Origin of the sequence: Amycolatopsis thailandensis (genome assembly GCF_042723255.1) — a bacterium.
Lineage (GTDB): Bacteria > Actinomycetota > Actinomycetes > Mycobacteriales > Pseudonocardiaceae > Amycolatopsis > Amycolatopsis thailandensis.
Genome location: NZ_JBHXJK010000021.1, coordinates 25,078 through 82,748, shown reverse-complemented (window position 1 = coordinate 82,748; position 57,671 = coordinate 25,078). Strand labels below are relative to the sequence as shown.

The 57,671-nt window shown below is 72.2% G+C and carries 14 protein-coding genes (1 of these 14 running past the window's edge); 2 read left to right on the top strand and 12 right to left on the bottom strand.

The genetic code is table 11. From position 1 onward, the window contains the following. Both ACFWMR_RS11245 and ACFWMR_RS11240 read left to right on the top strand, forming a co-directional pair. On the top strand, window positions 1–70 hold the final stretch of the coding sequence (locus ACFWMR_RS11245) for an ATP-binding protein (RefSeq protein WP_378378267.1). Its footprint begins 2,714 nt before the window's first position; 70 of the gene's 2,784 nt are visible here — the last part of the coding sequence; its start codon lies beyond the left edge, outside the window; the stop codon is at window positions 68–70. A 205-nt stretch (window positions 71–275) separates the two neighbouring features. Then, window positions 276–2,669, top strand: a complete 2,394-nt coding sequence (locus ACFWMR_RS11240) for a BTAD domain-containing putative transcriptional regulator (protein WP_378378266.1) — start codon at window positions 276–278, stop codon at window positions 2,667–2,669. 240 nt (window positions 2,670–2,909) lie between these two features. Here ACFWMR_RS11240 and gntA read toward each other — a convergent pair whose 3' ends face one another. The 12 genes from gntA to ACFWMR_RS11180 form a co-directional block, all read right to left on the bottom strand. Then, complete coding sequence (gene gntA, locus ACFWMR_RS11235) at window positions 2,910–3,614, bottom strand: guanitoxin biosynthesis heme-dependent pre-guanitoxin N-hydroxylase GntA (RefSeq protein WP_093937473.1); 705 nt, start codon at window positions 3,612–3,614, stop codon at window positions 2,910–2,912. Beyond that, a complete protein-coding gene (locus ACFWMR_RS11230) occupies window positions 3,611–4,369 on the bottom strand; it encodes a 4'-phosphopantetheinyl transferase family protein (RefSeq protein ID WP_093937474.1) in 759 nt (252 codons plus the stop codon). Before ACFWMR_RS11230 ends, gntA begins: the two co-directional genes overlap by 4 nt. Then, window positions 4,366–5,112 carry a thioesterase II family protein gene (locus ACFWMR_RS11225; RefSeq protein WP_378273771.1) on the bottom strand — a complete coding sequence of 249 codons (747 nt, stop codon included), beginning with the start codon at window positions 5,110–5,112 and terminating at the stop codon, window positions 4,366–4,368. Before ACFWMR_RS11225 ends, ACFWMR_RS11230 begins: the two co-directional genes overlap by 4 nt. Next, complete coding sequence (locus tag ACFWMR_RS11220; RefSeq protein WP_378378265.1) at window positions 5,109–6,158, bottom strand: HAD-IIIC family phosphatase; 1,050 nt, start codon at window positions 6,156–6,158, stop codon at window positions 5,109–5,111. The genes ACFWMR_RS11225 and ACFWMR_RS11220 overlap by 4 nt, the downstream gene beginning before the upstream one ends. Next, entirely contained in the window at window positions 6,155–7,294 is a 1,140-nt protein-coding gene (locus tag ACFWMR_RS11215) for an acyl-CoA dehydrogenase family protein (protein ID WP_378378264.1), read from the bottom strand. Before ACFWMR_RS11215 ends, ACFWMR_RS11220 begins: the two co-directional genes overlap by 4 nt. Before the next feature lie 14 nt (window positions 7,295–7,308). Next, window positions 7,309–7,560 carry an acyl carrier protein gene (locus ACFWMR_RS11210; protein WP_005152895.1) on the bottom strand — a complete coding sequence of 84 codons (252 nt, stop codon included), beginning with the start codon at window positions 7,558–7,560 and terminating at the stop codon, window positions 7,309–7,311. A 98-nt stretch (window positions 7,561–7,658) separates the two neighbouring features. Further along, a complete protein-coding gene (locus tag ACFWMR_RS11205; protein ID WP_093937478.1) occupies window positions 7,659–8,504 on the bottom strand; it encodes a 3-hydroxyacyl-CoA dehydrogenase family protein in 846 nt (281 codons plus the stop codon). After that, a complete protein-coding gene (locus ACFWMR_RS11200) occupies window positions 8,501–11,437 on the bottom strand; it encodes a type I polyketide synthase (RefSeq protein ID WP_378378263.1) in 2,937 nt (978 codons plus the stop codon). Before ACFWMR_RS11200 ends, ACFWMR_RS11205 begins: the two co-directional genes overlap by 4 nt. An 8-nt stretch (window positions 11,438–11,445) precedes the next feature. Further along, the gene (locus ACFWMR_RS11195; RefSeq protein ID WP_449224324.1) at window positions 11,446–20,178 is read right to left on the bottom strand and encodes a type I polyketide synthase; all 8,733 of its coding nucleotides are present in this window, start codon (window positions 20,176–20,178) and stop codon (window positions 11,446–11,448) included. 28 nt (window positions 20,179–20,206) lie between these two features. Further along, the gene (locus ACFWMR_RS11190) at window positions 20,207–31,174 is read right to left on the bottom strand and encodes an SDR family NAD(P)-dependent oxidoreductase (protein ID WP_378378262.1); all 10,968 of its coding nucleotides are present in this window, start codon (window positions 31,172–31,174) and stop codon (window positions 20,207–20,209) included. 34 nt (window positions 31,175–31,208) lie between these two features. After that, the gene (locus ACFWMR_RS11185) at window positions 31,209–52,907 is read right to left on the bottom strand and encodes an SDR family NAD(P)-dependent oxidoreductase (RefSeq protein ID WP_378378261.1); all 21,699 of its coding nucleotides are present in this window, start codon (window positions 52,905–52,907) and stop codon (window positions 31,209–31,211) included. Between the two features lie 39 nt (window positions 52,908–52,946). Continuing rightward, the gene (locus ACFWMR_RS11180) at window positions 52,947–57,251 is read right to left on the bottom strand and encodes a type I polyketide synthase (protein ID WP_449224325.1); all 4,305 of its coding nucleotides are present in this window, start codon (window positions 57,249–57,251) and stop codon (window positions 52,947–52,949) included. Window positions 57,252–57,671 lie beyond the last annotated feature (420 nt).

Sequence of the window (57,671 nt, the reverse complement as noted above, 5' to 3'; positions counted from 1 at the left end):
CTCCCGGACCGGGTACACGTCCCGGGTGGAACTCGCGGCGGGCATCCTGACCGGTGAATACCGTACCTGACCCCCGCATCCAGAGGACTAAATGCGCGAGGGGGCGCGCGTCTAGCAGTGAGAACGTCCACAGTCAACACATCGGGCGGTAACTGGCATCGTTCTCGCGTGCCACTGGCACCGAGCCAGTATCCGCGCCACAACGTTGTCGGGAGGCGGGGTGCGGGGCCACGGTGGAGATCGTCTTCGCAAGCCCTGGACAAGGTGGTGACCCCGTGCGTTTCGATCTCCTCGGCCCCTTCAACGTCGTGCACGACGGACGTCCGGTCGTGCTGCGCGGGGCGACCCAGCGGGCCGTGCTCGCCTATCTCCTGTTGCGCCACAACGAGGTCATCGCCACCAGCACCCTCCTTCAGGCGATCTGGGCGGACGACATCCCCGCCACCGCGCGCAAGATGGTGCAGAACGCCGTTTCCGGGCTGCGCGCCACACTGGCCCAGCGCACCGGCGCCGCCGAGCAGGCGATGCTGCTCACCCACGCGCCCGGTTACCTGCTGCGCGTCGACAGCGACCAGGTCGACGTCTCCCGCTTCCGGCGGCTCGCCACCGAAGGCCGGACAGCACAGGCGGGCGGCGAGGTCGACCGGGCCGTCTCGGCCTACCGTGACGCGCTCGCGCTGTGGCGTGGCCCGGTGCTCGCCGACCTCACCGAGACCGGTGTCGTGTGGCCCGAACTGGTCGCGCTGGAGGATCAGCGGATCGCCGTCCACGAGGATCTCTTCGGGCTGGAGCTGGACCGGGGGCACCACCACGAGGTGCTGACCGACCTGCGCGGGATGGCGGAGGCCAACCCGAACCGCGAGCGGCTCAACGCCCAGCTGATGACCGCGCTCTACCGCTGCGGCCGCCACGTCGACGCTCTCGAGGTCTACCGCGCGACGCGGGCCAGCCTCGCCGAGGGTCTCGGCCTGGAGCCGGGCAAGGAGCTGCGCGAACTGGAACGCGCGATCCTCCAGCACGACGAAGCCCTGCTCACCCGGCGCCCGGAACCGGCACCGCGCCCCGAACCCGTGCCGTCGGCCGAACCCACCCCGGTGGTCGAGCCGCTGCCCTTCGCTCCCGCCCCGGTGATCGCCCTGCCCCGCACCGAGCCCGTCGAGAGCGAGCGGAAGCCGGTCGTCGCGATCGGCGTCGCCCTCGCCGCCACTCCGGACGACGACCCCGAAGAGGCCGTCGAGGTCCAGGCGCGGCTGCGGACCGTCGTCGAAGAGGAGGCTCTCGCCGCGGGTGCGCACCTGCCCGGGGAATCGGGCCCGGTCGTGCTGGCCCTGTTCGGCCTCCCCCGCACCGATGACGACGACGCCGTCCACGCGACCCGGACCGCGCTGCGCATCCACGACCGGCTGGCCACGGCCGGCATCGCCACCCAGATCGGCGTCGACAGCGGAGACGTCCTCGTCGAGTTCACCACCGCGGGCCCCGGTCAGGTGGCGGGCCCCGTGCTGGACCGCTGTGTCCGCTCGGCGCTGCGCGCGCCCGAAGGCCGGATCCGGGTTTCGGACGTGGTCCGCGAGGCCTCCGAACCCTCCGTGGTGCACGAGGCGTCGGAAGACTCACCTGGCTGGTGGCACGCGGTTTCCGCCCGCCAGCACCCGGTGGCGGAGCCCGCCGACCCCGGCGGCTTCGTCGGCCGCGAGCACGACCTCGATCTGCTGAGCCATCTTCTCGGTTTCGTCGAACGCGGCGGCCGCCCGCATCGGGTGACGGTGCTCGGCGAGCCCGGGATCGGCAAGTCGCGGCTCCTCGCCGAGTTCGCCGAGACGCTGTCCGAGCAGCCCCGGATCCGGGTGCTGGACGCCGGGGCCGACGTCGCCGAAGCGTTCGCCGTCGTCCCGGGCCTGCTCCCCCAGACCGCCTCGCGCCTGCGCACCGAGGGCGGCGACTCGGCGCTCCGGGCCGCCGCCGGCGAACTGACCGCCTTCGGACCGCTGGTGGTGCTGGCCGACGATCTGCACCGCGCCGACCTCGATACCCGAGACGCCGTGGACCGGCTCGGGGAGGCTTGCTCGGGACTGCCGGTCCTGATCGTCGCGTCCGCCCGGCCCGGGTTGCTGGAAGCCGAACACGGCGAACGCTGCGGGACGACGGTCAGCCTCGCGCCGCTTTCCGACGACGCCGTCGGCAAACTGCTCGACAAGCTGTTGCCCGGCACCGCCCGGCTCATCCGCGGCAGGCAGGAACTGATCGGCAGGATCGGCGGCAACCCGCGCTTCGCGCACGCGTACGCCCAGGGGGTGCATGGCAAGACCACCCCGTTTCCGGGACTGGGCCAGGCGATGACACCCCCGCTGGTCCGCCGGACCCTCGCCGCGCAGCTCGACAACCTGCCCGCTGCCGAGAAATCCCTTCTCAAGGCGGCCAGCCTCACCGGGGACGCGTTCACCGCCGAGGACGTCGCCGCGGTCTGCGGCCGGGACTCCGCCGAAATCGAGGGAACACTGTCCCGGCTCGCGAGCCTCTCGGTGCTGCGCCGCGAGGACGACGACGCCGGCTACACGTTCCGCCGCTCGACCCTGCGGGAGCTGGTCTACCAGCGGATCCCGCGCGCGACCCGCACCGCGCTGCTCCGCCGTCCGACGGCCCCGCGCCGCGTCGAAGCCCTCGCCTGAGGATCCCCGACCGGGCCCGAAGACGTGACTCGCGTGCTCGAACCCGTGACTCGCGTGATTAAAGCCGGAACTCGCGTGCTTGAAGACGGAACTCGCGTGATCGGACGAGTTCCGGCTCCGGTCACGCGAGTCACGGCTCCAATCACGTGAGTCACGGGCTCAAGCACGCGAGTTCCGTGTCTGGTCACGACGAAAGCCCCCGGTCGCCGAAGCGGCCGGGGGCTTTCTCGTGAAGAGGAGTCAGCCGGTAGGGCGCTGCATCACGTCCGAGGTGTACTTGACCGACGAGGGCTCGTGCCGCGAAGTGAACGGGCACTTCCAGTCCTCTTCGGTCATCCGCCCGGAGAAGTGGCGCGAAGGCATCTGGTACTCGTAGGTGGTGAAGCTCGGGTTGACCGAGCCGTTGTTCGTCGTCTCGCGTTTGCGGATCGCGTCCTGCATCGAGAAGAACTTGTCGCCCAGCAACATGAACTGCATCAGCGAGTTGAACGCGATCGCCGGCCGCGAGAACCGGCGGCTCGCCCGGGACGACCCCGGGTGCATGCCGACGACGAAGAACGAGTGACCGGCCACGTGGAAGCCGAAGTTCGGTTCGTTCGGGTCCGACGTGGCGCCCTCGTCGAGGCCGTATGTGCGGCTGTCGATGTCGTGGATGAGCTGGAGATGGCGCCACAGCAGGCGTTCGTACTCCTCCTCGTCGAGAATCCCGCCGGGCTCCTCGAAAGTGGACACGAACGTGCGGAAACTCTTGTCCGACAAAGTGGCCCGGATGCCGCGGGCATAGCCGAGCATGTCGCGGTAGTGGGCACGCGCCGACTCCGGATCCCCCAGCGCCGGGTAGTGGCCGTGGACGATCGAGCCCTTCTTCAACGCCGCGCGAGCGCCGAGGCAGCTGAACTCCGTGGTCTGGATGAACGCTTCGAGCTCCGCTTTCGGGTCGCTCATTTCACTCCGCCTTTCCGGTGCTCCCCGGCCGCACGCCGCCTGCCGGGAAGCCAGTCGAAGGCGCGCACGGTGACCGGGCGCGCCGGGACGGCCAGCGCGGCCGCGTGGCCGGCGCCGGCGTCCAGTTCCGTGATCGTCCACTCGGGACGGCCGTCGAAGACAACGTCGCCGCCGGTGAGGGTGAAGGAGGGGCCCGGCAACCCGGCGAGGCCGGTGCCGTCGACCTTGAGGTAGGCCTCCTTGCAGGTCCAGTACCGGAAGAAGGTCAGCGGCTCGCGCACGGCGGCGGCCTCCTCCGGACGCAGCGTCCGCGCGGCCAGGCCGTCGTGGTCGACCTCCCGGACCTCTTCGACGTCGACGCCGACCCGGACCCCGGCGGTGACCGCGACCAGCGCGAGCGCGCCGGAGCGGGACAGGCTGAACTCGATCCCCGTCTCGCCCGCCAGTGCCGGACGGTCACCGTCGCGCGTGAACCGCAGCGCGGACGGCGCGGTGCCGGTGTAGGAGGCGAGGATGTCGCGCAGGGCGACGTGCGAGGCCAGGAACCGCGCCCGTTCCTCGTCCACCGTGATGGCGGCCGCCCGGCGCAGCTCGTCTTCCGACAGCGCGCCGAGCAGGCCGTAGACCTCGGCCGAGCCCGGGGCGAGCACCCGCGCGAGGGGGATCCGCCACACGTGCGCGTCCCGGCCGGGACGGAGCCGTTCGCCCAGCGCGCCCGACGGCTGCTTCCACGCGGAGAACCACTGCGTCGTCATCGGCCCAGTTTTCGGTGGATCACGCCGAGCAGCTCCGGCACGCGCTGTTCGAGGTAGAAATGCCCGCCAGGGTAGGTGACCATCGTCGAGTCGGCGGCGAGTTCGAGCCATGCCGCGAGTTCGTCCAGATCGGCCCGCGGGTCGTGGTCGCCGCCGAACACGGTCAGCGGCACCGGCAGCGGCTCCCCCGGCACGTGCCGGTAGGTCTCGTTGACGGCCAGGTCGGCCCGCATCAGCGGCAGGAACATCGCCAGCAGTTCCCGTTCTCGCCGCAGCACGTCCGGCAGTCCGCCGAGCGCGTGCAGTTCGGCGGCGAGCCGCTCGTCCGGCAGGTCCCGCAACTGGAGCCTGGTGTCGGGCAGCTGCGGCGCCGCCCTGCCCGAGACGAACAGATGTTTCGGCAGCGTGGCCCCGCGCTCGGCGAGCCTGCGGGTGAGCAGGTACGCGGTCAGGGCGCCGACGCTGTGCCCGAAGAACGCGAAGTCCCCGGTCAGCGCGTCGCCGAGACCGTCGATCACCGCCTCGACAAGGCTTTCGACGTCTTCGTGCGGCGTCTCGCGGCCGCGTTCGGCCCGGCCGGGCAGCTGAACCGGGAGGACGATCAGGTCGTCACCCGCCGCGAGGACCCACTCGCGATAGACCACCGCGCTCGCTCCGGCGTGCGGAAAACAGAACAGCCTGGTCGCGCCACCCGGCGGGATCCCGCCGGGCAGCCAGGGCCGCGCCGTGCTCGGTGCGGTCATCGCAGCTCCATCGTCAGATAGGGCGGCGGCGGCTGGATCGTACTCAGGTCGGACTCCAGGACGAGCCGGTCACCGTCGCGCGAGATCTCGGAGAACCCCGCGAACGCGTAGGTCACGTACATGACGCGGTTGCGGCCGGTCTCGACGAAGTCCGCGCGCAGCTTCGCGCCGTCTTCCTTGGCCATTCCCATGATGTGGTTGAGCAGGACCGTGCCGACGCCGCGCGACATCACGCGGCACGACATCAGCATCATCCGCAGATGCCAGGCCTCCTCGCCGCGTTCGGCCAGTGCGAGCCCGATCTTGCCGTAACCGCCGTATTTGTCCGAAAGGGACGCGACGAGCAGCACGTGATCGGGCGAGGTCCGCAGCGCGTCCAGTTCGTCGTAGGAATAGGTGCGGCCGGTGGAGTTGAGCTGGTTGGTGCGGACGGTCAGTTCCTCGGCCCGCTGCAGATCCTCCTGCTGCGCGCGGGCGATCGTGAACTTCATGTCCAAAGTGGACAGGAATTCCTCGCTGGTGCCCTCGTGGTCCTGTTCGACCTGCTCCCGCACGGCGGCCGCGCGGTAGAGATCACGGCGCACCCGCGACTCGTCGGTGACGAACTTGGGCCGGAACTCCTCCGAAGCCAGGGTCTCCCCCAGCTTCGCCACGTCGACGGTCTTGACCGTCGGCAGCGCGTGCGCGACCTCCTCCAGTTCGAAGGGCTGGTCGTCGACGAACGCGATCGCGTCGAGGCCGATGTTGAGCGCCTTCGCGATCCTTTCCACCGAACCGGATTTGGGGTTCCAGCTGATCTGCGGGTACAGGAAGTACTCGTCGAGACCGGCCGACTTCAGCCGTGCCATCGCCGCTTCGTGGTCGTTGCGGCTGGCCACCGAATGCAGGATGCCCAGCTCGTCGAGCCGCTTGATCTCCGCCACGACGTCCGGCCGGACCGAGACCTCGCCGTCCTCCAGCAGGGTTCCGTCCCACAGCGTGTTGTCCAGGTCCCACACCACGCATTTGATGCGGCCCCGCTTGGGTTTCTCCAATACCTCGGTCACCCTGACACCTCCCGGTACGCCTCGTCCGCGATGGTCAGCTCCTGGATCTGGGTGCTGCCCTCGATGATCTCCATGACTTTCGCGTCGCGGTACAGCCGCGCCACCGGATAGTCCGGGCCGCAGCCGTTCGCGCCGTGGATCTGGACGGCGTCCGAAGCCGCCGTGGCCGCAGCGGTGGACGCGAAGTACTTGGCCACCCAGGTCGCCATGATCGTCGCCGGATCGCCCGCGTCCTTGAGCCGTCCCGCCTTCTCGCACAGCAGGCGCGCGGCCTCGCGCGCGGTGACCATTTCGCTGATCTTGGCGCGGATCTGCGGCAGGTCTCGCAGCAGCCCGCCGCCCGCCGAACGCGCCGACGTGTAGGCGGCCGACGCGGCCAGCGCCGCCCGCACGATCCCTACCGAACCGCACGCCACGCTGTAGCGCCCGAGGTCGAGCGCGCCGGTCATCACCGTGCCCGCGGCCCAGCCCGGCGGCCCGACCAGCGCGGACGGGTCGAGCCGGACGTCGTCGAACTCGATGGTCGCCAGCATGCTCGCGGTGGTGCCGAGCATGTGCCGGACCGGGGTCACCCGGACTCCCGGGTGGTCGGCGGGTACCAGGAACGCGCTCATCCCGGTGGCGGTGCCGGCGAACACCAGCAGCAGCCCGGCGACTTGGCCGCCGGTGATCCAGGTCTTGCGTCCCCGCAGGGTCCAGACGCCGTTTTCGGCGACCGCCACCGTGCCCGCGGCCGTCGAGTCACTGCCGCTGAAATCCGGTTCGGTCAAACAGAAAGCGCCCAGTGTCGTGCCTTCGGACAGGGCGGGCAGCCAGCGGTCGCGCTGCTCGTCGTCGCCCCAGCGCTGCACCGTCGCGGTCACCATGGTGTGGACGGTGAGCAGGCTCCGCAGCGACGAACAACCGCGGCCGACCTCCTCGTGCAGCCGCCCGAGGGTGACCATGTCCAGCCCGGCACCGCCCGCTTCGGTGGGGAGGAACGGGGCCCACAGTCCCAGCTCCCCCACCCGCCGCAGCACGTCACCGGGGATGCGCTCGGCCCGGTCCCACGCGTCCGCGTGCGGGCCGACCTCCTCGTCGACGAAACGCCCGACCACCTCTACTTCAGGCGTTTCGGGCCGTGTCCTCGCCCTCACGTCTTTCTCCTCGTTCAGTGCGCGGCCGCGGCGGTGCGCCGCTCGACCAGCTCGGTCATCCGCGTGACGGTGCGGAAGTTGTCCAGCTTCAGCTCCTCGTTGGGGATCCGCGTGGCGAACGCCTTCTCGATGAACATGACCAGCTCCATCGCGAACAGCGAGTTCACGAAACCGAGGGCGAAGATGTCCTGTTCGTCGGTGAACGACAGGCTGGGGAACTTGGCCCCGATGAAGGCGCGGATCTCGCCGCGGACGTCCTGCGACATGGTGGATGCCTTTCTTGTCAAGGGGGTGAAGGGGCCCTTCGCCGCATACGATGCGAGGAAAGCGCCCTTCACCGCGTGAGATGCGGGGAAAGCGTCCTTCAGCCGCTGTAGTTGTAGAAACCCTTGCCGCTCTTGCGGCCGTGCAGCCCGGCCGCGGTCATCTGCTTGAGCAGCGGGCAGGGGCGGTACTTGCTGTCGTTGAACTCGTCGTAGAGCACCTCGACGCTGTACAGGATCGTGTCGACGCCGATCAGGTCGGCGGTCTCGAGCGGGCCCATCGGGTGCCCGAAGCAGCCGCGGAAGACCTCGTCGACCGTCTCCGCGTCCGCGACCCCTTCGTGGACAAGGAAAGCGGCCTCGTTGACGGTGAGCATGAGCACGCGGTTGGAGACGAACCCGGAGGCGTCGTTGACCGGGATCGGCTTCTTCCCCATCGACAGCAGCAGTTCTCGCACGATGTCCTTCGTGGACTCGCTGGTGTGGTAGCCGGGGATGAACTCGCACGACGGCTTCATCGGCACGGGGTTCATGAAGTGGACACCCATCACCTTGTCCTGGCGCTGGGTGAGCGCGGCGACCTTGGTGATCGGAATGGCGGAGGTGTTGACGACGAACACGGTGTCGGCCTTGCAGGCCTCGTCGAGTTTCGGGTAGAGCCGGGACTTCAGGTCCCAGTTCTCGGTGATGTTCTCGATCACCACCTCGGCTTCGGCGAGGAGTTCGAGTTCGGTGCCGAAGGTGATCCGGCCGAGGACGGCGGCCGCGTCGATCTCCGGGCCGCCGAGCATGCGGCTCATCCGGCATTCGAGTTCGATCCGGTCGCGGGCGTCGGCCAGCTTGCCCGGGTCGACGTCGATGAGCACGGCCTCGTGCCCGCTGGTGGCGAGATTCTGCGCGACCCCGGTGCCCATCACACCGGCGCCGACGACTCCGACGAGGGTCATCGTTCCTCCTTGGCTGCGTTGCTCGTGGTCAGGTCCAGCACGCCGTCGAGCCGGCCGTGGGCGGCCCGCACCGCCTCGGCGCCGCCGGGGTGCTCTTCGGCGAACAAGACGGTCGCGCCGAGTTCGGCGCCCAGACGGGCTGCCAGATCCCGGGCGGTGACGTCCAGGTCGCCTTCGATCAGGTAGACCGGCCGGGTCGACCGGGCGCCGAGGGCGACGTCGGCGGCGGCTTCGGTCGGCTCGATCCAGTAGCGGTCGCGTTGGAACGGATAACCGGGCAACGTGGTCTTCCGCGGGTCACGGCCGTCGTGATAGGCCCGCCAGTCGATGTCCGCCCCGGAGAGCCAGGCCCGGCCGAGCGCTTCGGTGAGCACGGCCGTGTCCTGGCGGGGGTCGGCCTCGCCGGGCAGGGTGGGTACCAGCAGCGACCACGAAGTCTGGGGGAAATCGGGGTGGCCGCGGAACATCGAGCCGAGCGACTGCCCGGCTCCCAGTTCCAGCAACACGGTATCCGGGGAAGTACTGGCAAGATGCTCGATCATCGCGGCGAAGCGCACGGGACGGCACATGTGCTCGGCCCAGTAGCCGGGATCCTTCAGTTGTTTGAGCGTGATCGGCGTGCCGGTGACGTTCGACAGGTAGGGCACTTCCGGCTCGCGCGGCGTGAGGTTCTTCCGCGCCCACGCGGTCAGTTCGGCCGCGGCGGGACGCAGGGCGCGCGAATGGAAGGCGTGCGTGGTGCGCAGAGGCCGCGCCGGGACGCCGTGTTCGGCGAGCGCGGCGGCCAGCTTCTCGACTCCGTCGCCCGCGCCGGACACGACGATCATCCGCGGCCCGTTCACCGCGGCGACGTCGACGCCGAACGCGGTCACGTCGCCTACCAGTGCGGTGAGTTCGGCCGCGCCCAGCGGGATCGCGGCCATCGAGCCTTCGGGCAGCTTCTCGATCAGCTTCGCGCGGAAGGCCACCAAAGCGGTGGCCTCCTCCAGAGTGAGGGCGCCCGCGAGCGTCGCGGCGGCGAACTCGCCGACGCTGTACCCGGCGAGCACGGACGGCTGGAGACCCCAGGCGCGCAGGACACGGCCGAGCGCGTAGCCGAGGGTGAACACGGCGGGCTGGGTGACCGACGGCGCCGCGTCCTCGGCGTCGGTGGCGCGGCCCAGCAGCCGGGCCAGGTCCCCGCCGTCGGAACCGCGTTCCCCGTGCAGGCTCGCCGTCGGGTCGGCGCCGAGGTGGGTCTTGAACAGCTCTGCGCATTCGTCGACGGCGGCCTTGAACTCCGGCTCGCTGTCGTACAGGCCGCCCGCCATGCCCCGGTACTGCTCGCCGACCCCGGCCAGCAGGAAACCCGCCTTCCGCGGTTTCGAATCCGCTTCGGCGACCACCCGGGTCTCGGACGCGAACGCGTCGGCGGCGTCGTCCACAGAGGACACGACCGTCATCCGCCGGTGTTCGAAGGCCTTCCGGCCGTTGTGCAGCGTGTAGGCCACGTCCGCCAGATCCGTCCACTCAGGACGGTGCGCGGCGAGTCTGCCGGTCATCGCGTCGGCCGCCTCGGGGGTCCGCGCGGACCACGCGAGCAGCTGATGCGGCCGGGCGGACGGGCGCTCCGGGCAGTCCTCCGGCGCTTCCTCGATGACGACGTGGGCGTCGGTGCCGCCGAAACCGTACGCGCTGACTCCGGCCAGCCGGGGCCGTTCGCCGCGAGGCCAGTCACCCAGTTCCGTCTGCACGACGAGCTTGTCGCCGCTGTGGGCCAGCTGCGGGTTGGGCTTCTCGAAGTTGACCGCGGGCGGCAGCTTCTCGTGGTGCAGCGCCAGCGCGGCCTTGATCAGCCGGGCGATGCCGCCCGCCTGGTTGATGTGCCCGAGGTTCGCGTCGATCGAGCCGAGGGTGATCCGCTCGACGTCGTCGACGTCGAAGATCTTCTGGAGCGCGGAGATCTCGGCGACGTCACCGAACGGAGTGCCCAGAGTGGACACTTCGATGTGGTCGATCTCGCCGGGTTCGACATCGGCGGCGGCCATCGCCTCGGCGACGATGGCGGCCTGACCGGGCACGCCCGGCAGGTTGAACCCTTGCCGCGCGCGGTTGCCCTCGTGGTGGATGGCCCAGCCGCGGATCACCGCGTAGACGCGGTCGCCGTCGGCGAGCGCGTCCTCCAGCCGTCGCAGGACGACGACGCCGAGACCGTTGCCGGGCACCTTGCCGTTGGCTCCGGCGTCGAGGATCCGGTTGATCCCGTCGGGGGCGAACCGGCTGCCCTCGCGGTAGAGGTAGCCCGGTTCCTGCGGCACGACAACGGAAACCGAGCCGGAGACCACCAGGTCGGACTCGCCGGTGAGCAGGCTGGAGCAGCCCTGCGCGACGGCGGCGAGCGCGGTCGAGCTACAGCTCTGGACGCTGACCGACGGACCGGTCAGGTCGAGCGCGTACGACAGCCGGGACGCGATCAGGTCCTTCTCGTTCTGCAGGATCAGCTGGTCCGGTCCGACGGTCAGCGCGGTGACGTCGTTGGACAGCAGGTTCGACAGGAGATATGTGCTCGGGGCACCGCCCGCGAACACCCCGGCCAGGCCCTCGATCCGGTCCGGGTCGACGCCCGCGTCCTCCAGCGCGTGCCACGCGCATTCGAGGAACAGCCGGTGCTGCGGGTCGAGCAGTTCGGCATCGGCGCGGTGGTAGCCGAAGAAGTCGGCGTCGAAGCGGTCGATCCCGGGGAGCAGGCCCGCGGCGGGGACGAACGCGGGGTCGTCGGCCACTTCGGCGGGGACGCCCGCGGCGAGCAGCTCGTCGCGGGTCATCCGGGTGATGCCGTCGCGGCCGGCGCACAGGTCCGCCCAGAACTTGCCGATGTCGGGCGCGCCGGGGAAGTTCCCGGCCATGCCGACGATCGCGATGTCGTCGCCGGTGTCCCGTTCTCGCGTGGTCATGGGGTGGTTCACCTTCCGGTCCGGCTCGGGCGCTTGCGGAGCTTCGCGGTGCGGGCGCGGCGGCGTTCGCCGCGGGCGGAGACGTCTTCGGCGGGTTCGGCGGCCGCTTGCGGAGCGCCGGGTTCACCGAGGAGCGTGACGAACTCGGCGATGGTCGGTTTCTCGAACAGGCTCGCCGGCGCCAGTTCGACGCCGAACTCCTTGGCGACGCGGCCGATCAGCACCAGGCCGATCAGCGACGTACCGCCGAGGTCGAAGAACGGGTCGTGCACGCCGACCTCTTCCAGGCCGAGGCAGTCGCACCAGGCGGCGGCGACCCGCACCTCCGCCGGGGTGCGCGGGGCGACGTACGCGGTGCGCAGATCGGGACGCGGGTACCGCTCGCCGGTGGGGATCGCGGCGTCGGCGCCGACCAGCGCGTCGACCGACCCCATCCGGGCCAGCGCGGCCAGCACGTCGGTCAGCGGGAGCGGCAGCACGGTCACCAGCGGCTCGCCGGAGGCGACGATCCGCGAGAGCAACTCGGTGCCTTCCTCGGCGCCGATGCCGAATTCCTCGCGGAACTTCCGCGACCCCTCCTGTGCTTCAGCGGACCCCGAGAGCCCGGACGCCGTCCAGGCGTCCAGCTGCCAGGGACCCCACGCGACCGACACGACCTGCTTTGCCGGGCCGCGCCCGCCCGCCGAGGCCGAGGCGACCCCGTCGAGGAAGGCGTTGGCCGCGGAGTAGTCGATCTCGCCGACGCCGACGGTGAGCGTCACCGTCGAGGAGTACAGGACCAGCAGGTCGACCGGTTCGACGCGCAGCGCGTCGGTCAGGGCGAGGGTGCCGTCGATCTTCGGCGCCAGCACCGCGGCCGCCTGCTCGCGGGTCTTGTTCTGCAGCAGACCGCCACCGGCGATCCCGGCGGCGTGCACCACACCGTCGAGGTAACCGAAGTAGCCGCGGACCTCCGCCAGCAGCGCGGCGGCCTCGCCGGGGGCGCTGACGTCGGCTCGCAGGGTCAGGACGTCGGCGCCGAGGGCGCGCAGATCCCGGACCGCCAACAGGACTTCGCTCGTGCGGTCGTCGACGCCGTGGTCTCGGATCCAGTCGTCCCAGGTCTCCTCCGGCGGCAGCTCGGACCGGCCTGCCAGGGCGAGGTTCACGCCCAGTGGCGCGAGGCGCTTGGCCAGCGCGAGACCGAGGACACCGAGACCACCGGTGATGAGGTAGGTCCCGCCGGGCTTCCAGGCCAGCGCGTCGTCGGTCTCGGGCAGCTCGACGACGTCGAAGCCGCGCAGCCAGCGCCGCCCACCGCGCCAGGCTGCGACCGCGACCCCGTCGACAGTGTCCACTGTGGACGCTGCGAGCAGGTCGAGCTCATGCAGGGCTTGGGCTGTCTTGTCGCCGGTGCGGTCGAAGTCCGCGTACTGCGCGTGGACCAGCGGGTACTCGGCGGCGATCGCGTCGGACGTGGCGGCGATGGTCGAGGCGAAGGCGTCGGTGGCGTCCCCGCCCAGGACGTCGAAGCCGTTGTGTCCCAAGGTGAGCAGGTCGACCCGGCGGCCGGCGCATTCGGCGCCGATGGCCTTGCCGAGTTCCAGGAGGCTGTAGAAGCCGGATTCGAGGCCGCTGGCGGTGAGCCCGAGGGCGTGCACGATCCGCAGCGGACCCTCCCCGGCGAGCGCCTGGCGATCCACATCGGCAGCGACCGTGACGCGATGCCCGGCGGCCTCCGCCGCGGCCGCGAAGCTGTCGGCGAACGCGCCCGGCTCGGCGAACAGGACCAGGTCGCCCGGCGTCGCGGGTACTCGCCGGGTGCTGTCGCGGCGCCAGGTCGGCGTGTGCGCGGCCAGACCGTCGCGGACCGGCGTCTCCGCCTGTGGCTCACCGGCGGACATCTGCGACAGCGACCAGCCGCCACCGCGAGAAGCGACCTCGGGCCAGTAGCGGGTGCGCTGGAAGCGGTAGCCGGGCAGCGAGACGAACCGGCGGTCCGGTCCGGCGCCGTCCGCCCAGCCGATCTGGACTCCGTGCTCCCAGAGCGCGCCCAGCGCGGTCAGCCAGGCACGCCGTCCGACGCCGGCCATCGGCTCCGGCAGCAGCGAGACCACCGGCGTCTGCGGCAGGTAGCGGCCGGCCGCTTCGGCGCCGTCGTCACCGAGTCCGGCTTCGACCAGGACTCCGGCGTACTTGGCCAGCGCCAGCAGGCCGTCTTCGAAGCGGTCGTCCGCGATCCGCCAGTGCGCCGGATCGGCGGCCTCGGCGGCGGTGAGCACCGTGCCGGTGCGCGGCGAGATCACCGGCACCGCCGGGGTTCCCGCTTGTGGGACGGGTCCGCCGAGCGCGAGTTCGAGGCCTTCGGCGAGGCCGAACAGCCCGCCCGCGACGGCGGCGACGCATTCGCCGGTCCCGCGTCCGAGCACCACGGCCGGTTCGAGGCCCCACGCGGCCAGCAGCCGGGTGAAGGCGTACTCGACGGCGAAGACCACGGCCCGCTCGTCGGCCTCGGCCGTGCCGTAGAGCGCGCCGAGCAGGTCGGCACGGCCGTCCAGCAGGGCCGCGCATTCGTCGATCGCGGCACGGAACGCGAGTTCGGTGCGGTACAGCTCGTCGGTCGTGCCCTGCCACGCGCCACGGGTACCGGGCAGCAGAAGACCGAAGCGCCGCTTGTCGGTGACGGCCGAACCGCCGGTGACCGCCTTCAGCGCGGTGACGGCGTCGGCGTGGTCGCGCACCAGCACGGCCTTGCGCAGCGGAAGGGCGCTACGTCCGGCCTGGGTGGTGAAGGCGATGTCGGCCAGTTCTCCGGTCAGGTTCTCGGCCAGCGCTTCGGCATTGGCACGCAGTCCGGCTTCACTCTGGCCGGAGACCGTGAGCAGCTGCCATTCGACGCCGGGAGTGGCCGTCGGCGCGGGTGCGGCCTGGTCGAGAACGAAGTGCACGTTGGACCCGGACCAGCCGAAGGAGCTGACACCCGCGCGCAGCACCCCGGCGGCGTTGGCCGGGAAGGGCCGCGCCTCGGGGACCGGGCGGACCGTGCCGTCCACGGTGACCACCGAGTTCGGAGTGCTCATGTGTAGGTTGCCGGGCAGGGTGCCGTTTTCCAGCGACAGCACGGTTTTGATCAACCCGGCCATCCCCGCCGCGGCGAGGGTGTGACCGACGTTCGTCTTGACCGCGCCGACGTAGAGCGGCTCGGGAGCGTTCCGCTCGCCGAAGATCTCGCCGAGCGCGGTGAACTCGATCGCGTCGCCGAGCTGCGTGCCGGAACCGTGCGCCTCGACGTAACCGATCTCGTCGGGGCCGACCCCGGCGTCGGCGAGCGCCGCGCGGATGACCGCGTTCTGCGCCGCGCGGTTGGGCGCGGTGAGCCCGTTGCTGCGGCCGTCCTGGTTGGTCGCGGTGCCGCGGATGACCGCGCGGGTCCGCTGCGCCGGGCCGACCTCGCCCGCCCGGCGGAGCACCACGACGCCGCCGCCCTCACCGATGACGTAGCCGTCGGCGCTCTCGTCGAAGGTCTTGGTACGGCCGTCGGCGGCGAGCATGCTCATCTTGCAGGACTGGATGAAGACGTCCGGGTTGATCATCGCCGACGCGGCGCCGACGATCGCGATGTCGCATTCGCCGCGCCGGAGGCTCTGCACGGCCAGGTGCGCCGCGCTCAGCGCCGACGAGCAGGCCGTGTCGACGGTGAGGCAGGGCCCGCGCAGGTCGAGCAGATGCGCGATGCGCCCGGCGGCAGCGGAAAGCGAGCTGCCGAGCCCGAAGTAGGGGTCGTCGGCCGCGTCCATGCCGTCGGCTTCGAGCTGCCGCATGCTGTACTGCATGGTGTCGATCAGCCCGGCGAACACGCCGGTGCGGCTGCCGCGCAGTTCGTCGGCGGTGAGCCCGGCGTCCTCGATGCCTTCCCACACCAGCTCCATGAGCAGGCGGAAGGTCGGGTCGAGCCGCCGCGCTTCCTGCGGGGACAGGCCGAAGAACGCCGCGTCCCAGCCCGCGATGTCGTCGACGAACGCGCCCTGCTGCGTGTACGCCTTGCCCGGCGCGGTGCGGTCGGGGTCGTAGTAGTCGGCGGCGGTCCACCGGTCCGGCGGCACCTCGCGCACGAGATCCTTGCCCTGGACGAGGTTCTCCCAGAACTTCTCGGGAGTGTCGCTGCCACCGGCGAAGCGACAGGAGAGGCCGACGACGGCGACGTCCTGGCCCGCGGCGGCCGGTCCGGCGACGACGGTCCGCGTCTCCCGCTCGGCCGGGGTCAACGCGGCCAGCAGATGCGCGGCGAGCGCCGCCGGGGTCGCGTGGTCGAACACCATCGTCGGCGGCAGCGCCAGCCCGGTCTCGGTGTTGATCCGGCCGCGCAGTTCGATGGCGGTGAGCGAATCGATGCCCAGTTTGGTGAACTGCTGCCCGGCCGGGACGCCGTCGGTGTGCCCGAGCACGGCGGCCGTGTGGGTCAGGACCAGTTCGGTGATGACGCGTTCGCGCTCGGCCTCGGGCAGCCCGGCGAGGCGGGTCCGCCACGCGTCGGCCGCTTCGGCACCTTCGGCCGCTTGAGCGGCTTCGGCCTCGGCGATGGCGACGACCTCGGGGAGGTCGGCCAGCAGCGGGCTCGGCCGCAAGGCCGCGAACGGCGGGGCGAACTTCTCCCAGGTCAGTTCGGCGACGGTCAGCGCGGTCTCGTCACGGTCCAGCGCCTGGCCGAGCGCGACCAGGCCGGTCTCCGGCGCCATGGCCGGGACGCCGAGTCCGCTGAGCAGTTCGTCGAGGTCCGCACCGACACCCATGCCGACGCGGCCCCAGCGGCCCCACGCGATCGACGTCGCGGGCAGGCCGTTCGCCCGGCGCCGCTGCGCGACGGCTTCGAGGTACGCGTTCGAGGCGCCGTAAGCGCTCTGGACCGCGTTGCCGATGGAAGCGGCGATCGAGGAGAACAGCACGAAGGCGTCGAGGTCGAGGCCTTCGGTCAGTTCTTCGAGGTTGCGCGTCCCGGCGACCTTGGGGCGCAGGACGTCGGCGTAGCGCGTGCGGTCCATCGATTCGATGAGGCCGAGTTCGAGGACGCCGGCGAGGTGGAACACCGAGCGGAGGTCGTCGCGGATCGGCTCGATGACGGCCGCGAGGGCGTCCTTGTCGGCGACGTCGCAGGCGGCGATGGTGATGCGATCCCCGGCCAATTCCGCCGCGCCGGGAGCGTCTTGTCCTTGGCGGGACACGAGAACGACGTGTTCGGCGCCGTGCTCGACCAGCCAGCGGGCGACGATCCCGCCGAGTCCGCCGGTACCGCCGGTGACGAGCACGGTGCCGCGCGGCTGCCAGGACCGCTTCGGCTCGGTCGCCTCGGCGTGGGCGAGCCGTCTGCCGAAGGCTCCCGTGGATCGGACGGCGACCTGGTCCTCGCCGCGAGGTCCGGTGAGGACGCCGCGCAGCAGGGCCACGGTCCTCTCCCCCGGCTCGGCCGGGACGTCGACGAGACCGCCCCACGCCTGCGGGTTCTCCAGCGCGGCCGCGCGGCCGAAGCCCCACAGTTGCGCCTGGGCGGGCGAGTCCGGCGCGTCGTGGGAGCCGGTCGAGACCGCGCCGCGGGTGAGCGTCCACAGTGGACCTTGCGGCGCGCGGGCGGCCAGCTCGCGGACCAGCGTCATCGTGGCTTCGGCACCGAAGGACAGCCCATCGGTTTCGGTCTCGTCGAGAGCCAGCAGGGACAGGATTCCGTCGAAGGACTCGTCAGGCAGCGTGATCTGGTCGGGGCTCTCCACGACGAGCCGCCGTACCTCAGCACCGGCCAGGGCCTCGGCCGCGGTCTCGATCCACGGGTGCTCCTGCGCGGACGTGACGAGCAGCCAGCGGCCGGTGGCCGTCGTCGTCGCGGGGGTGAAGGGCTGCCAGCGGACGTGGTAGGCCAGCGACGTCGCTTCGGACGCCAGCGACCGGGCGCGGCGGTAGCGCGACAACGCGGGCAGAACCGTGCCGAGCGGCGCTTCGACGTCGGACAGTTTCAGTTCGGCGGCGAACTCGCCGACGTCGCCGGATTCGACGACCGACCAGAACCGGCCGTCCTCGGCGGCGACCATGTCGACGCCCGGGTCCTCCAGCCAGAAACGCTTACGCTGGAACGGATACGTCGGCAGCGTGACGACACGGGCACCGCTGCCGCCGAGGTAGGCGGACCAGTCGACGCGGGCGCCGTGGGCGTGGATCAGGCCCAGCGCGGTGACGAGCGTGGCGGCCTGGTCGCGGTCCTTGCGCTGGGCCGCGGCGAAGACCGCGCCATCGGGGCGCACGGAGCGGCCCATCGGAGTGAGCGCCGCGTCCGGACCGATTTCGAGGAACGTGGTGACGCCTTGGCCGTGCAGGGTTTCGACGGCGTCGGCGAACCGGACGGTGCCGCGGACGTGCTCGGCCCAGTACTCCGGATCAGTGAGCCGGTCGGCGGTCTCGCCGGTCAGCGTCGAGACGACCGGGATCGTGGGCTCACGGTAGGTCAGGGTTCGCGCGACGGCGGCGAACTCGGCGAGCATCGGCTCCATCAGCGCCGAGTGGAAGGCGTGGGACACCGAGAGCCGGGTCGTGCGGCGGCCCGGGAAGCGCTCGGCGACCGCGGCGGTCGCCGCCTTGGCGCCGGACAGGACGACCGCGCGCGGGCCGTTGACCGCCGCGAGGGCGACGTCGTCGGACAGGTACGGGCGGACCTCGTCCTCCGTCGCCTCCAGCGCGATCATCGCGCCGCCCTCGGGCAGCGCCTGCATCAACCGGCCGCGAGCGGCGACCAGGCGAGCGGCGTCCTCCAGGGAAAGCACCCCGGCGACGTGGGCGGCCGCGATCTCGCCGACCGAATGCCCGGCGAGGAAGTCGGGGCTGACACCCCAGGACGTGACGAGCCGGAACAGCGCGACCTCGAAAGCGAACAGCGCGGGCTGGGCGAATTCCGTGCGGTCGAGCCGGGCGGCGTCGGCGCCGAACACGACGTCCCGCACGCCGGGCAGGTGCGCGCCGGCTTCGTCGAAGGCCTGCGCGAACACCGGGAAGCATTCGTGGAGACGGCGGCCCATGCCGAGCCGCTGCGAGCCCTGGCCGGTGAACAGCACGGCCAGGCGTCCGGCGGTGTCGCTGCCGGTGACCGAGCCCGCTTCGCCGCCCGCGAGGGCGCGGAGACCGGCGGCCAGTTCGGTGCGGTCCGCCCCGGTCACGACGGCGCGATGCTCCATCCCGGCGCGAGTGGTGGCGAGGGAAAGCGCGACGTCGACCGGCTCGGCGCCAGATTCGTCCACAGTGGACAGGAGGGCGGCGGCCTGTGCGCGGACGGCGGCGGGAGAAGCACCGGACAGCACGTACGGGACGACCGGCGGCGCCGCGATTTCCCTGGCGGGAGCAGCTTCTTCGGAGGGCTGCTCCAGGATGACGTGCGCGTTGGTACCACTGATCCCGAACGACGACACCCCCGCGCGACGCGGGCGGTCCGTCGCGGTCCAGGGCCGGGCCTCGCCGAGCAGTTCGACCGACCCGGCCGACCAGTCCACGTGCGGGGACGGCGCGTCGACGTGCAGGGTCGCGGGCAGCGTGGCGTGCCGCATCGCCTCGACCAGTTTGACGATGCCGGCGAGCCCGGCGGCGGCCTGGGTGTGGCCGATGTTGGACTTCACCGAACCCAGCCACAGCGGCGTTTCCCGGTCGCGGCCGTAAGTGGCCAGCAGGGCTTGCGCCTCGATCGGGTCGCCCAGCGCGGTCCCGGTGCCGTGCGCCTCGACGACGTCCACAGTGGACGCTTCGACGCCGGCGTTCGCCAGCGCGGCGCGGATCACGCGTTGCTGCGACGGGCCGTTCGGGGCGGTCAGGCCACTGGAGGCCCCATCGGAGTTGACCGCGCTGCCGCGAACCAGCGCGAGGACCGGGTGGCCGTTTCGGCGGGCGTCCGAGAGGCGTTCCAGCACCAGCATCCCGGCGCCTTCGGCCCAGTTCGTGCCGTCGGCGGCGGCCGCGAACGGCTTGCAGCGCCCGTCCGGGGCGAGCCCCCGCTGCCGCGAGAACTCGACGAACGCGCCCGGCGTCGCCATCACCGTGACGCCGCCGGCCAGCGCCAGCGAGCACTCCCCCGACCGCAGCGCGCGAGCGGCGAGGTGGACCGCGACCAGCGAAGACGAACACGCCGTGTCGATCGACACCGACGGCCCTTCGAGGCCGAGCGCGTAGGAGACGCGGCCGGACACCACGCTGCCGGAGGTTCCGATGCCGAGGTAGCCCTCATGTTCTTCGGGCAGCGCGGTCAGCCGCGACGCGTAGTCGGTGAACCCGACACCCGCGAACACCCCGGTCGCGCTGCCCTTGAGCGACAGCGGATCGATCCCGGCCCGTTCGACGGCCTCCCACGCCGTCTCCAGCAGGAGCCGCTGCTGCGGGTCGGTCGCCTCGGCCTCCCGGGGCGAGATGCCGAACAGCTCGTTGTCGAACTCCGCCGCGTCGTGCAGGAAGCCGCCCTCACGGACGTAGCTGGTGCCGGGGACGGACGGGTCGAGATCGTGGATCGCGTCGGTGTCCCAGCCGCGGTCGGCCGGGAACGGCGAGATCGCGTCACCGCCGCCGTCGACCAGCTCCCACAGCTGTTCCGGGGTGCGGACGCCGCCGGGGAACCGGCAGCTCATCGCGACGATCGCGATGGGCTCGGTCTCCTTCTCCCGCGCGTCCGCCAGCTCGCGGCGGCTTTCCCGCAGGTCGGCCGCCATCCGCTTGAGGTAGTCGACGTACTGCTCTTCCGAAGGCATGTCACGGCTCCTGAGTGTCTGTCGCGGGTCAGCGCGGGCCGAACTCGTCGTCGATCAGCGCGAGGAGGTCGTCGGGTGAGGCGGCGTCGAGGTCGGCGTGCGCGGGCTTCTTCGCCGCCCAGGCCGACACGAGCCGCTTGAGCCGTCCGTCGATCTCCGCGTCGCCGGGGTCCGCGCCTTCGAGCAGCGCTTCGAGCCTGGTGATCTGTTCGGTCACCGCGGCGCCCGCGCCGGTCTCGGGGGCGAGTTCGGTCTGGAGGTACTTGGCCAGCGCGTCGGGCGCCGGGTAGTCGAAGACGACCGTCGTGGGCAGGGTGAGACCGGTCGCGGCGGCCAGCGCGGTCCGGAACTCGACCGCGGTGAGCGAGTCGAACCCGAGGTCGAGGAAGCCGCGGCCGGGGGCGATCGCGGCCGCCCCGGCGTGGCCGAGGACGGCGGCGGCCTGTCCGCGCACCAGGTCGAGCAGCGCGCGTTCCTGTTCGGATTCGGCCAGCCCGGTGAGCTTGAGCCGCAGCGCGCCGGCGTCGGCGGCCGCGGCCGTGCGCCGGACCACGGGGACGAGGTCGCGCAGGATCGGCGGCAGCTGCCCGGCCGAGGCGAGCGCGTCTCGATCGAGTTTGACCGGGACCGACGCGGCCACGTCCGCGGCCAGCGCCGCGTCGAACAACGCCAGTCCTTCCTCGGTGCTCAGCGCCGGGAAACCGTTGCGGCTCAACCGTTGCCCGGCCTGGGTGCCCAGCGCCCCGCCCATGCCGTCCGCCCAGCGGCCCCAGGCCAGCGAGCGGGCGGGCAGGCCGAGCGCCCGGCGGTGCACGGCGAGACCGTCGAGGAAGGCGTTGGCGGCCGCGTAGTTGCCCTGCCCGGCGTTGCCGAAGACCCCGGCGGCCGAGGAGAACAGGACGAACGCCGCGAGCTCGTGCCCCTTGGCCAGTTCGTGCAGATGCCAAGCGGCGGCGGCCTTGGGACCGAACACGGTCGCGAGCCGTTCCGGGGTGAGCGCGCCGACGAGGCCGTCGTCGAGGACACCCGCCGCGTGCACGACCCCGGTCAGGCTGGGGATCCCGGCCACGAGGCCTTCGACGGAAGCGCGGTCGGCGACGTCGCACGCTTCGACGCGGACGTTCGCGCCCAGTCCGGTCAGTTCGGCGGCGAGTTCCGCCGCGCCCGGCGCGTCCGGGCCACGTCGGCTCGTGAGCACCAGTTCTCGGACGCCGTGTGCCTGGACGAGGTGCCGGGCGAGGTGGGCACCGAGGCCGCCCGTACCACCGGTGACGAGGACAGTCCCGCCCGCCAAAGCCGAAGGCTCGGTGGTTCGCGTGCCCACCAGCGTCAGTTTCGGCGCGTACAGCTTGCCTTCGCGCAGCAGCAACTGGTCTTCGCCGGTGGCCAGCGCCTTGCCGAGCATCGAGGTGTCACCGTCGCCGTCGACGAGGACGAACCGGCCCGGGTTCTCCGACTGCGCCGCGCGCACCAGGCCCCAGACCGCGGCGGCGGCCGGGTCCGCACCGTCCTCTTCGGACAGTGCGACGGCACCGGCGGTCAGCACGACCAGACGGGCGGCTGTGGACTCCTGCAACGCGGCGAGGACGGTCGCGGTCGCCGTACGCGCCGCGTCGGCCACGTCACCCGCGGGTTCGGCGAGCTCCAGGACGACGGCTTCGGACGACTCCGCGCCGGTGTCTCCGAGACGGGCCCACGCCGTTTCGCCGTCGCCCACCGGAACCGGCGACCAGACGATCCGGTGCAGCGACTCGCTCGGCTCCGTCACGGCCACCGGGCGCTCGCCGAAGGTCACCTCGGCGGACAGCACCGGGGCTCCCGCGAGGTCGAACACCGCCAGCTCCCCCGCCGCGCTCAGGTGCGCCCGGACGGTGGTGGCGCCGGTGGCGTGCAGGGTCACGTTCCGCCAGGCGACCGGCCAGCCGCGTTCGGCCAGCACCGGGTCGAGCAGGCTCGGGTGCAGCCCGTACAGCTGCGCGCTGTCGTCCGGCAGGGTCAGTTCGGTGAAGACTTCGGGGAGCGCCGGTGCCGGTGCGGGTGCCTCGACCAGGAAACCGGTGCCGTGCCGCTGCCAGCCCGCACCGGTCCGGGTGTGGACCGAAACCGGGCGACGGCCGTCGTTCTCGGCGCCGACGGAGACCTGGACCTCGCGGTCCCCGGTCAGCGGCGCCTCGACGGCGAATTCGGCCAGGGTGCCCGCGCCGGCCTCGTCACCGGCGCGGATCGCCAGTTCGACGAGCAGTGTGTCCGAAGGGTCGGCGGGAAGGACACCGGTGCACAGGACCGCACCGTCGTCGGCCGAGGTCACGGCGGAAGCCAGGACCGGGTGACGCAGGCCGCCCGCGACGCGCGCCACGGCGGGCTCACGCAGCCAGTACCGCTCGTGCTGGAAGGCGTAGGTCGGCAGGTCGACGACGCGCGGCTTCGCGGGGGCGAAGAACGCGGGCCAGTCGACGTCGATCCCGCGGACGTGCAGGCGGGCCAGCGCGGTGACCGCGGTCCCCGGCTCGTCCTTCTCGTCGCGCAGGGCGGGAATCGCCTCGCCGGATCCCGCGGCCAGCGCCGAAAGCACCGCCGCCGGGCCGATCTCGAGGAAGGTGGTCACGTTCTCGGCCGAAAGGGCGGTCAGCGCGTCGGCGAACCGGACCGGTTCCCGCACGTGCCGCACCCAGTACGCCGGGTCGGTCGGATCGGCCTGTTCGGCGACGGTCGACACGATCGGGATCCGCGGTTCGGAGAACGACAGTTCCCGCACCACGGCGGCGAAGTCGTCGAGCATCGGGTCCATCAGCGGCGAGTGGAACGCTTGGGAGACGTCGAGGCGCTTCACCTTGCGGCCACGGGCTTCCAGCGTCGCGACGGCGGCGAGCACCGGCTCCTCCGCACCCGAGAGCACGACGGCGTCCGGACCGTTGACCGCCGCGATGGCCACGCCGAACTCGGCGACCTCGGCTTCGGTCGCCTGCACGGCGACCATCACGCCGCCTTCGGGCAGCGCCTCCATCAGCCTGCCGCGCGCTTCGATCAGCTTCGCCGCGTCCTCCAGGGAGAACACGCCCGCGACGTGCGCGGCGGCGATCTCGCCGATCGAATGCCCGGCGACGAACGCGGGCCGCACACCCCAAGACTCGAAGAGCCGGTAAAGCGCGACTTCCAGGGCGAAGATCGCGGGCTGCGCGGTCCCCGTCCGGCTCAGGTCGCCGTCGAGGGAGAGGAGCGCGGCGACCTCGTCGTAAGCCTTGGCGAACGCGGGGAAGGCTTCGTAGAGCCCCTGACCCATTCCGGCGCGCTGCGAACCCTGTCCGGTGAACAGGAACGCCAGGCGGCCTGAGACGAGTTCGCCGGAGGCCAGCGTCCTAAGTCCGGCGCCGGGCTCGCCGACGACGACCGCGCGGTGCGCGTGGTGCGTACGGGTGGTCGCCAGCGAGAAACCGGCGTCGACACTCAAGTCCACTGTGGATAGACGGGAAGTCTGCGCCGCCAGCGCTTCCGGCGTCCGTCCGGAAAGCAGCAAAGGTACCACGGGCAGCGTGCCCGACGGCTCGGGCTCGGCTTCGGCCGGGGCCTGTTCGAGGACGACGTGGGCGTTGGTGCCGCTGATCCCGAACGACGACACCCCGGCACGGCGCGGACCATCGGTCTCGGGCCACGGCGTCTGCTCGGTGAGCAGCGAAATGTCACCCGCGGTCCAGTCGACGTGCGGGGTCGGCTCGTCGACGTGCAGGCTCGCCGGGACGACGCCGTGGTTCATCGCCTCGACCATCTTGATGATCCCGGCGACCCCGGCGGCGGCCTGCGTGTGGCCGATGTTGGACTTGACCGAACCGAGCAGCAGCGGCCGCTCGCGGTCGCGGCCGTACGTGGCCAGCAACGCCTGCGCCTCGATCGGGTCGCCCAGCGGCGTGCCCGTGCCGTGCGCTTCGACGACGTCCACAGTGGACGATTCGATCCCGGCGTTGGCCAGCGCGGAGCGGATCACGCGCTGCTGCGAAGGTCCGTTGGGGGCGGTGAGGCCGTTGGACGCGCCGTCCTGATTGACCGCGGAACCCTTGACGACGGCGAGGACGCGGTGTCCGTTACGGCGGGCGTCGGAAAGGCGCTCCAGCACCAGGATTCCGACCCCTTCGGCCCAGTTCGTGCCGTCGGCGGCCCCGGCGAACGGCTTGCAGCGGCCATCCGGTGCAAGCCCACGCTGCCGCGAGAACTCGACGAACATGTCCGGCGACGCCATCACGTTGACGCCACCCGCCAGCGCGAGCGAGCACTCCCCCGACCGTAGCGACTGCGCGGCCAGGTGGACGGCGACCAGCGATGACGAGCAGGCGGTGTCGACGGAGACGGCCGGGCCCTCAAGGCCGAGCGCGTAGGCGACGCGGCCGGACACGACGCTGCTGAAGGACGCGGTGCCGAGGAACCCCTCGACCTGCTCGGGAATCGCGCTCAGCCGCGAGATGTAGTCGTTGGACAGCGCCCCGGCGAAGACACCGGTGCTGGTCCCACGCAGGGAAGCCGGGTCGATGCCCGCCCGCTCCAGCGCCTCCCACGACGTCTCCAGGACCTGGCGCTGCTGCGGGTCGATGGCCAGGGCCTCACGCGGCGAGATCCCGAAGAACTCGGCGTCGAAGTCGCCCGCGTTGTAGAGGAAAGCGCCTTCGGACGCGTACGTGGTGCCGCGGTGGTCGGGGTCCGGGTGGAAGAGCGAGTCCAGGGGCCAGTCACGGTCGGCCGGGAAGTCCCCGACGCCGTCGCGGCCCTCGGCGACCAGCTGCCAGAGCTCGGCGGGCGAGGTGACCTCGCCCGGGTACCGGCAGCCCATGCCGACGATGACGATCGGGTCGTCGTGGATACCGGACCCGGCCGCGACGGGGGGACTCGCGACCGGGGCCGGCGTCTCGTCCCCGACGAGTTCGCCGCGCAGGAAGACCTTCAGCGCGTCGGGCGTCGGGTGGTCGAAGACGAGCGTCGCGGGCAGCCGGAGACCGGTCGCGGCGCCGAGACGGTTGCGCAGTTCGACCGCGGTGAGCGAGTCGAAGCCGATTTCGTTGAACGCGCGGGTCGCGGCGATCCCGGCCGCGTCGGCGTGCCCGAGGACCAGGGCGACCTCGCGGCGCACCAGGTCCAGCAGCAGTTCGTCGCGGTCCGGCGCGGGCAGCCCGGCGAGTTTGCGCCGCAGCTCGCCCGCCTGCTCGGCGGTGGCGGTCTTGGCCTTCGCCCGGCCGGATCCGCCGACCAGCGCGCGGATCAGCGGCGAAATCGGGGCGTCGCTGCCCCGCACGGTCGCGCGGTCGAATTTGAGGCCGAGCAGGACGGCGTGGTCGAGGCCGACCGCGCGGTCGAACATCGCCAGGCCCTCTTCCGGGTCGATCGGCGGGAAACCGCTGCGGCGCATGCGTTCTTCGCCCGCGTCGCCGAGTTCGCCCTTCATGCCGCCGGACCACAGGCCCCACGCGACGGACTGCGCCGCGAGACCTTCGGCGCGACGGCGGGTGGCGAGGCCGTCGAGGAAGGCGTTGGCGGCGGCGTAGTTGCCCTGACCGGGGTTGCCGAGCACGCCGGCGGCCGAGGAGAACTGGACGAACCAGCGCAGCGGCAGCTCCGCGGTGAGCTCGTGCAGATGCCAGGCGGCGTCGGCCTTCGGGGCGAGGACACGGTCGAGGCGTTCGGGGTTCAGCGCGTCGATCGGGGCGTCGTCGAGGACACCGGCCGCGTGGACGACGGCGGTGAGCGGATGCTCGCCGGGGATGGCGGCGAGCAGCGCGGCGACGGCTTCGCGGTCCGCGCTGTCGCAGGCCGCGATGGTGACTTCGGCGCCGAGCGCCTGCAACTCCTGCGACAGCTCGGAAGCGCCGGGGGCGTCAGGGCCGCGACGGCTGGTCAGAAGCAGGTGCCGGACGCCGTACTCGGCGATCAGGTGCTTGGCGAGCATCGCGCCGAGACCGCCGGTACCGCCGGTGATCAGGACGGTGCCCTCGGGTTCCGGGCCGCGCGGGATGGTGAGCACGACCTTGCCGATGTGCTTGGCCTGGCTGAGCAACCGGAACGCCTCCGGGGCGCGGCGGACGTCCCAGACGTGACGCGGCAACGGCTTCAGGACACCGCTCGCGAACAGGTCCAGCACCTCGGCCCACATGCGGGAGAACTGCTCCGGGCCCGCCTCGATGAGGTCGTAGGGCCGGTACTCCACACCGGGGTGTTGCGCGGCGACCTCTTCGGGGTCGCGCAGTCCGGCCTTGCCCATCTCCAGGAACCGGCCTCCGCGCGGCAGCAGCCGCAGGGACGCGTCCACGAAGTCACCGGTGAGCGCGTCGAGGACGACGTCGACGCCGCGTCCTTCGCTGGTGGCGAGGAAGTGCTGTTCGAAGTCGAGGGTGCGGGAGTTGGCGAGGTGGCCGTCGTCCAGCCCGGCTTCGGTCAGCACGTGCTGCTTCGCGGGGCTGGCGGTGCTGTAGACCTCGGCACCGAGGTGGTGGGCGATCTGGATCGCCGCCATGCCGACGCCACCGGCGCCCGCGTGGACGAGGACGGACTCCCCCGCTTTCAGTCCGGCGAGTTCCTTGAGCCCGAAGTAGGCGGTGAGGAACACCAGCGGGACGGACGCGGCTTCCTCGTCCGTCCAGCCGTCCGGAATCCGGGCGCACATCGAGCGCTGCGCGGTGGTGATGGAGCCGATGCCGCCGATCGCCACGCCCATCACGCGGTCACCAGGCGCGAGATCGTCCACTCCGGGTCCGGTTTCCAGCACCACACCGGCGATCTCGTTGCCGAGCGGGCCGGGCTCGCCCTCGAACATGCCGAGGACGTTGAGCGCGTCCCGGAAGTTGAGGCCCGCGGCGCCGACGGCGACCCGGATGTGCCCGGGCTTGAGCGGTTCCAGGGCCTGGGGGCAGGGTTCGAGCCGCAGTTCCTCCAGGGTGCCGCGCGCGGCCATGCCGAGGCGCCACGCGGGTTCGGCGGGCGGGCTGAGTTCGTCGGTGCCGGGGACCGGGCCCAGCCGCAGGGCGGCGAAACCGCCGTCGCGCAAGGTCAGCTGAGGTTCGCCGGTCGCCAGCGCGGCGGCGAGTTCGGCCTCGGTCAGATCGCCGGTCTCGGTGTCGACGAGGACGACCCGGCCGGGCAGTTCGCTTTGCGCGGAGCGGCCGAGGCCCCAGACAGCGGCGGCGGCCGGATCGACACGGCCGGGGCCGATCGCGGAGCAGGTGACGAGGACGAGTTTCGCGTCGGCGAACCGGTCTTCGGTGGAGAACTGTTGCAGGACGGCGAGAACTTCGCGGGTGGCGATGCCGGCGCCCGCCGGGTCGGTGAACACCGGGAGGACGACGACCGGCGGTACGGAGCCACTGCCGACTCGCCCGTGGTAGGCCCACTCGACCTGGGCCGGGTCCGCCGGGGTGGGCACCGGGGTCCAGTCGAGGCGGAACAGCGAGTCGAGACCGGGGGTCGCCGAGGTGACGGGGGCGAGTTCGCGCAAGGTCAGTGAGCCGATGGTGACGACCGGGGCACCGGTTCCGTCGGCGGCGCGCAGGGTGACCGCACCCGAGGCGGCGGGCGTGAGCTTCAGGCGCAGCGCGGACGCGCCGGTGGCGTGCAGGGTGACGTCCTGCCAGAGGAACGGCAGCTTCGCGCCGCCCGGTTCCTCGCTCAGGAGGCCGATCGCGTGCAGACCGGCGTCGAGCAGCGCGGGGTGCAGGCCGAAGCGCTCGACGTCGGCCTTCGCGGTGTCTTCCGGCAGCGCGGTCTCGGCGAAGATCTCCTCGCCGAGCCGCCAGGCGGACTTGAGCCCTTGGAAGACCGGGCCGTACTCCAGCCCGGCGGCGGCGAACACCGGGTAGACGTCGGCGACATCCACGGAGACGGCGTCGCGCGGCGGCCACTCGGCCAGATCGAAGTTCGCGGCCGGGGCCTGCGGCGCCAGGGTTCCCGAACCGTGCAGCGTCCAGGCGCCTTCACCGGCACGGGAGTACACGGCGACGGCGCGGCGGCCGCTCTCGTCCGGGCCTGCCAAGACGACCTGGACGTCCAGCGGACCGGCCAGGACCATCGGTTCGCGCAGGGTGAGTTCTTCGAGATGCGCGCAGCCGGCTTCGTCACCGGCCCGCAGCGCGAGTTCGACCAGCGCGGTGCCGGGCACGATGACCGTGCCCGCGACGGCGTGATCGGAAAGCCAGGGGTGGGTGGACGGCGAGATGCGGCCGGTCAGCACGACGCCCGCGCCATCGGCGAGCGGGACGGCCGCGCCCAGCAGCGGGTGGGCGGCGTCGGCCAGGCCGAGCCCGCCAGGGTCGCCCGCGCTGTGGCCGCCGCGCAGCCAGTAGTTCTCGCGCTGGAACGGGTACGTGGGCAGATCGATCGTGCGGGCTCCGGTGCCCTCGTAGAACGCGGTCCAGTCGACGCGGGCGCCGCGGACGTGCAGTTCGGCGAGCACGGTCATCGCGGTCCGCGCTTCGGGGCGGTCCTTGCGCAGCACCGGGGTGACGAGGGTGCCTTCCGGCGGCAGTGTCCGCGCGGCCATCCCGGCCAGCACGGCGTCCGGGCCGATCTCGACGAACCGGGAAACCCCTTCGCCGCGCAAGAATCCGACGCCGTCGGCGAACCGGACGGGCTGCCGGACGTGCCGCGGCCAGTAGCCGGGCACGGTGACCTCGTCGGGTCCGGCGAGGCGGCCGGTCACGTTGGACACCACGGGGATGGTCGGCGTCCCGTGCGGGATCTCCTCGGCGATGGCGCCGAATTCGGCGAGCATGCCGTCCATCCGCGCGGAGTGCGAGGCATGGGAGATGTTGAGCCGCTTGATCTTCCGGCCGCGTTCGGCGAATTTCGCCGCGAGGGCCTCGGCGGCGGCTTCCTCGCCGGAGACGACGACCGAGTCGGGAGCGTTGAGCGCGCCGATGGCGAGGCCGTCGGTGAGTTCGGCGGCGACCTCCTCCTCGGTGGCCTGGATGCCGATCATCGCGCCGCCCGGGGGCTGCGCCTCCATCAGGCGGCCGCGCGCGGTGATCATCCGCGCGGCACCGGCCAGGTCCCAGACTCCGGCGACGTGGGCCGCCGCCAGTTCACCGGCGGAATGCCCGACGACGTAGTCCGGGTGCACACCCCACGCCTGCAGCAGGCGGAACAACGCGACCTGCAAGGCGAACATCGCGGGCTGGGCGAAGGTCATCCGGTCCAGCAGCTTCTGGTCGTCGCCGAAGACGACGTCGGCCAGCGGCCGGTCGAGGTGCGGGTCGAGCGCGGCGCACGCCTCGTCGAAGGCGGCGCGGTACGCGGGGAAGGTGTCGTAGAGCTCGCGGCCCATGCCGCAGCGCTGGGCGCCCATGCCGGAGAACAGGAACGCGGTGCGCCCGAGCAACGGTTCACCGGTGACGACGCCGGGAGCAGGGTCGCCCTCGGCGAGCGCGGTCAATCCCGCTTTGAGGTCTTCCGGGGTCCCGACGATCGCGGCGCGCGACTCCAGCGCGGTCCGCGTGGTGGCCAGCGACCAGCCCAGGTCGAGCGGATCGACGTCGTCCACAGTGGACAGAAGTTCGGCGGCCGCGGCTTTCAGCGCGGCTGGACCGCGAGCCGAAAGCGGCCACGTCTGGACTGCGGGCGGGATCCGCTCCGGCTCCGGCGCCTCGTCCGAAGGGGCCTGCTCCAGGATGACGTGCGCGTTGGTGCCGCTCATGCCGAAGGACGACACCCCGGCCCGCCGCGGCCGGTCGCCGGTGTCCCACGGCTTCGGTTCGGTGAGCAGTTCGACGGCTCCGGCCGTCCAGTCGACGTGCGGGGAAGGCTCGTCGACGTGCAGGGTGCGGGGCAGCACGCCGCGGCGCATCGCCTCGACCATCTTGATGATCCCGGCGGCACCCGCCGCGGCCTGCGTATGCCCGATGTTCGACTTGATCGACCCGAGCCACAACGGGGTCTCCCGCTCGCGGCCGTAGGTGGCCAGCAGCGCCTGTGCCTCGATCGGGTCACCGAGGGTGGTGCCGGTGCCGTGCGCCTCGACGGCGTCGACGTCGGCGGCGGTCAGCTTCGCGTTCTTCAGCGCGGCACGGATGACGCGTTGCTGGGCCGGTCCGTTGGGTGCGGTGAGGCCGTTGGACGCGCCGTCCTGGTTGACCGCGGAACCCTTGAGCACGGCGAGGATCCGGTGCCCGTTGCGGCGGGCGTCGGACAGCCGCTCCAGCAGGAGCATGCCCGCGCCCTCGGACCAGCCGGTGCCGTCGGCGCCCGCCGCGAACGCCTTGCAGCGCCCGTTCGGCGCCATGCCGCGCTGACGCGAGAACTCGACGAACGTCTCCGGTGTCGCCATCACCGTCACACCGCCGGCCAGCGCCAGCGAGCACTCCCCCGACCGCAGGGCGTGCGCCGCGAGGTGCACCGCGACCAGCGAAGACGAGCACGCCGTGTCGATGGTGACCGCCGGGCCCTCCAGCCCGAGGGTGTAGGCGAGCCGCCCCGACAGCACGCTGTTGGACGAGCCGGTGCCCAGGAACCCTTCCACCTCTTCGGATCCGCCGTCGAACCCGGAGACGTACTCGCTGCGCATGGCCCCGGCGAACACGCCGGTGGCGCTGCCCTTCAGCGCGGCCGTGTCCAGCCCCGCCCGTTCGAACGTCTCCCAGGTGACCTCCAGCAGCAGCCGCTGCTGCGGGTCCATCGCGAGGGCTTCCCGCGGCGAGATGCCGAAGAAACCCGCGTCGAACTCCCCCGCGTCGTGCAGGAATCCGCCCTGGTCGCTGTAGCTGGTGCCCCGGTGTTCCGGATCCGGGTGGTACAGCCCGTCGGTGTCCCAGCCCCGGTTCGCCGGGAACCCCGTCATCCCGTCCCCGCCGCCGTCGACGAGGTCCCACAGTCCTTCCGGCGAGGTGACCCCGCCCGGGAACCGGCAGGCCATGCCGATCACGGCCAGGGGTTCGGAGCCGCTCTCCTCGGCTTCTCGCAGACGGCGCCGCGTCTCACGCAGTTCGGCGGTCAGTCGCTTGAGGTAGTCGAGCGTCCGCTCGTCGGTGGTCATGACGGTGGTCCTCCTCGCGGCGGCGGGCCGGGGGTCAGAGTTCGTTGTCCAGCAGGGCGAACATGTCGTCGATGGTGTCCACTTCCAGGTCGGCGTCGCCGCCGGACGGGCGGACGCGGTCCTGCCACAGGGCCACCAGGTTCCGCAGCTTCGCCTCGACCTCGGCCCCGTCCGCGCTTGCCAAGTCCACTGTGGACAATTCGGCGGCGAGCTTGTCGATCCCCGACGCCAGGCCGGTTTCCTCTGTCGCGGCAGGTCCCGCGGCGTCTATCTCGGACTGGAGGAACTTGGCGAGGTCGTCCGGGGTCGGGTAGTCGAAGATCAGCGTCGCGGGCAGGCGCAGCCCGGTGGCCGCGTCGAGCCCGTTACGCAGCTCGACCGCGGTCAGCGAGTCGAAGCCCAGATCGGTGAACGCCCGGCCCGGCTCGATCGAGTCCGCACCGTCGTGCCCGAGCGCCGCGGCGGCCTGGCCGCGCACCACGTCGAGCAGCACCCGTTCGGCGTCCACCTGCGACAGCCCGGCGAGCCGTCGCTTGAGCCCGTCGGCCTGCGCCGCCGCGTCCACCGGAGCGGCGCGCCGCACCGAACCGCGGACGAGACCGCGCAGCAGCGGCGGCACCGGACCGGTCATCGAGCGGAGCCCGGCGACGTCCAGCTTGACCGGCACCGAGACCGGTTCGGCCAGGCCGGTGGCCAGGTCGAACAGCTCCAAACCCTCGACCGGGTCGAAACTGCCGACCCCGTCGCGGCCCATCCGGTCCGCGTCGGCCGAGTCGCCCATGCCGTCGGCCCAGAGACCGAAGGCGAGCGACGTCGCGGGCAGGCCGAGGCCGCGGCGGTGATGCGCCAGCCCGTCGAGGAAGGTGTTCGCGGCGGCGTAGTTCGCCTGCCCCGGCGCGCCGAGCACCCCGGCGGCCGACGAGAACAGGACGAACATGGTCAGGTCGTGACCACGGGTGAGTTCGTGCAGGTTCCACGCCGCGTCCACCTTGGGCCGCAGCACCTTTTCGAGCCGCTCGGGGGTGAGCGCGGTCAGCAGGCCGTCGTCGAGGACACCGGCCGCGTGCACCACCCCGGTCAGCCCGGGCGTGCGGTCCAGGACGGCGGCGAGCGAAGCGCGGTCGGCGGCGTCGCACGCCTCGATCCGCACGTTCGCGCCCAGCCCGGTCAGTTCCGCCGTCAGTTCGGCCGCGCCGGGCGCGTCCGGACCACGACGGCTGGTGAGCACCAGGTCGGTGACGTCGTGCTTGGTGACCAGGTGCCTGGCCAGCACCGCGCCGAGACCGCCGGTACCGCCGGTGACGAGCACCGTGCCGCCGATCGGGCGGCGCGGCACGGTCAGCACGACCTTGCCGACGTGCTTGGCCTGGGACAGGAACCGCAGCGCCTCCGGTGCCCGGCGCAGATCCCAGGTCCGGATCGGCAGCGGGGTGAGCGCGCCCTGGTCGAACAAGGTGATCAGCTCCTCCCACATCCGCGCGATCCGGTGGTTGCCGGCGTCGATCACGTCGAACGCCTGGTAAGTCACACCGGGATGGTGCCCCGTGGCGCCGCCGTCCGGACGGACGTCGGTCTTCCCCATTTCCACGAACCGTCCACCGCGCGGTAACAGGCGCATCGACGCGTCGATGAAGTCGCCCGTCAGCGCGTTGAGGACGACGTCCACGCCGTTCCCGCCGGTGGTCTCGCCGAACCGCTCCTCGAAGTCGAGCGTCCGCGACGAGGCGATGTGGTCATCGGCCAGTCCGGCCGCGCGCAGGACGTCCCATTTGCCCTCGCTCGCGGTGCCGAACACCTCGGCGCCGAGGTGCCGGGCGAGTTGCGTGGCGGCCATGCCGACACCACCCGCCGCGGCGTGGATGAGCACCGACTCGCCCTTCTTCAGCGCGCCGAGGTCGGTCAGCGCGTAGTAAGCGGTGAGGAACACCAGCGGCACCGACGCGGCTTCTTCGAACGTCCAGCCCTCGGGCATCTTCGCCAGCAGGTCGCGATCGGCGAAGGTGAGCGGGCCGAACCCGCCGTGCACCAGGCCCATCACCCGGTCGCCCACGACGAGATCGTCCACTTCGGACCCGACGTCGGTGACGACACCGGCGGCCTCGTAGCCGATCCGGCCGGCGTCACCCGGGTACATGCCGAGCACGTTGAGCACGTCGCGGAAGTTCGTCCCGGCCGCCCGGGTGGCGATCCGGACCTCACGCGGCAGCAACGGTTCGAGCACGTCCGGGTACGGCTCGAAGGAGAGCCTGTCGAGCGTGCCCTTGACGACGCTGTCCAGACGCCAGGCCTCTTCGTGCCACGGCGGCACGAGATCGGTCGACGACGCGGCGGTCAGCAGCCGGGCGGCGTGGACGACGCCGTCACGGACGGCCAGCTGGGTTTCGTCGCCCAGCACGGCCAGCGCCGTGTCGACGTCGGACTCGGCGGCGTCGAGCAGCACCAGGCGACCGGGATTCTCGGACTGGGCACTGCGGACCAGCCCCCAGACCGCGGCCGAAGCCGGGTCGACAATGTCCGATGTAGACACGGCGACCGCGTTTTCGGTGCGCACGACGAGGATGGCGTCCTTCTCCTCGGCCAGCCACTCCTGAAGCTTCGCCAGCGTGCTTCGCAGCAGAACGTGCGCGGCCGCCGGGGTCTCGTCGGCGCCGGGTACCGCCGAGAGCAGCTCTGTCGCCGGAGCCGGGGACTCGTTCATGACCTGGGCCCAGCCGAGCCGGAACAGCGAGTCCGAAGTGGACGGATCCACCGGGCCGAGGTCGGTGACCTCACGCAGCAGCAACGATCCCACCGTCAGCACCGGCGCTCCGGCACCGTCGGTGAGTTCCAGCCGCACCGAGTCCGTGCCGGAGGCCGCGACCCGGACGCGGGCGGCGGTGGCGCCGGCCGCGTGCAGGACGACGTCACGCCAGAGGAACGGCAGCCGGGTGGTTTCGGCGTTCCCGGGCAGCAGGCCGATGGCGTGCAGCGCGGCGTCGAGCAGGGCCGGGTGCAGGCCGAACTTCCCGGCGTCGCCGTGGGCGGCGGCGGGCAGTTCGAGGTCCGCGCAGACCTCTTCACCCACGAGCCAAGCGGCGGTGAGGCCTTGGAAAACCGGGCCGTACTGCAGGCCCGCGTCGGCGAGCCCCGCGTAAAGCTCGGTGACGTCGACTGCCTGAGCTCCGGCGGGCGGCCACGTGGCGTCCTTGGCCGCCGGATAGGCGTCTCCCGGGGCCAGCAGGCCGGTCGCGTGCTCGGTCCACTGGGCCTCGCCGAGGCGGGAGTGGATCGACACCGGACGTCGTCCGTCGTCGTCCGCGGCACCGACCACCACCTGCACGGCGAGTCCGCCGGTCTCCGGCAGCACCATCGGCGCGGCCAGCGTCAGTTCGGCCACGCGGGAGCAGCCGAGTTCGTCGCCCGCCCGGACTGCGAGTTCGACCAGGGCCGCGCCGGGGACCAGCACGGTGCCGAGCACCGCGTGATCGGCCAGCCACGGCTGCACGGCGCGGGACAGCCTGCCGTAGCCGACCAGGCCGTCTTCGCCCGCCGTCGGCACGGTCGCGCCGAGCAGCGGGTGCCCGGCCGCGGCAAGGCCGAGCCCGGCGGCGTCACCGGCGACAGCGGGCGGGTCGAGCCAGAACCGTTCGCGCTGGAACGCGTAGGTGGGCAGCGGGACGGCATGGGCGTCTGTGCCCTCGAAGAACTTCGCCCAATCGGCCTCAACCCCCGCCGCAATTAGTCGACTAAATGCGAGGGCGGCGGTCTGGCGTTCGTCACGGTCCTTGCGCAGCACCGGGACGAACACCGCGTCGGGGGCGCTGTCGAGGCCCATCGCGGAGAGCACGCCGTCCGGGCCGAGTTCCGCGAACCGGGTGACGCCTGCCGCCGAGAGCGCGGCGACGCCGTCGGCGAACCGCACGGTCTCGCGGACATGCCGGACCCAGTACCCCGGGTCGGTCAAATCCGCCGATTCGGTCACGGTGGACACGATCGGGATCCGCGGCTCGGCGTATTCCAAGGACGCCGCCACTTCGGCGAACTCCGCCAGCATCGGCTCCATGAGCGCGGAGTGGAACGCGTGCGAGACGACCAGTGCCTTGGTGCGGCGGCCTTCCTTCGCGAACCGGTCGGCGACTTCACGGACCGGACCGTCCACACCGGACAGGACGATCGCCTGCGGCCCGTTGACCGCCGCCAGGCAGACCTCGCCGGACAGGTACTCGCGCACCTCGTCCTCGGTCGCCTGGACCGCGACCATCGCGCCACCTTCCGGCAGCGCCTCCATCAACCGGCCACGAGCCTCGACGAGTTTCGCCGCGTCCTCCAGCGAGAACACGCCCGCCACGTGGGCTGCGGCGATCTCGCCGATCGAGTGCCCGGCCAGGAAATCGGGCCGGATCCCCCACGACTCCACCAGCCGGAACAACGCCACTTCCAGAGCGAAGATCGCGGGCTGCGCGGTGCCGGTGCGGTCGATATCTCCATCAAGCGGAAGCAGCGCAGCGACCTCGTCGTAAGCCGCCGCGAACACCGGGAAGGCGTCGTAGAACCCCTGGCCCATGCCGAGCCGCTGGGAACCCTGACCGGTGAACAGCAGCGCGAGCTTGCCCTCTGCCGCGCGGCCGGTGACGACATCCGGGGTGGTCCCGCCACCCGCGAGGGCAGCCAATCCGGTGCGCAAGTCGCCGGTGAGCACCGCCCGCCGCTCGAACGCGGTCCGGGTGGTGGCCAGCGCGTAACCGATGTCGACCGGGTCGGCGAACCCGACGGTACCGAGCAGTCGTCCTGCCTGGGCCCGCAGCGCATCTTCCGTGCGGGCGCTCAGCACCCACGGCAGTAGCGACGGCGCCGCCGGGGCCGCGTGCTTCACCGGCTCCGGGACCTGCTCCAGGATGACGTGCGCGTTGGTACCGCTGATGCCGAACGCCGACACCGCCGCGCGCCGGGGCCTGTCCGCCTCGGGCCAAGGCCGCGCCTCGGTCAGCAGCCGGACCTCACCCTCGCTCCAGTCGACGTGCAGGGACGGCTCGTCGACGTGCAGGGTCGCGGGCAGGACGCCGTGCCGCATCGCCTCGACCATCTTGATGATCCCGGCGAGCCCGGCGGCGGCCTGGGTATGACCGATGTTGGACTTCACCGAACCCAGCCACAGCGGTTCCTCGCGGTCCTGTCCGTAGGTGGCCAGCAGCGCCTGTGCCTCGATCGGGTCGCCCAGCGCGGTTCCGGTGCCGTGCGCCTCGACGATGTCCACAGTGGACGATTCGACGCCCGCCGCGGCCAGCGCGCGGCGGATGACCCGTTGCTGCGAGGGTCCGTTGGGCGCGGTCATGCCGTTGGACGCGCCGTCCTGGTTGACCGCGCTGCCGCGGACGACCGCCAGCACGTGACGTCCGTTGCGACGGGCGTCGGAAAGCCTTTCCAGGAGCAGGAATCCGGCACCCTCGGCCCAGGCGGTGCCGTCGGCCGCGGCCGCGAACGGTTTGCAGCGGCCGTCGGCGGCCAGGCCGCGCTGGCGGGAGAACTCGATGAACGGGTTGGGGCTGGCCATCACGGTCGCGCCACCGACCAGCGCCAGTTCGCATTCGCCGGAGCGCAGCGCTTGCGCCGCCCAGTGCAGGGCGACCAGCGAGGACGAGCACGCCGTGTCGACCGAGACCGCCGGGCCTTCGAGCCCGAAGGTGTAGGCGACGCGGCCGGTCAGCACGCTGCTCGCGCTGCCGGTCCCGAGCAGGCCCTCCATCCCGTCCGGGGTGGCGGCGAGACGCGACGCGTAGTCGTCGTACATGACACCGGCGAACACACCGGTGGCGCTGCCGCGCAGCGAGACCGGATCGATCCCGGCGCGTTCGAACGCCTCCTGCGCGGTCTCCAGCAGTAGCCGCTGCTGCGGGTCGACGGTGACCGCCTCACGCGGAGAGATGCCGAAGAACTCCGCGTCGAAGTCGGCGGCGTCGTGCAGGAAACCGCCCTCGCGGGCGTAGCTGGTGCCGGGGTGGTCGGGGTCCGGGTGGTACAGCCCGTCGAGGTCCCAGCCGCGGTCGGTCGGGAACGGCGTGATCGCGTCGGTCCCCTCGGCGACCAGGCGCCACAGGTCCTCCGGCGAGCTGACGCCGCCCGGGAACCGGCAGCTCATCGCGACGATCGCGATGGGCTCGTCCGGCTCGGCGACCCGCACCGGTTCGACGTCCGCAGTGGACGCCTCTCCGGACAGCTCGCCGCGGATGTACGTGGCCAGTGCCGCCGGGTTCGGGTGGTCGAAGATCAGCGTGGCGGGCAGCCGCAGCCCGGTCGCCTCGCCGAGCCGGTTGCGCAGTTCGACCGCGGTGAGCGAGTCGAAGCCGAGTTCGGTGAACGCGCGGCCGGCCTCGACCGACGTCGCGGTGCCGTGTCCGAGCACGTCGGCGACGTGGCCCCGGACCAGATCGACCAGATGCGAGAGCTGGTCGGCGGGCGAGAGCCGGGTCAGCGTCGCGGTCAGCCCGGCGGCGGCCGCGGCGTTGGCCGCACCCCGTCGCTTCGGCACCCGGACCAGACCACGCAGCGCGGGAGCGGGCTCGCTCGTGCGGGCCAGCGTGCGCAGCGTCGCCAGGTCGAGCTTGACCGGCACCGGAACCGGCGTCGAAGCGGCCAGTGCGGCGTCGAACAGCGCCAGGCCCTCTTCGTCGGTAAGCGCCCCGAATCCGGCTCGGGCAAGACGGTCCACATCGGACTGTCCGCCCATGCCGTTGGCCCACAGGCCGTACGCGAGCGATCGGGCGGGCAGGCCCTCGGCGTGACGACGTCGCGCGAGGTCGTCGAGCAGGGCGTTGGCTGCGGCGTAACTCGCCTGCCCCGGACCGCCGAGGATTCCGGACACCGAGGACACCAGCACGAACTGGGTCAACGGCTTGCCAAGGGTGAGTTCGTGGAGCGCGAGCGCCGCCTCGGCCTTGGGCCGCAGCACGGTGTCGAACCGCTCCGGGGTCAGTTCGGTGACGACGCCGTCGTCGAGCACACCGGCGGCGTGCACGATCCCGGTGAGGTCTTCGATCCCGTCGAGCAGGGCGGCGAGCGCGTCGCGGTCGGTGACGTCGCAGGCGACGACGTCGGCACCGAGTTCTTCCGCCAGCTCCGCCGCGCCCGGAGCGTCGAGACCACGACGGCTGGTGAGGACCAGCTTGGTGACGTCGGGCGCGAGGTGCCGGGCGATCGCGGCCCCGACCCCGCCGGTGCCGCCGGTGACGAGAACCGTGCCCTCGCCCCAGATCGCGGCTTCTCCGGGAGTGGCCCGGGCGAGACGCGGGACTTCCGCGACGCCGTCGCGGATCCTCACCTGTGGTTCACCGGTGGCCAGTGCTAGGCTGACGTCCTCGCCTTCGAGGACGACGAACCGGTCCGGGTGCTCCGAGGCGGCGGTGCGGGCGAGACCGCGCACAGCGGCCCCGGCCGGAGTGTCACCGGTGCGGACCACCAGACGGGTCCCGCCGTCGGCCAGGAACTCCTGGATCGCGGTCAGGGTCTCGGCCAGTGCCGCTCGCGGCTCGCCTTCGGGTGCGGTGAAGACCGTGACGGCCTCGGGAACCTCGCCGTCAGCGGGGACCTCGACCCAGGTCAGTTCGTACAGCGAGTCCGTGCCGCGCGGCCTCGGCGCCTCCGCCGCCCGGACGGCGACCGTGCCGATCGTGGCGACCGGCGCGCCGGTGGTGTCGGTGACCAGCAAGGAGAATCCGGATCCGGCGGGCGTGACCCGGACGCGCAGCGCGGTGGCGCCGGTGGCGTGCAGGGTGACGTCGCCGAACAGGAACGGCAGGCGGGTGCCCTCGCCCGGCAGGAGACCGAGGGTGTGGAGCGCCGCGTCGAGCAGCGCCGGGTGCAGGCCGAAGCCGTCGACGTCGGCGCCCTCGGGCAGTTCGACTTCGGCGAAGACGGTGTCGCCATCGCGCCAGGCGGTGGTGAGCCCGCGGAACGGCGGTCCGTAGTCGAGCCCCGCGGCCGCCATGTCCGCGTAGAGCCCATCGAGTGAGAGCGGCTCGGCGGCGGGCGGCCATTCCGTGAGCCCGGACGGCACGGCGGCCGTCTCCGGGGTGAGCGTGCCCGTCGCGTGCTCGGTCCATTCCCCTTGCGGCGCACGCGAGTGCACCGAAACCGGACGGCGTCCGCCCGCACCCACGGCGCCGACGAGCACCTGGACGTCCAGCGCGCCGTGCGGCGGCAGCACCAGCGGCGCGGCCAGGGTCAGTTCCTCCACGCCTCCGCAGCCGGCTTCGTCACCGGCGCGGACGGCGAGTTCGAGCAGCCCGGTGCCGGGGACGAGCACTTCGCCGAACGCGGCGTGCCCGGCCAGCCACGGATGCGTGGCGATCGAAAGCCGTCCGGTGAGCACCCAGCCGTCGCCGTCGGCGAACGGCACGGCGGCGCCCAGCAGCGGGTGTCCGGCGGCCTGGAGCCCGGCCGTGGTGACGTCGCCCGCTCCGCTTCCGGCGGCGAGCCAGAAGCGGCGGCGGTCGAACACCGACGTCGGCAGGTCGACGACGCGGGCACCGGTCGGGCGGAACACCTCGGCCCAGTCGACGGTGACGCCGCGGGTGTACGCGGTGGCCAGCGTGGTGAGCGCGGTCGCGGCCTCGTCGCGGTCGGCGCGCAGGAACGACGCCGCGAAGGTGTCCGGGCCGTCGTCGGCGAGCGCGGTCAGCACGGCGGCCGGGCCGAGTTCCAGGAACCTGGTCGCCCCGGCCTCGCGCAGCCACGCCAGCCCTGCGTCGAACCGGACGGTGGCGCGGACATGCTCGACCCAGTACTCCGGTTCGGCGACCCGCGCCGTCCGTTCACCGTCCACTGTGGACACGAACGGGATCGTCGGCGCCGAGAACTCCAAGCTCCGCACCACGGCGGCGAACTCGTCGAGCATCGGCTCCATCAGGGCCGAGTGGAACGCGTGCGAGACCTCCAGGCGCTTGGTGCGGCGGCCGAGCTTCTCGAACTTCTTGGCCAGCTTCAGCGTCGGCGACGCGGCGCCCGAAAGAACCACCGCGTCCGGGCCGTTCACAGCGGCCAGCGAGACCTTCGGCGTCAGATGCTCGCGCACCTCGTCCTCACTCGCCTGGACCGCGACCATCGCGCCGCCCTCGGGCAGCGCCTCCATCAACCGGCCACGAGCCTCGACGAGCTTGGCCGCGTCCGCCAGGGAAAGCACCCCGGCGACGTGCGCTGCCGCGATCTCGCCGATCGAGTGCCCGCCCACGAAGTCGGGCGTCATGCCCCAGGACTCGGCGAGCCGGTAGAGCGCGACCTCCAGTGCGAAGATCGCGGGCTGCGCGGCGCCGGTGCGGTTCAGGTCACCGCCGGTCGGGAGCAGCGTGGTGACCTCGTCGTAGGCCTTGGCGAACACCGGGAAGGCGGCGTAGAGCCCTTCGCCCATGCCGAGACGCTGGGATCCCTGACCGGTGAACAGGAACGCCGTCCGTCCGGGCAGCACGCGCCCGGTGACGACCGACGGCGTGATCGTGCCCTCTGCCAGCGAGCCGAGTCCGGCGCGGAGTTCTTCTTCCGTGGCACCGAGCACGACGGCACGCCGTTCGTGCGCGGTCCGGGTCGTGGCGAGCGCGAAACCGACGTCGACCGGCTCGCCGTCGCGGCCGAGCAGGCGCCCGGCCTGCTCCCGCAGGGTGTCTTCGGCGCGGCCGGAGAGCACCCACGGCACGAGCGCCGGAGTCACCACCTCGCGCGGTGCGGGGGTTTCGGCCGGAGGCTGTTCGAGGATGACGTGCGCGTTGGTGCCGCTGATCCCGAACGACGACACGGCGGACCGGCGCGGACGTCCGGTCTCCGGCCACTCCCGGCCGTCGGCGAGCAGCTCGACGTCACCGGCTTCCCAGTCGACGTGCGGCGTCGCCTCGCCCAGGTGCAGCGTCGGCGGCAGGACACCGTGGCGCATCGCCTGGACCATCTTGATGATCCCGGCCACGCCCGCCGCGGCCTGCGTGTGGCCGAAGTTGGACTTCACGGAGCCGAGGTAAAGCGGCTCGCCGTCACGCTCGCGGCCATAGGTGGCCAGGAGCGCCTGCGCCTCGATCGGGTCACCCAGCGTCGTGCCGGTGCCGTGCGCCTCGACAGCGTCCACAGTGGACGACGGGACTCCGGCGGCGGCCAGCGCCTGACGGATCACGCGCTGCTGCGAGGGACCGTTGGGGGCGGTGAGGCCGTTGGACGCGCCGTCGGAGTTGACCGCGGAGCCCTTGACGACCGCGAGCACGCGGTGCCCGTTGCGGCGCGCGTCGGAAAGCCGTTCCAGCACGAGCATTCCGGCGCCTTCGGCCCAGCCGGTCCCGTCGGCGTCGGCCGAGAACGACTTGCAGCGGCCGTCGGCCGCGAGGCCGCGCTGACGGGAGAACCCGATGAACGTCTCCGGCGTCGCCATCACCGTGACACCGCCGGCCAGCGCCAGCGAGCACTCCCCCGACTTCAGCGCCTGCGTCGCCCAGTGCAGGGCCACCAGCGACGAGGAGCACGCGGTGTCGACCGAAACCGCGGGCCCCTCCAGGCCGAGGGTGTAGGCGACGCGGCCGGACAGCACGGAACCCGAGGTGCCGGTGCCGAGGAAACCCTCGACGTCGTCGGGGACGTCGTTGCCGAGCCGGGTGCCGTAATCGTGGTACATGACGCCGGCGAACACGCCGGTCGGGCTGCCCTTGAGCGCCGTCGGGTCGGTGCCGGAGCGCTCCAGCGCCTCCCACGCGACTTCGAGCAGCAGGCGCTGCTGCGGGTCCATCGCGAGCGCTTCACGCGGCGAGATCCCGAAGAACTCCGGGTCGAAGTCGCCCGCGTCGTGCAGGAATCCGCCTTCGCGGGTATAGGTCTTGCCCGGCCGGTCGGGGTCGGGGTCGTAGATGCCGTCGACGTCCCAGCCGCGGTCCTCGGGGAACCGGGTCACGCCGTCGCGGCCACCGGCGACGAGGTCCCACAGCTCTTCCGGCGACGTCACGCCGCCCGGGTAGCGGCAGGCCATGCCGACGATGACGATCGGGTCGCCGTCGGCGCGGGCGGCGGTGAAGACCGGGGTCGCGTCGGCGGGTTCGTCGAGCAGTTCGGCGAGCAGGAACTCGGCCAGCGCCGAGGGCGTCGGGTGGTCGAAGGTCAGCGTCGCGGGGAGCCGCAGCCCGGTGACCGTGCCGAGGCGGTTGCGGAACTCGACCGCGGTGAGCGAGTCGAAACCGAGGTCACCGAAGGCGCGGTCGGCCTCGACGGCGTCGGGGCTGGTGTGGCTGAGGACGTGCGCGGCCTCGGTGCGGACCAGTTCGGTCAGCAGCCGTGTGCGCTCACCGGCGGGCACGCCCGCCAGACGCTGCCGCAGACCCGCGGCTTCCGCTTCCTCCGCCGCACGGCGACGTCGCGGCCGGACCAGGCTCCGCAGCACGTGCGGCACCTCGGCTTCGGCACGCAAGGCGGCCAGGTCCAGCTTGGTCGCGACCGGACGCGGGTCGTCGCCGAAAGCCAGCAGGTCGAACAGCTCCAGCCCGGCTTCGACCGGCAGCGCGGTCCCGCCGCGGCCCTCGCCCATGCCGGTTTCCCAGAGGCCGTAAGCGATCGACGTGCCGGGGAGGCCCTGGGCACGCCGGAGCGTGGCGAGCCCGTCGAGGTAGCCGTTGGCCGCCGCGTAGTTCGCCTGACCGGGTGCGCCGAGCGCGCCGGCGATCGAGGAGAAGGTGACGAACAGCTTCAGGTCCGTGGTCAGTTCGTGCAGATGCCGCGCGGCGTCGGATTTGGGGCCCGCCACGGCGGCGAGCCGCTCGGGGGTCATCGCGGAGAGGACGCCGTCGTCGAGGACACCCGCCGCGTGCACAACGCCGCTGAGCGGTTCTTCGACAAGCGCGAGCACGGACTCCAGCTGGGAGCGGTCGGCGACGTCGCAAGCGGCGATCGTCACCTCGGCGCCGAGCGCGCGCAGATCCTCACGCAAGGTCTCGGCACCGGGCGCGTCGGCACCCCGGCGTCCGACGAGCAGCAGGTGCCGGACGCCGTGTCGCTCGACGAGCCGCCGCGCGACGTGCACGCCGAGTCCGCCGGTACCGCCGGTGACCAGGACGGTGCCGTCGAGGGTCCAGTCCGGGTCGGCGGTGGCGCGGGACCGCGTCAGGCGGGGCACGCGCGGACCGTCTTCGGTGAACTTGACCTCGGGTTCGCCGGTGGCGGCCGCGATCCGGGCGTCTCCGTCACCGTGGACCAGGACGAACTTGTCCGGGTACTCGGCTTGCGCGCTGCGCACCAGTCCGGCGATCGCGGCGTGCGCCGGGCTGTCGCCGGTGAGGTGGACGACGAGCCGGTCGTCGGCCGCCTGCAACGCTTCGAGCGTGGCCTCGACCGACGTGGCCTCGTGCACGGTGACGTCTTCGGCCTGCCGCGGAACGGCGACGGGGATCCAGTCGAGGCCGAACAGCGCGTCGGTGGCGGCGCTGGGCAGCGGCCCGTCGCCCACCGGACGCAGGCTCAGCGACGCGACGGAGAGCACCGGCGCGCCCGTGCCGTCGGTGACGTGCAAGGAAACGGCGTCCTGCCCGGCCGGGGTGAGCCGGGCCCGCAGCGTGCTCGCTCCAGTGGCGTGCAACGCCAGCCCGGCCCACGAGAACGGCAGCCGCGCCGGGCCGCCGGTCAGGCCGACGGCGTGCAGGACGGCGTCGAGCAGTGCCGGGTGCAGCCCGAACCCGCGGACGTCGGTGCCCTCGGGCAGCGCGACCTCGGCGAAGACCTCGTCGCCCCGGCGCCAGGCCGCGCGCAGACCGCGGAACGGGTCCCCGTAGGTGAGCCCGGCCTCGGCCAGGGTGGCGTAGAAGCCTTCCAGGTCAACGGTTTCCGCGCCGGACGGCGGCCACTCGGTGATCGTTGCGGGTTCCTCGACGGCCGTGGTCAGCGAGCCGGTGGCGTGCAACGTCCATTCGCCGTCCTGAGGACGCGAATGCACCGCCAGGGTGCCATCGTCCGAAAGGGACACGCGCAGCTGGACCGGGGCCGAGGTGAGCACCAGCGGTGCCTGCAACGTCAGTTCCTCGACGGTGCCGAAGCCGACCTCGTCGGCCGCCCGCACGGCCAGTTCGGCGAACGCGGTCCCGGGCAGCAGGACGGCGTCGCGGACGCGGTGCCCGGCCAGCCACGGCTGTTCGTCGAGCGACAGGCGTCCGGTGAGCACCAGCCCGCCGCGTTCGGGCAGCGCGACGGCGGCACCGAGCAGCGGGTGGTCGAGCGCGCCGAGACCCAGCGCGGTGGCGTCGCCGGACCCCGGCGGGGCCAGCAGCCAGAAGCGACGGCGCTGGAACGGATAGGTGGGCAGGTTCGCGGGCCGCGCGCCGCTGCCGTCGAAGAAGCGGTCCCAGTCCACGGGAGCGCCCGCCGCGTGCACCGCGCCCAGCGCGGTCATCGCGGTCCTGGCCTCGTCGGAGTCCTTGCGCAGCGCGGGCACACCGCCGTCGACGAGCGCACTGAGCACCGCGTCCGGTCCGAGTTCGAGGAACGTCGTGACGCCCTCGGCGGTCAGCGCCGCGAGACCGTCGGCGAACCGGACGGTTTCGCGGACGTGCCGGACCCAGTAACCCGGATCGGTCAGCTCCGCCGACGCGCTCACGGTGGACACGATCGGGATCCGCGGCTGGTTGTACTTCAAGGACGACGCGACTTCGGCGAACTCGTCCAGCATCGGCTCCATCAGCGCCGAGTGGAACGCGTGAGACACCACCAGATGCTTGGTGCGGCGGCCTTCTCCGGCGAACCGGGCGGCGACCTCGCGCACCGGACCGTCCACACCGGACAGGACGACGGCATCCGGCCCGTTCACGGCGGCCAAGCAGACCTCGTCGGTCAGGAACTCACGCACCTCGTCCTCGGACGCCTGCACCGCGATCATCGCGCCGCCCTCGGGCAGCGCCTCCATCAGCCTGCCGCGCGCTTCGACGAGTTTCGCCGCGTCCTCCAGGGAAAGCACCCCGGCGACATGCGCCGCCGCGATCTCGCCGATCGAGTGCCCGGCGAGGAGATCGGGGGTCACACCCCAGGATTCGAAGAGCCGGAACAACGCCACTTCCAGGGCGAAGATCGCGGGCTGCGCGGTACCGGTGCGGTCGATGTCACCATCGAGCGGCAGCAGCGCGGCGACCTCGTCATACGCCGCCGCGAACACCGGGAAGGTCTCGTACAGGCCCTGCCCCATGCCGAGCCGCTGGGCGCCCTGGCCGGTGAACAGGAACGCGAGCCGTCCGGTGACCGCGCGGCCGGAGACGACGTTGGCCGCCCGGCCGGTGTCGGCGAACGCGGACAGCCCGGCCCGCAGCACCGACGGATCGGTTCCGACGACGACCGCGCGCCGTTCGTGCGCGGTGCGGGCGGTGGCGAGGGTCCAGGCGACGTCGAGCGGGTCGTCCGTCAGGTTCGCGAGCCGCGCGGCCTGTGCCCGCAAGGCCTCCTCGGAACGGCCGGACAGCACCCACGGAAGCATCGCGGGCCGGGTTCCCGGCTCTGGGGTCTCTTGCGCGGGAACGTGTTCCAGCACGACGTGCGCGTTGGTCCCGCTGAATCCGAACGACGAGACGCCCGCCCGGCGCGGACGGCCGGTCTCCGGCCAGTTCGCGGACTCGGTGGCCACGCGGATCGCGCCGGCCTCCCAGTCGACCTGGGCCGACGGCGCGTCGACGTGCAGCGTCGCGGGGACGACGCCGTGCCGCATCGCCTCGACCATCTTGATCACCCCGGCGACCCCGGCCGCGGCCTGCGTGTGCCCGAAGTTCGACTTGACCGAGCCGAGCAGCAGCGGCTCTTCGCGGTCTTGGCCATAGGTGGCGAGCAAGGCCTGCGCCTCGATCGGGTCGCCCAGCCTGGTGCCGGTGCCGTGCGCCTCGACGACGTCGACGTCCGAGGTGGACAGTCCAGCGTTGGCAAGTGCCTGGAGGATGACGCGCTGCTGCGACGGGCCGTTCGGCGCGGTGAGCCCGCTGGACGCCCCGTCCTGATTGACCGCGGATCCCTTGAGCAGGGCGAGAACCGGGTGCCCGTTGCGACGCGCGTCGGACAGCTTCTCCAGCAGGACGAACCCGGCGCCCTCACCCCAGGCGACGCCGTCGGCGCCGTTGGCGAAGGCCTTGCAGCGGCCGTCGATCGCCATCGCGTTCTGCTTGCTGAAGTCGACGAACGGATCGGGGTTGGCCATCACGGTGACCCCGCCGGCCAGCGCGAGCGAGCACTCCCCCGACCGCAATGCCTGGCTCGCCAGATGCATCGCGACCAGCGAAGACGAGCACGCCGTGTCCACCGAGACGGCCGGTCCCTCGAACCCGAAGGTGTAGGAGACCCGGCCGGACATCATCGCGCCGGACGTGCCGGTGCCGAGGAAGCCTTCGACCTCCTCCGGGATCTTCGTCAGCCTGGAGGCGTATTCGTGGTAGATCGCGCCGGTGAAGACACCGGTGTCGCTGCCGCGCAGGGTGCCCGGCGGGATTCCCGCGCGTTCGAAGGCCTCCCAGGCGATCTCCAGCAGCAACCGCTGCTGCGGGTCCATGGCGAGGGCTTCACGCGGCGAGATGCCGAAGAATTCCGGGTCGAAGTCGCCCGCGTCGGGCAGGAAGCCACCGGTGCGGGTGTTCGACACGCCCTGTTTGCCCGGGGTCGGGTCGAACAGCGCGGCCAGGTCCCAGCCGCGGTCGGTGGGGAACTCCGTAAGGCCTTCGCGGCCCTCGGCCACGAGACGCCACAGGTCTTCCGGCGTGTTCACCTCACCGGGGAACCGGCAGCTGGTCGCGACGATCGCGATCGGCTCACTGTCGTCGGTGACGCGGGCGCGGGTCCGGGGCCCGGCGGTGAGGTCGCCGAGCAGTTCCGAGCGGACGTAACCGGCGAGGGCGACCGGGGTCGGGTGGTCGAAGATCACCGTCGACGGCAGCCGCAGCCCGGTCACGGAACCGAGTCGGTTGCGCAGTTCGACCGCGGTCAGCGAGTCGAAACCGGAGTCCATGAAGCCGCGGCCGGGTTCGACGGTGGCGGCGTTGACGTGCCCGAGCACCAGGGCGACTTGGGTGCGGACGAGGTCGAGCAGTTCGCGGTCCTGGTCGGCCTCGGTCAGCCCGGCGAGCCGCCTGGCGAGCGAGGAGTCACTGCCCGATTTCGCGGTCCGGCGGCCCGGTTTGACCTGGGCACCCACCAACGAACCGAGCAGCGGCGGGAGCGGTCCGGACGCGGCGAGCACCGGCAAGTCCAGCTGGACCGGGATGGCGAGCGGCGCTCCGGCGGCGATGGCCGCGTCGAACAGCGCGAGGCCGTCCTCGACGGCGAGCGCGGGAGTGCCTCCGGCGCGCAACCGCGCCAGGTGCGCCTCGCCGAGCGTCTCCGCCATGCCCGCGGCCCACGGGCCCCAGGCCAGCGACTGCCCGGCGAGGCCGAGCGACCGGCGGTGGGCGGCGAGACCGTCGAGATAACCATTGGCCGCCGCGTAGTTGCCCTGTCCCGGCGCGCCGAGTACACCGGCGGCGGAGGAGAACGTGACGAAGAGCTCCGGTTCGCCGGAGAGTTCGTGCAGATGCCTTGCGGCGTCGGCCTTCGGGCCGAGCACGTAGTCGAGCCGCTCTTGCGTGAGCGCGTCGATGGTGCCGTCGTCCAGTACCCCGGCGGCGTGCACGACACCGGTCAGGTCGACACCGTCCAGCAGCGCGGCCACCGCTTCACGATCGGAGACGTCACACGCGGCGACCGTCACTTCGGCGTCGAGTTCGTCGGCCAGTTCCCGCGCTCCGGGCGCGTCGAGGCCGCGGCGGCTGGTGAGCAGGAGCTTCCGGACGCCGTGTGTGGTCACCAGGTGGCGGGCGATCAGGGCGCCGAGACCGCCCGTGCCGCCGGTGATCAGCACCGTCCGCTCGGGGTCGAGTGCCCTCGGCATGGTGAGCGCGACCTTGCCGATGTGCTTGGCCTGGCTGAGAAACCGGAACGCTTCCCGGGCTTCTCGGACGTCCCAGGTGCGGGTCGGCAGCGGGGCGAGCGCGCCGGACGCGAACAGGTCGGTCAGCGCGTCCCACATCTGCGCGGTCCGCTCCGGCCCCGCGTCGATCAGGTCGAAGGCCTGATACTGGACGTCCCCGGGCTCGCGGATGTCGGTCTTGCCCATCTCCAGGAACCGGCCGCCCGGCGCCATCGTGCGGATCGAGGCGTCGATGAAGTCCCCGGCGAGCGCGTTCAGGACGACGTCGATGCCGCTGAAGCGCTCCTCGAACTCCAGCGTGCGGCTGGAGGCGATGTGCGCGTCGTCGAGTCCGGCGTCGCGCAGCACGTACTGCTTGCTTTCGCTCGCGGTGCCGTAGACCTCGGCGCCCAGATGCCGCGCGAGCTGGGTGGCGGCCATGCCGACGCCACCGGCGGCGGCATGGATCAGGATCGACTCGCCCGCCTTGAGCCCAGCCAGGTCCACCAGCGCGTAGTAGGCGGTGAGGAACACCAATGGTGTCGACGCGGCCTGCTCGTAGGTCCAGTCCGCGGGTTTGCGGGTGATCATCGGCCGTTCGGCGACCGCGACCGGGCCCGCTCCACCGGAGACGAGGCCCATCACCTGGTCGCCGGGCCGCAGGTCGGTGACGCCGGCGCCGACCTCGAGGACGGTCCCGGCGAACTCGCTGCCGAGCAGCCCGGCCTCGCCGGGGTACATGCCGAGCGCGTTGAGCACGTCACGGAAGTTGAGCCCCGCGGCGCGGACGGAGACCCGGACGCCCTGCGGGCCGAGCGGCTCGTCGGGCAGCGGCTCCAGGGTCAGGTGGTCGAAGGTGCCCTTGCCGGACAGGCCGAGCCGCCAGTTCCCGGACGGCGGCAGCAGCCTGCCGGTGGATTCGGGCGTGACCAGACGCGGCACGCGCAGTTCACCATCGCGGACGGAGACCTGCGGTTCACCCGAGGCCAGGACGGCTTCGGACAGCTCGTCGGCGAGCAGGAACCGGTCCGGATGCTCCGACTGGGCGCTGCGCACGAGTCCCCACACCGCGGCGGCCACCGGGTCCACATCGGACTGTCCGGTGTAGACAAAGAGCTTCGACGCGTTGAACCGGTCTTCGGCGAGGAAAGTGCGGAGAACATCCAGGGTGGCGCCGGTGACGGCGTGGACGTCATCCCCTTCGGCGTGGTACACGACGACCTCGGGAGCCTCGCCGGTGACGTCCGCGAAGTGCTCCCAGCTCGGCGCTTCGGTTTCCGGGGTGGCGATCGGACGCCACTCCAGCTCGTACAGCCCGTCGCGGGAGGTCGCGGGGCGCAGTTGTCCCGCCGAAACGGGACGGACGACCAGCGAGCCGACCGTGGCGACCGGCGCACCGGTCCCGTCGGCCACGCGCAGCGTGACCGCGTCGGTGCCGGAAGGAGTGAGCTGGACACGCAGTTCGGCCGCGCCCGAGGCGTGCAGGACGACGTCGTTCCACGCGAACGGCAGGCGGGCGGGACCGTCGCCCTCCGCGAGCGCGTGCAACGCCGAATCGAGGAGAGCGGGGTGCAGCCCGAAGCGACCGGCTTGGTCGCGGGCGGCGTCGGGCAGCGAGACCTCGGCGTAGGTGTGCTCGCCGTCGCGCCACAAAGCGCGCAAGCCCTGGAAGATCTCGCCGTACTCCAGCCCTGCCGAGGCCAGCTCGGAGTAGCGGCCTTCGAGCGACACGGCTTCGGCGCCGGGCGGCGGCCACTCGGCCAGCTCCCAGTCCGGCGTCGCGGCGGCCGGGGCGAGCGCGCCGGTCGCGTGTAGCGTCCACTCCCCCGCGCCGTGCGGACGCGAGTGCACGGTGAGCGGGCGGTGGCCCGAGTCTTCGGGCGTCCCGGCCCACAGCTGGACCTGGACCGCGCCGCTCTCCGGAAGTACCAGCGGCGTCTGCAGGGTCAGCTCTTCCAGCGCCGTCAGCCCGGTTTCGTCGGCGGCACGCACGGCGAGCTCGACCAGTGCGGTTCCGGGCACGACGACCTGGCCGTGCACCATGTGGTCGGCCAGCCACGGATGTGTGCGCAGCGAAAGGCTGCCGGTGAACAGGAATCCACCCGCGTCGGCGACCGAGACGGCGGCACCGAGCAGCGGGTGGTCGAGCGAGCCGAGGCCGAGACCCGCCGCGTCACCGGCGGCGTGGGTCGCGGGGAGCCAGTAGAACTCGCGCTGGAACGGGTACGTGGGCAGTTCGACGGGACGCGCGCCGTCGAACGCGGCGGCCCAGCCGACCTTCCCGCCGTGGACGTGCACGGCGGCCAGCGCGGCGACGAATGTCTCGGGTTCGGGCCGGTCGCGGCGCAGCGCGGGGACGAACAGCCCGTCCGCGCTGTCCTGACCGGCGGCGGAGAGGATGCCGTCCGGGCCCAGTTCGAGGAAACGGGTGACGCCCGCTTCGGCCAGTGCCTTGACGCCGTCCGCGAACCGCACGGCCTCGCGCACGTGCCGGACCCAGTAGGCCGGGTCGAGGATCTCGGCGGTCTCGGCGATACGGCCGGTGACGCCCGCGATCAGCGCGATCTTCGGCGTCTTGTAGGTGACGCGGCGGGCGACGGCGGCGAAGTCGTCGAGCATGCCGTCCATCAGCGCCGAGTGGAACGCGTGGGAGACGGCGAGGTGCTTGGTGCGGCGGCCCTGCTCGCTGAACACCGCCGCGACGGCTCGCACGGCGTCTTCGGTACCGGAGACGACGATGGCGCGGGGAGCATTGACCGTGGCGATGTCCGCCCCCGCGACCAGGGCGGCGCGGACCTCGTCCTCGGTCGCCTCGATCGCGCACATCGCGCCACCGCGCGGCAACGCGCTCATGAGACGCCCGCGGGTGGCGATCAGCTCGGCGGCGTCTTCCAGCGACCAGACGCCGGCGACGTGCGCCGCGGCGAAGTCGCCGACGGAATGCCCGATCAGGAAGTCCGGGACGACGCCCCAGGATTCGACCAGCCGGTAGAGGGCGACCTCCAGCGCGAACAGCGCGGGCTGCGCGTTCGCGGTGTCGTTCAAGGCGTCCGCGTCGTCACCGAAGGCGATCTCGCGCACGCCCGGCAGCAACTCGCAGACCTGGTCGAACGCGGCGGCGAACGCCGGATACGTCTCGTACAGCTCACGGCCCATGCCGAGGCGCTGCGAACCCTGGCCGGTGAAGCACACCGCGAGGCTGCCGTCGGTCGCCTCGGCGACGTCGTGATTTCCTTCGGCGACAGCAGTCAGCCCTTGACGCAGCGTGGCTTCGTCGCGGCCGGTGACGACCGCGCGATACTCGAAGGTGGACCTGGTCGCGGCCAGCGACCAGCCGATGCCGGCGGGATCGCCCTCGACGTCCAGCAGCGCACGGGCCTGGGCGCGCAACGCCGCCGGAGTGCGGCCGGACAGCACCCACGGGATCACCGGCGGAGCAATGGAGTCCACTATGGACTCTTCGACCGCGGGCGCCTGCTCCAGCAGCACGTGGGAGTTGGTGCCGCTGATACCGAACGACGAGACACCCGCCCGGCGGGTCTCCCCTTCCGGCCACGGGCGCGCGGACGACAGGAGCTCGATCGAGCCCGGCGACCAGTCGACCTGCGGGCTCGGCGCGTCGATGTGCAGGCTCGCGGGCAGGATCCCGTTGCGCAGGGCCAGGACCATCTTGATGATCCCGGCGACCCCCGCGGCGGCCTGGGTGTGGCCGATGTTGGTCTTCACCGACCCGAGCAGCAGTGGGCCGCGTTCACCACGATCGCGGCCATACGTCGCTTGCAGGGCCTGGACCTCGATCGGGTCACCCAGGGTCGTGCCGGTGCCATGCGCCTCGACGACGTCGACATCCTTTGTGGACAGTCGAGCGTCGGCCAGCGCCTGGCGGATGACGCGCTGCTGAGAAGGACCGTTGGGCGCGGTGAGGCCGTTGGACGCGCCGTCCTGGTTGACCGCGGAGCCACGCACGACGGCGAGGACCGGGTGTCCGTTGCGCTGGGCGTCGGAAAGCCGCTCCAGCACGATCATGCCGGCACCCTCACCCCACGCGGTGCCGTCGGCCCCGGCGGCGAACGCCTTGACCAGACCGTCGCGGGCGAGCCCGCGCTGGCGGGAGAACTCGATGAACGCGTCCGGGCTCGCCATCACGGTGGCACCACCGGAAAGCGCGAGATCGCACTCCCCCGCGCGCAGCGCGCGGACGGCGAGGTGCAACGTGACCAGCGACGCCGAGCACGCCGTGTCGACGGTGACCGACGGGCCTTCCAGCCCGAGGACGTAGGAGATCCGTCCGGAAAGGACACTGCCGGAAATACCGGTGCCTAGGTAGCCCTCGACGCCTTCGACGCCCTTGGGCAGGTCGCGGCCGTAGTCCTGGCCGTTGGTGCCGACGAAGACCCCGGCACGGCTGCCGGACAGCGACGCGGGGTCGATCCCGCCTCGTTCCAGCGCCTCCCACGACGTCTCCAGCAGCAGCCGCTGCTGCGGGTCCATCGAGACGGCCTCGCGGGGTGAGATGCCGAAGAACTCGGGGTCGAATTCCCCGGCGCCGTCGACGAAACCGCCTCGGTCGACGTAGCTGGTGCCCAGATGGTCCGGATCCGGGTCGACGAGCGCGCCGACGTCCCAGCCGCGGTCTTCGGGGAACCCGGTGATGCCGTGTTCCCCGGCGGTCAGCAGTTCCCAGAACCGCTCCGGCGTGCGGACGCCGCCCGGGAACCGGCAGCCCATGCCGACGATCGCGATCGGTTCGGCGGCGCGGTCCTCCAGCGCGGCCAGCCTGCCGCGCGTGCGCTGCAGCTCGCCGGTGACTCGCGTCAGGTAGTCGCGAAGCTTGTCGTTCTCACCCACGGTGTCCCCACTCATCGGTCGAGGTCGCGTGCACCCGGCTCAAGCGCCGAGTTGCTGGTCAATGAAGGCGAAGAGTTCGTCGTCCGAAGACGGCGCGAAGCCGGGCCCGTCCAGGCTCTCGGCGAGTTTCCGCAGGCGGGCACCCGCTTTGCTGTGCTCGTCGCTGCCCGGGTCGAGGCGGCCGAGCGCGGCTTCCAGCCCGTCGAGCAGCTCTTCCAGGTCTTGTTCGGCGCCCGCCAGTTCCTGCCAGAGGTAGGCGGCGAGGGCCTGCGGGGTCGGATGGTCGAAGACGAGCGTCGCGGGCACGGCGAGGCCGGTCGCGGCGTCGAGACGGTTGCGCAGTTCGACCGCGGTCAGCGAGTCGAAGCCGAGTTCGGTGAACGCGCGGTCCGGCCCGATCGCCGAGGTGTCCGGATGGCCGAGCACCCGGGCGACGGTCTCGCGGGCGACCTTCAGCAGCAGGCGCCGCTGTTCCGGCTCGATCAACCCGGTCAGCCGCGACCGAAGATCCGCCACCGGCGCTTCGGCGGCCGCGGCTTCCGGCCGGGGCAGCTCGGCGAGCATCGGCGCGGCACGGAAGTCCTCGAAGAACGACGGCCAGTCGAAGTCGGCGACGGTGACGCAGGTGTCGTCCGCGGCGATCGCCCGGACGAACTCCTCCGCCGCGGCTTCGGGGGTCATCGGGCGCAAACCCTTGCGGCGAACGGCGTCGTCGACCGCCTCGGCCATCCCGCCCTCGGCCCACGGGCCCCACGCGATCGACACGGCCTTGACCCCTTCGGCCCGCCACTGGGTCGCGAGCGCGTCGAGTTCCGCGTTCGCGGCGGCGTAGGCGGCCTGGCCGCCGTTGCCGAGCACCCCGGCGACGGAGGAGAACAGCACCAGCGCGTCGAGATCCTTCGTGAGCTCCCGCAGATGCCGCGCGGCGGTCACCTTGGGCCGGGCGACGGCTTCGAACCGCTCCGGAGTGACGTCGTCGAGCAGGGCGTCGTCGAGGACGCCGGCGGTGTGCACGACCATCTTGAGGTCGTCGAGACTGCTGACCACTGTGGACAGTGCGTCGCGGTCGGCGGCGTCGCAGGCGTGGATGCTGACGCGGGCGCCGAAATCTTCCAGTTTTCGGCGGAGTTCCGCCGCTCCGGGCGCGTTCTCGCCGCGCCGCGAAAGGAGCACGACGTGTTCGGTTCCGGCGCGGATCAGCCGTTCGGCGACGAGCGCGCCCAGCGCCCCGGTGCCGCCGGTGATCAGCGCGGTGCCGGAAGTGGTCCAGGCCGTGGTGGGCGCGGGAGCGGCGGGAACGAACCGGCGGGCGAAGATCCCGTCTTCGCGGATGGCGACCTCGTCCTCCGGACCACCGAGCACGTCCTTGAGGCGGGCGGCGGCGGTCTCTTCGGACAGGATCACGCAGCCGCCCCAGCGGCGAGGCTGCTCGATCGCCGCGACCCGCGCGACGGCGGCGACGCCGGGATCGTTGGTGGCGCACCAGATCTTCGCCGGGGAATCCCGCAGAAGGGCGGCGAGCGCGGCGGCGTCCGGCGGGAAGGCGAGGACCGGCCCGGTCTCCGGAATCTCCGTCACCAGGGGCGCGTCGAGTGCCTTCGCGGCGGCTTCGGCCCACACGTGGTGTTCGGGCGCGTAGACCGTCCAGGCTTCCTGTGACGCCATGGGTTCGACCGGACGCCAGACGACTTCGTACCGCCTGGCCGGAGGCGTGCTCCGATCGGCCGCGGCGAGCCAGAAGCGGTCACGCCGGAAGGGATACGTCGGCAAGTCGACACGGGTACCGCCGCCGAGGATCCCGGCCCAGTCGAGCCGCACGCCGGCGGTGAAGAGCCTCGCCCGCGCGAGATCGGCGGCGGCCGCCTCGTCGCGGTCTTTCCTTTGGGTGGCGATGAAAGTGCCGTCGCTGACACAGTCGGCACCGAGGGCGGTCAGGGAGGCGTCGGGCCCGATCTCGACGAAGCGCCGGACTCCGCGCGCGTGCAGGCTCTTCACGCCGTCGGCGAACCGGACGGCGTCGCGCACCTGCCGTACCCAGTACTCCGGGTCGCGCACGTCACCGGCGATGATCGGGATCCGCGGCTCGGCGTACGTCACGCTCGCGGCGACCTCGCGGAAGTCGTCGAGCATCCCGTCCATCATCGCGGAGTGGAAGGCGTGACTGACCGAGAGCCGTTTGGCGCGGCGGCCCGGGAAGGCTTCGAGAACGGCGGTGACAGCGGCTTCCTCGCCGGAGAGCACGACCGAGGAGGGCCCGTTGATCGCGGCGATGCTCACGCCGTCGGGCAGGTCCAGTTCCCCTTCGGTGGCTTGCAGCGCGACCATCACCCCGCCCGAGGGTTGCGCCTGCATCAGCCTGCCGCGGGCGGCGACCAAGCGGGCGGCGTCGTCGAGCGACCACACACCGGCGATGTACGCCGCGGCGAGCTCGCCGATGGAGTGTCCGAGCAGGTAGTCCGGTTCGACACCCCACGACCGCACCAGTTCGGCCATCGCGACCTCGAACGCGAACAACGCGGGCTGCGCGACATCGGTCCGGTCGATCCTCGTCTGGTCCTCGCAGGCAAGGACTTCGGCGAGGTTGAAGCCGGTGTGCGCGTCGAGCCGCTCCGCGACGCGGGCGAAAGCCTCGCCGAAGACCGGGAACGCCGTCGCGAGCGCGGTGCCCATCGCGAGGCGCTGCGCTCCTTGGCCGGTGCACAGGAACGCCGATTTGCCGCTGCCCGCGCGGCCGGTGACGACGCCAGGCGCGGCCTCCCCTCGGGCAAGGGAACCGAGTCCGGCGCGAAGTTCTTCCTCGTCGGCACCGGTGACGACCGCGCGGTACGGCAGCGGCGCCCGGCCGGTGGCGAGCGACCAGGCGATGTCGGCGGGGTCGCCGCCGGTCTGGAGCAGCCGGTCCGCCAACTCGGGAAGGACGGCCTCGCTGCGGGCCGAAAGCACCCAGGGGGCTCGGACTCGCGCGTGGCGCTCGGCGGGGGCGGGTTCCGGGGCTTGGCGGAGGATGACATGCGAGTTGGTACCGCTGATCCCGAACGACGACACCGCCGCCGCGCGCGGGCGGCCGGTCTCGGGCCAGGTCCGGTGCTCGGTGAGGAGTTCGACCGCGCCGGAATCCCAGGCGACGTGCGGCGAAGGCTCGTCGGCGTGCAGCGTGCGCGGAAGTTCGCCGCGGCGCAGCGCCTCGACCATCTTGATGATCCCGGCGACCCCGGCCGCGGCCTGCGTGTGGCCGATGTTCGACTTGACCGAGCCGAGCCACAACGGGTTTTCCCGTTCGCGGCCGTAGGTGGCCAGCAAGGTGTCGGCCTCGATCGGGTCGCCGAGTTTCGTGCCCGTGCCGTGCGCCTCGACGACGTCGACGTCCGAAGTGGACAGTCCCGCGCTCTTCAGGGCGCTGCGGATCACGCGCTGCTGAGACGGCCCGTTCGGCGCGGTGAGCCCGTTCGACGCGCCGTCGGAATTGACCGCGGAGCCCTGGACGACGGCGAGTACCCGATGCCCGTTGCGGACGGCGTCGGACAGCTTCTCCAGCACCAGGACGCCGGCGCCCTCGCCCCAGCCGGTGCCGTCGGCGCCCGCTCCGAAGGACTTGCAGCGCCCGTCCGGGGCGAGCCCGCGCTGGCGGGAAAATTCGATGAAGGTGTCCGGGACGGCCATCACGGTCGCGCCACCGGCGAGGGCGAGCGAACACTCCCCTGACCGCAACGCCTGCGCGGCCAAGTGGACGGCCACGAGCGACGACGAGCAGGCGGTGTCCACCGACACGGCCGGCCCCTCGAAGCCGAAGGTGTAGGCGACCCGGCCGGACAGCACACTGCCCGCCGTGCCGGTGCCGAGAAAGCCCTCGACGCCTTCGGGCAGTTCGGTGACGCCGGAGCCGTAGTCGTGGTACATGATCCCGGCGAACACGCCGGTCGCGCTGCCCTTCAACGCCGAAGCGTCGAGTCCGGCGCGCTCGATCGCCTCCCAGCTGATCTGCAACAGGAGCCGCTGCTGCGGGTCCATCGCGAGCGCCTCACGCGGGGATATACCGAAGAACTCGGGGTCGAATTCGGCGGCCTCGTGGAGGAATCCCCCCTCACGCGCGTAGGACGTGCCAGGGTGATCGGGGTCGGGATGGAACAGCTCGGCGAGGTTCCAGCCGCGGTCCTCGGGGAACTCCGAAACCGCGTCGCGGCCGTCGGCCACCAGATCCCACAACGCCTCGGGCGAGTCGACCCCGCCCGGGTAGCGGCATCCCATGCCGATGATCGCGACCGACTCTTTCGCCGCTTCGGCGAGCTCGCGATTGCGCGCGGCCAGCCTGCTGTTCTCCTTGACCGACTCCCGCAGCGCGGTCACCAGCTCTTCGGGTGTCGCCATCAGATTCTCCGGACCGGACGAGACGGACGCAGCTCGGGCATGGCCTCATCCTGGGCGCGGGCGCCGCTCGTCCTGGGCGCTGTTCACCACCCCGGCCCCATTCGCCGGTAACCGAGGGCCCACTTGCGTCCGTGACGGCGCTCGGCCGGCGGTCGTGAGCAGCGAGGCTGGTCAGGGCCAAGGGGCCTTATTGAGGGGTTAGGTAAATGTGGCGCGTCCGCGGAACACGGTCGGTGACTCCGCGCGACACCAGACCTCGGGCGCCCACTGTGTGGATTTTGGTGCGTTGGACGCTCAGAAATCCACACAGTCCCGCGTGACCGGACCGGTCACGGCCAGGTGGCCCGAAAGGCTTGAGGGGTGTGTGCTAATAGGGACAATCAAAGGGCCGATTTTCAC

Excerpts from the sequence above, each read along its gene's own strand:
- ACFWMR_RS11190 (WP_378378262.1), bottom strand. The coding sequence starts at position 31,174 with ATGACCACCGACGAGCGGACGCTCGACTACCTCAAGCGACTGACCGCC.
- ACFWMR_RS11195 (WP_449224324.1), bottom strand. The coding sequence starts at position 20,178 with ATGCCTTCGGAAGAGCAGTACGTCGACTACCTCAAGCGGATGGCGGCC.
- ACFWMR_RS11205 (WP_093937478.1), bottom strand. The coding sequence starts at position 8,504 with ATGACCCTCGTCGGAGTCGTCGGCGCCGGTGTGATGGGCACCGGGGTC.
- ACFWMR_RS11230 (WP_093937474.1), bottom strand. The coding sequence starts at position 4,369 with ATGACGACGCAGTGGTTCTCCGCGTGGAAGCAGCCGTCGGGCGCGCTG.
- ACFWMR_RS11210 (WP_005152895.1), bottom strand. The coding sequence starts at position 7,560 with ATGTCGCAGGACGTCCGCGGCGAGATCCGCGCCTTCATCGGGGCCAAG.
- ACFWMR_RS11200 (WP_378378263.1), bottom strand. The coding sequence starts at position 11,437 with ATGACCACGCGAGAACGGGACACCGGCGACGACATCGCGATCGTCGGC.
- ACFWMR_RS11225 (WP_378273771.1), bottom strand. The coding sequence starts at position 5,112 with ATGACCGCACCGAGCACGGCGCGGCCCTGGCTGCCCGGCGGGATCCCG.
- gntA (WP_093937473.1), bottom strand. The coding sequence starts at position 3,614 with ATGAGCGACCCGAAAGCGGAGCTCGAAGCGTTCATCCAGACCACGGAG.